Annotated in this window: 49 protein-coding genes (1 of these 49 running past the window's edge); 19 read left to right on the plus strand and 30 right to left on the minus strand. The window is 48.0% G+C overall.

What is annotated here, in order from left to right:
- Positions 1-702: the 5' portion of a polyprenyl synthetase family protein gene (locus tag H8S63_RS09535; protein ID WP_186926639.1), read on the minus strand. 273 nt of this gene lie to the left of the window's left edge; only the first 702 of its 975 coding nucleotides appear in the window; the start codon lies at positions 700-702; its stop codon lies beyond the left edge, outside the window.
- Between the two features lie 71 nt (positions 703-773).
- Positions 774-1,457 carry an energy transducer TonB gene (locus tag H8S63_RS09540; protein WP_007751643.1) on the minus strand — a complete coding sequence of 228 codons (684 nt, stop codon included), beginning with the start codon at positions 1,455-1,457 and terminating at the stop codon, positions 774-776.
- A gap of 219 nt (positions 1,458-1,676) precedes the next feature.
- Here H8S63_RS09540 and cmk point away from each other — a divergent pair, with 219 nt between their 5' ends.
- The 3 genes from cmk (at position 1,677) to pfkA (ending at position 4,368) form a co-directional block, all read left to right on the plus strand.
- Complete coding sequence (gene cmk, locus H8S63_RS09545; RefSeq protein WP_186926640.1) at positions 1,677-2,369, plus strand: (d)CMP kinase; 693 nt, start codon at positions 1,677-1,679, stop codon at positions 2,367-2,369.
- A 22-nt stretch (positions 2,370-2,391) separates the two neighbouring features.
- Positions 2,392-3,258, plus strand: coding sequence for a 4-hydroxy-3-methylbut-2-enyl diphosphate reductase (locus H8S63_RS09550; RefSeq protein WP_186926641.1), 867 nt, complete (start codon positions 2,392-2,394; stop codon positions 3,256-3,258).
- A 129-nt stretch (positions 3,259-3,387) separates the two neighbouring features.
- Entirely contained in the window at positions 3,388-4,368 is a 981-nt protein-coding gene (pfkA, locus tag H8S63_RS09555; RefSeq protein WP_007751652.1) for a 6-phosphofructokinase, read from the plus strand.
- A 111-nt stretch (positions 4,369-4,479) separates the two neighbouring features.
- Here pfkA and H8S63_RS09560 read toward each other — a convergent pair whose 3' ends face one another.
- The 6 genes from H8S63_RS09560 to H8S63_RS09585 form a co-directional block, all read right to left on the minus strand.
- Positions 4,480-5,334, minus strand: a complete 855-nt coding sequence (locus H8S63_RS09560; protein WP_007751655.1) for an SDR family oxidoreductase — start codon at positions 5,332-5,334, stop codon at positions 4,480-4,482.
- The gene (locus H8S63_RS09565; protein WP_007751659.1) at positions 5,331-6,554 is read right to left on the minus strand and encodes an NADH:flavin oxidoreductase; all 1,224 of its coding nucleotides are present in this window, start codon (positions 6,552-6,554) and stop codon (positions 5,331-5,333) included. Before H8S63_RS09565 ends, H8S63_RS09560 begins: the two co-directional genes overlap by 4 nt.
- Before the next feature lie 75 nt (positions 6,555-6,629).
- A complete protein-coding gene (locus H8S63_RS09570) occupies positions 6,630-7,391 on the minus strand; it encodes a DUF1295 domain-containing protein (protein WP_007751660.1) in 762 nt (253 codons plus the stop codon).
- Between the two features lie 423 nt (positions 7,392-7,814).
- On the minus strand, positions 7,815-9,158 hold the full coding sequence (locus H8S63_RS09575; protein WP_007751677.1) for a citrate/2-methylcitrate synthase: 1,344 nt from the start codon (positions 9,156-9,158) through the stop codon (positions 7,815-7,817).
- 24 nt (positions 9,159-9,182) lie between these two features.
- Positions 9,183-10,373, minus strand: coding sequence for an NADP-dependent isocitrate dehydrogenase (gene icd / locus H8S63_RS09580; protein WP_032839465.1), 1,191 nt, complete (start codon positions 10,371-10,373; stop codon positions 9,183-9,185).
- 28 nt (positions 10,374-10,401) lie between these two features.
- Positions 10,402-12,645: an aconitate hydratase gene (locus H8S63_RS09585; RefSeq protein ID WP_022275748.1), complete on the minus strand. Its 2,244-nt coding sequence runs from the start codon at positions 12,643-12,645 to the stop codon at positions 10,402-10,404.
- Positions 12,646-12,762: 117 nt separating this feature from the next.
- Between H8S63_RS09585 and H8S63_RS09590 the strand changes: the two genes are divergently transcribed.
- Positions 12,763-14,649, plus strand: coding sequence for an AAA domain-containing protein (locus H8S63_RS09590; protein WP_186926642.1), 1,887 nt, complete (start codon positions 12,763-12,765; stop codon positions 14,647-14,649).
- A 296-nt stretch (positions 14,650-14,945) separates the two neighbouring features.
- On the opposite strand, the gene ilvC is transcribed toward H8S63_RS09590, so the two are convergent.
- The 5 genes from ilvC to ilvD form a co-directional block, all read right to left on the minus strand.
- Entirely contained in the window at positions 14,946-15,989 is a 1,044-nt protein-coding gene (gene ilvC / locus H8S63_RS09595) for a ketol-acid reductoisomerase (protein WP_007751689.1), read from the minus strand.
- 65 nt (positions 15,990-16,054) lie between these two features.
- Positions 16,055-16,798, minus strand: a complete 744-nt coding sequence (locus H8S63_RS09600) for an acyl-[acyl-carrier-protein] thioesterase (RefSeq protein ID WP_007751691.1) — start codon at positions 16,796-16,798, stop codon at positions 16,055-16,057.
- On the minus strand, positions 16,795-17,361 hold the full coding sequence (gene ilvN / locus H8S63_RS09605) for an acetolactate synthase small subunit (RefSeq protein WP_007751693.1): 567 nt from the start codon (positions 17,359-17,361) through the stop codon (positions 16,795-16,797). Before ilvN ends, H8S63_RS09600 begins: the two co-directional genes overlap by 4 nt.
- A gap of 48 nt (positions 17,362-17,409) precedes the next feature.
- Positions 17,410-19,107, minus strand: coding sequence for a biosynthetic-type acetolactate synthase large subunit (ilvB, locus tag H8S63_RS09610; protein WP_186926643.1), 1,698 nt, complete (start codon positions 19,105-19,107; stop codon positions 17,410-17,412).
- Positions 19,108-19,170: 63 nt separating this feature from the next.
- The gene (gene ilvD / locus H8S63_RS09615) at positions 19,171-20,973 is read right to left on the minus strand and encodes a dihydroxy-acid dehydratase (RefSeq protein ID WP_022275751.1); all 1,803 of its coding nucleotides are present in this window, start codon (positions 20,971-20,973) and stop codon (positions 19,171-19,173) included.
- A 479-nt stretch (positions 20,974-21,452) separates the two neighbouring features.
- Between ilvD and H8S63_RS09620 the strand changes: the two genes are divergently transcribed.
- Entirely contained in the window at positions 21,453-22,028 is a 576-nt protein-coding gene (locus tag H8S63_RS09620) for a peptidylprolyl isomerase (RefSeq protein WP_186926644.1), read from the plus strand.
- Positions 22,029-22,140: 112 nt separating this feature from the next.
- Here H8S63_RS09620 and H8S63_RS09625 read toward each other — a convergent pair whose 3' ends face one another.
- Positions 22,141-23,427 (minus strand): serine dehydratase subunit alpha family protein, encoded by a 1,287-nt coding sequence (locus H8S63_RS09625; protein ID WP_022275753.1) that lies wholly within the window; start codon positions 23,425-23,427, stop codon positions 22,141-22,143.
- A gap of 135 nt (positions 23,428-23,562) precedes the next feature.
- Between H8S63_RS09625 and H8S63_RS09630 the strand changes: the two genes are divergently transcribed.
- The 4 genes from H8S63_RS09630 (at position 23,563) to H8S63_RS09650 (ending at position 28,244) form a co-directional block, all read left to right on the plus strand.
- On the plus strand, positions 23,563-24,648 hold the full coding sequence (locus H8S63_RS09630; RefSeq protein WP_186926645.1) for a PCMD domain-containing protein: 1,086 nt from the start codon (positions 23,563-23,565) through the stop codon (positions 24,646-24,648).
- Between the two features lie 30 nt (positions 24,649-24,678).
- A complete protein-coding gene (locus tag H8S63_RS09635; protein ID WP_007751707.1) occupies positions 24,679-25,464 on the plus strand; it encodes a porin family protein in 786 nt (261 codons plus the stop codon).
- Positions 25,465-25,793: 329 nt separating this feature from the next.
- The gene (gene aroC, locus H8S63_RS09645) at positions 25,794-26,870 is read left to right on the plus strand and encodes a chorismate synthase (RefSeq protein ID WP_007751711.1); all 1,077 of its coding nucleotides are present in this window, start codon (positions 25,794-25,796) and stop codon (positions 26,868-26,870) included.
- Between the two features lie 15 nt (positions 26,871-26,885).
- Positions 26,886-28,244 carry a dipeptidase gene (locus H8S63_RS09650; RefSeq protein WP_186926646.1) on the plus strand — a complete coding sequence of 453 codons (1,359 nt, stop codon included), beginning with the start codon at positions 26,886-26,888 and terminating at the stop codon, positions 28,242-28,244.
- Here the strand turns inward: H8S63_RS09650 and H8S63_RS09655 are convergent.
- The 5 genes from H8S63_RS09655 to H8S63_RS09675 form a co-directional block, all read right to left on the minus strand.
- Complete coding sequence (locus tag H8S63_RS09655; protein ID WP_186926647.1) at positions 28,226-30,337, minus strand: DNA topoisomerase 3; 2,112 nt, start codon at positions 30,335-30,337, stop codon at positions 28,226-28,228. The genes H8S63_RS09650 and H8S63_RS09655 overlap by 19 nt on opposite strands.
- 84 nt (positions 30,338-30,421) lie before the next feature.
- Positions 30,422-32,140, minus strand: coding sequence for an ATP-binding protein (locus tag H8S63_RS09660; RefSeq protein ID WP_186926648.1), 1,719 nt, complete (start codon positions 32,138-32,140; stop codon positions 30,422-30,424).
- Positions 32,141-32,425: 285 nt separating this feature from the next.
- Positions 32,426-33,193, minus strand: coding sequence for a DNA-binding domain-containing protein (locus H8S63_RS09665; protein ID WP_004313567.1), 768 nt, complete (start codon positions 33,191-33,193; stop codon positions 32,426-32,428).
- A 336-nt stretch (positions 33,194-33,529) separates the two neighbouring features.
- Positions 33,530-33,856: a hypothetical protein gene (locus H8S63_RS20080; RefSeq protein ID WP_225720073.1), complete on the minus strand. Its 327-nt coding sequence runs from the start codon at positions 33,854-33,856 to the stop codon at positions 33,530-33,532.
- Positions 33,853-34,014 carry a hypothetical protein gene (locus H8S63_RS09675; RefSeq protein WP_153868481.1) on the minus strand — a complete coding sequence of 54 codons (162 nt, stop codon included), beginning with the start codon at positions 34,012-34,014 and terminating at the stop codon, positions 33,853-33,855. The genes H8S63_RS20080 and H8S63_RS09675 overlap by 4 nt, the downstream gene beginning before the upstream one ends.
- Positions 34,015-34,311: 297 nt before the next feature.
- On the opposite strand from H8S63_RS09675, the gene H8S63_RS09680 reads away from it, so the two are divergent.
- From H8S63_RS09680 to H8S63_RS09725, 10 genes are all read left to right on the plus strand, one after another.
- The gene (locus tag H8S63_RS09680) at positions 34,312-34,527 is read left to right on the plus strand and encodes a hypothetical protein (protein WP_008645962.1); all 216 of its coding nucleotides are present in this window, start codon (positions 34,312-34,314) and stop codon (positions 34,525-34,527) included.
- 11 nt (positions 34,528-34,538) lie between these two features.
- Entirely contained in the window at positions 34,539-34,760 is a 222-nt protein-coding gene (locus tag H8S63_RS09685) for a hypothetical protein (protein WP_005850431.1), read from the plus strand.
- A gap of 12 nt (positions 34,761-34,772) precedes the next feature.
- Positions 34,773-35,369 carry a hypothetical protein gene (locus tag H8S63_RS09690; RefSeq protein ID WP_008645966.1) on the plus strand — a complete coding sequence of 199 codons (597 nt, stop codon included), beginning with the start codon at positions 34,773-34,775 and terminating at the stop codon, positions 35,367-35,369.
- A 16-nt stretch (positions 35,370-35,385) separates the two neighbouring features.
- Positions 35,386-35,808, plus strand: coding sequence for a PcfK-like family protein (locus H8S63_RS09695; protein ID WP_186926649.1), 423 nt, complete (start codon positions 35,386-35,388; stop codon positions 35,806-35,808).
- Between the two features lie 2 nt (positions 35,809-35,810).
- On the plus strand, positions 35,811-37,100 hold the full coding sequence (locus H8S63_RS09700; RefSeq protein ID WP_008645969.1) for a PcfJ domain-containing protein: 1,290 nt from the start codon (positions 35,811-35,813) through the stop codon (positions 37,098-37,100).
- A gap of 24 nt (positions 37,101-37,124) precedes the next feature.
- Positions 37,125-37,382, plus strand: a complete 258-nt coding sequence (locus tag H8S63_RS09705; RefSeq protein ID WP_008645971.1) for a hypothetical protein — start codon at positions 37,125-37,127, stop codon at positions 37,380-37,382.
- Positions 37,383-37,402: 20 nt separating this feature from the next.
- A complete protein-coding gene (locus H8S63_RS09710; protein WP_008645973.1) occupies positions 37,403-37,636 on the plus strand; it encodes a DUF3873 domain-containing protein in 234 nt (77 codons plus the stop codon).
- Positions 37,633-37,878 (plus strand): hypothetical protein, encoded by a 246-nt coding sequence (locus H8S63_RS09715; protein ID WP_008645975.1) that lies wholly within the window; start codon positions 37,633-37,635, stop codon positions 37,876-37,878. The genes H8S63_RS09710 and H8S63_RS09715 overlap by 4 nt, the downstream gene beginning before the upstream one ends.
- Before the next feature lie 45 nt (positions 37,879-37,923).
- Positions 37,924-38,232 (plus strand): hypothetical protein, encoded by a 309-nt coding sequence (locus H8S63_RS09720; RefSeq protein ID WP_008151539.1) that lies wholly within the window; start codon positions 37,924-37,926, stop codon positions 38,230-38,232.
- Positions 38,233-38,349: 117 nt separating this feature from the next.
- A complete protein-coding gene (locus H8S63_RS09725) occupies positions 38,350-38,571 on the plus strand; it encodes a hypothetical protein (RefSeq protein WP_008645976.1) in 222 nt (73 codons plus the stop codon).
- A gap of 63 nt (positions 38,572-38,634) precedes the next feature.
- Here H8S63_RS09725 and H8S63_RS09730 read toward each other — a convergent pair whose 3' ends face one another.
- The 11 genes from H8S63_RS09730 to H8S63_RS09780 are packed head-to-tail and all read right to left on the minus strand — an operon-like array spanning position 38,635 to position 46,518.
- A complete protein-coding gene (locus H8S63_RS09730) occupies positions 38,635-39,162 on the minus strand; it encodes a lysozyme (RefSeq protein ID WP_032536910.1) in 528 nt (175 codons plus the stop codon).
- Positions 39,159-39,662, minus strand: a complete 504-nt coding sequence (locus tag H8S63_RS09735) for a DUF3872 domain-containing protein (RefSeq protein WP_008645978.1) — start codon at positions 39,660-39,662, stop codon at positions 39,159-39,161. The genes H8S63_RS09730 and H8S63_RS09735 overlap by 4 nt, the downstream gene beginning before the upstream one ends.
- The gene (locus H8S63_RS09740; protein WP_008645979.1) at positions 39,659-40,561 is read right to left on the minus strand and encodes a toprim domain-containing protein; all 903 of its coding nucleotides are present in this window, start codon (positions 40,559-40,561) and stop codon (positions 39,659-39,661) included. The genes H8S63_RS09735 and H8S63_RS09740 overlap by 4 nt, the downstream gene beginning before the upstream one ends.
- Before the next feature lie 10 nt (positions 40,562-40,571).
- Positions 40,572-41,147: a conjugal transfer protein TraO gene (locus H8S63_RS09745; RefSeq protein ID WP_008645981.1), complete on the minus strand. Its 576-nt coding sequence runs from the start codon at positions 41,145-41,147 to the stop codon at positions 40,572-40,574.
- Between the two features lie 2 nt (positions 41,148-41,149).
- On the minus strand, positions 41,150-42,136 hold the full coding sequence (gene traN, locus H8S63_RS09750) for a conjugative transposon protein TraN (protein ID WP_008645982.1): 987 nt from the start codon (positions 42,134-42,136) through the stop codon (positions 41,150-41,152).
- Between the two features lie 42 nt (positions 42,137-42,178).
- A complete protein-coding gene (gene traM / locus H8S63_RS09755; protein WP_008645984.1) occupies positions 42,179-43,528 on the minus strand; it encodes a conjugative transposon protein TraM in 1,350 nt (449 codons plus the stop codon).
- Positions 43,509-43,817, minus strand: a complete 309-nt coding sequence (locus H8S63_RS09760; protein WP_008645986.1) for a TraL conjugative transposon family protein — start codon at positions 43,815-43,817, stop codon at positions 43,509-43,511. Before H8S63_RS09760 ends, traM begins: the two co-directional genes overlap by 20 nt.
- A 5-nt stretch (positions 43,818-43,822) precedes the next feature.
- Positions 43,823-44,446 carry a conjugative transposon protein TraK gene (traK, locus tag H8S63_RS09765; RefSeq protein ID WP_004308925.1) on the minus strand — a complete coding sequence of 208 codons (624 nt, stop codon included), beginning with the start codon at positions 44,444-44,446 and terminating at the stop codon, positions 43,823-43,825.
- A gap of 30 nt (positions 44,447-44,476) precedes the next feature.
- Positions 44,477-45,481 (minus strand): conjugative transposon protein TraJ, encoded by a 1,005-nt coding sequence (gene traJ / locus H8S63_RS09770; protein WP_008645989.1) that lies wholly within the window; start codon positions 45,479-45,481, stop codon positions 44,477-44,479.
- A gap of 3 nt (positions 45,482-45,484) precedes the next feature.
- Positions 45,485-46,114 (minus strand): DUF4141 domain-containing protein, encoded by a 630-nt coding sequence (locus tag H8S63_RS09775; RefSeq protein ID WP_008645990.1) that lies wholly within the window; start codon positions 46,112-46,114, stop codon positions 45,485-45,487.
- Between the two features lie 23 nt (positions 46,115-46,137).
- A complete protein-coding gene (locus H8S63_RS09780; protein ID WP_008645992.1) occupies positions 46,138-46,518 on the minus strand; it encodes a DUF3876 domain-containing protein in 381 nt (126 codons plus the stop codon).
- Positions 46,519-46,778 lie beyond the last annotated feature (260 nt).

The raw sequence follows: 46,778 nt of genomic DNA on the forward strand, positions 1-46,778 counted from the left end.
TTTTTTGTTGCACAGGATGTCTCCGCCTATTTTCTTTCCGAACACTTCCGGATCTCCATAAACGTCCAGCAGGTCATCTTGTAACTGGAATGCAACGCCTATCTGCATTCCGAATTTATATAGATTTTCCGCATCTTCGGCAGTCGCCCCCGCCAAGATAGCGCCAATCTTAAGACTGCCCGCAAGCAGCACCGCTGTTTTCAGGCGGATCATTTCAATATACTCATCTTCCGTCACATCACCGCGGGATTCAAATTCCATGTCCAGCTGCTGTCCCTCGCAAATCTCAAGCATAGTCAGGCTGAACAGGTCCATCACCTCTTTCAAGTGTTCCGCCGGGCAAGCCGTCATATAGCGGAATGCCAGAATCAGCATAGCGTCTCCCGACAGCACAGCCGTGTTATCATTCCAGACTTTGTGCACGGTCGGTTTTCCCCTACGCATATCCGAACGGTCCATCAAATCATCATGCAACAACGTGTGGTTGTGGTACACTTCGATAGCAGCAGCCGGTTCATAGATAGAAGCAACATCCTCCCGATACAAATTGTACGCCATCAACATTAATACGGGGCGTATCCGCTTCCCACCCAGAGAAAGAGTATATTCGACCGGTTCATAAAGTCCTTTCGGTGTCCGGATAAATTGGATATCTGCAATATATTTATTTATTTTATCAAGTAGTTGAGAAGCTGTATACATGAGGATGGAGAAATATTTAATGAATGAAAAGAGGCTGCCGAAAGCAGCCTCCCCAATTATTGTGTTACAAATTACTGCAATCTGAACATTACAGGAACTGTAAATTTAACACGTACCGGTTTTCCGCGCTGCATACCTGGTTTCCACTTCGGCATGGTGTTAATCACACGGAGGGCTTCCTTGTCCAAGTACGGGTCAACGCTACGTACTACTTTTGCATCTACAATACTACCGTCCTTGTTGACAACGAACTGTACGATAACACGTCCTTGAGTTCCGTTTTCCTGAGCGATAGTCGGATATTTGATGTTTTTAGCCAAATATTGCATCAAAGCTGCCTGACCGCCGGGGAAATCCGGCATGTTTTCTACAACTTCAAAGATAGTCTGTTCTTCCGGCTCTTCTTCAACAACTTGCACCGGTACGTATTTTACTTCTACCGGAGCCACATTATCTTCGTTGATAATGGTAGTTGATTCATCAATTTCGGCTTTATCGTCAACAATTTCCAACAATTCAGCCACTTTCGGAGCTTCTGGTGGCGGTGGAGTCGCTTGTTCAGGGGTTTCAGTGATAGGAATGATTTCCTCTTCAAACACAACGTCAGCTACTGCCTGGCTTGTATCAATTTTCACGTCACGCTGGGTCCATTCGAACGCCACGAACATGAAAGCCAACACTACCACGTAACCAACGAGCAGCCATGTAGACTTCTTGCCTTCCAAGTCTGCTTTGGGTGATTTTTTAACTTCCATAAAATAATTAATATAATGATTAATAAAAAAAGTGTCTTCCTATGTGTCTCCGGGCAAATATAGTACATTTTCAGATAACCGTCCACCTCTTCCTGTCTTTTTATCCGGCTTTTTAACTTTTTTAATCCTTTCTGACTTATCCGGCTCCTTTTAACGGCAAATGCATGGTTGATTTTCAAAATAAATGTATCTTTGGCGGACAAATCAGAAGAACTGAATATGAAAAAGATAACAATAGCAATCGACGGTTTCTCTTCTTGCGGAAAAAGTACAATGGCCAAAGACCTTGCCCGCGAAGTAGGATACATTTACATTGACAGCGGAGCTATGTATCGCGCGGTCACCTTATATAGTATAGAAAACGGCATTTTCGACGGGAACGACATCGACACGGAAAAGCTGAGAAAAGAAATCAGAAACATCCGTATTTCATTCCGCCTGAATCCGGCGACCGGACGGCCGGACACGTACCTCAACGGTGTAAATGTGGAGAACAGAATCCGGACGATGGAGGTGTCGTCTAAAGTCAGTCCCATCAGCGCACTCGATTTCGTACGCACAGAAATGGTAGCGCAGCAACAGGCAATGGGAAAGGAAAAAGGCATTGTGATGGACGGACGTGACATCGGAACGACCGTTTTCCCGGAAGCCGAGTTGAAAATTTTCGTAACCGCCACACCCGAGATCCGTGCCCAACGCCGTTACGACGAGTTGAAGGCGAAAGGCCAGGAAGCCAGCTTCGACGAGATTCTGGAGAACGTGAAACAACGGGATTATATCGACCAGCATCGCGACGTCAGCCCATTGCGGAAAGCAGAGGACGCTCTGCTGCTGGATAATACGAACCTGACAATCGAGCAGCAGAAAGAATGGCTGTTTGAACAGTTCAACAAAATAAGTGGCATTCAATAACCGCAGACAACGACCGCAAATTATGATTAAGGTAGAGATTGACGAAGGTTCCGGCTTCTGCTTCGGTGTGGTGACGGCCATCAACAAGGCAGAGGAGGAATTGGCAAAAGGAGAAACACTTTATTGTCTCGGAGACATCGTTCACAACAGCCGAGAGGTGGAAAGACTTAAAACGATGGGATTAATCACCATCAATAGGGAGGAATTCAAGCAGTTGCGGAATGCAAAAGTACTGCTCCGCGCGCACGGAGAACCGCCTGAAACTTATATGATCGCCCGCGAGAATAATATAGAAATCATCGACGCGACTTGCCCGGTGGTGTTACGCTTGCAAAAACGTATCAAACAGGAGTTTCTGCAAGACGCCGCCAACGATGAAAAACAGATTGTAATTTATGGCAAAAACGGTCATGCGGAGGTGCTGGGACTAGTGGGACAGACCGACGGGAAAGCAATTGTCATCGAGAAGGCAGAGGAAGTAAAGAAGCTGGACTTGAATAAAAGTATCCGTCTCTTCTCGCAGACCACCAAGTCGCTGGATGAGTTTCAGGAAATTGTAGCGTATATCAAACAGAATATTTCACCGGAAGCGACATTCGAATACTACGATACGATTTGTCGCCAGGTGGCAAACCGTATGCCCAAGTTAAGGGAGTTTGCGGCTACACACGATCTGATATTTTTCGTCAGCGGGAAGAAAAGCTCAAACGGAAAGATGTTGTTTGAAGAGTGCCTGAAAGTGAACGCCAATTCACATTTAATTGACAATGAGAAGGAAATAGACCCTTCCCTACTCCAGAATGTACAGTCAATCGGTGTTTGCGGAGCTACCTCCACCCCCAAATGGCTGATGGAAAAAATATATAACCACATTCAGTCGCTTATATGAAGAAAGCAAATAGCTGCAATTTGAACATTTTTAATGTTTTCTTCATACGAAAAGAAACTTCATAACCATTGCTTTCAACTTTTTATTGTACATTTGCCACGTCAAACTAATTAATGAAAAGATTGTGTTATGGGAACAGTTAAGTGTATCGGAATCTTGACTTCCGGAGGTGACGCCCCCGGAATGAACGCAGCTATACGTGCGGTGACACGTGCGGCTATCTACAACGGATTGCAAGTTAAAGGTATATATAGAGGGTACAAGGGCCTTGTGACAGGCGAAATCAAAGAGTTCAAAAGTCAGAACGTAAGTAATATCATCCAACTGGGCGGTACTATCCTGAAAACAGCGCGCTGCAAGGAGTTTACCACTCCGGAAGGACGTCAACTAGCCTACGATAACATGAAAAAAGAAGGTATTGACGCTTTGGTAGTCATCGGTGGAGACGGCTCGTTGACGGGGGCACGCATCTTTGCACAGGAGTTTGATATTCCTTGTATCGGACTTCCGGGAACAATCGACAACGACCTTTATGGCACGGATACCACTATCGGATATGACACGGCATTGAATACGATTCTGGACGCTGTGGATAAAATTCGCGACACGGCAACCTCGCACGAACGTTTGTTCTTCGTCGAAGTAATGGGACGAGACGCAGGTTTCCTTGCGCTGAACGGAGCAATCGCTTCGGGAGCCGAAGCCGCCATCATTCCGGAGTTCAGTACGGAAGTCGACCAATTGGAAGAGTTTATCAAGAACGGATTCCGCAAATCGAAGAATAGTAGTATCGTACTAGTGGCGGAAAGCGAACTGACCGGAGGAGCGATGCACTATGCCGAACGTGTAAAGAACGAATACCCTCAATACGACGTACGTGTAACGATTTTGGGACACTTGCAACGCGGAGGTAGCCCGACTGCCCACGACCGTATTTTGGCAAGCCGACTTGGAGCTGCCGCTATCGACGCTATCATGGAAGACCAACGTAACGTAATGATCGGTATCGAACATGACGAAATTGTTTACGTACCGTTCAGCAAAGCGATTAAAAATGACAAGCCGATAAAAAAAGATCTTGTGAATGTATTGAAAGAGCTTTCTATCTAAGGCTCGGAATAATAAATAAAACGCGGATTAACGCGGATAACGCAAATAGAATTTGATCTTTCTTTGCGCAAATCCGCGTTAATCCGCGTTTCCTTTTTTCCTTTTTTCCTTTTAGGAAGAAATCCATCGTGCCAACGAACGTTCCGTAACTTCCCACAGTAGCTCCCTCTGCACGTGATGAACGTATTTATCCGATAATTCTTTACGACGATTACTAGCATACAGTTGCCCCGTCACTCCGGCTTCTTTTTCATCCAACAACAAACCGATAGCGGTGGAAGCCCCTTGTGCGGGCTTGCGAATAAAAGGCCGGAAAAAAATGTCCGTCAGCGGGTCAAACCACTTATGCATAGTAATAATATTAGTAGAGACAATGCCCGGATCGGCAGCATTGACGGTAATTCCTTTATCACGGAGTAGCTTGGACAGTTCAATGGTAAACAACAATAAAGCCAGTTTCGTATTGCTGTAAACGGGAATTCTCCAAAATTCTCCGACCTTGCCTCTGTGAAAGAAATCGGGAAGTTCAATACGCCCGATCGCATAAGTGCAAGACACCATGTTTACAATTCGCGCACCGCGCACCATCGCAGGAATCAGTTTCCGGGTAAGCAGATAAGGTCCTACATAATTCACGCTAACCGTTCGTTCAAACCCATCTACGGTAATATGAAGTCCCGTTTCCATCGTTCCCGCATTATTCATCAGCAGAGAAACAGGAAGGTTACGTTCTAATATCCGGTCGGCAAAAGAAGCTACGGATTGCATGGAAGCCAAATCAAGAGCCATAACTTCCAGATTCGGGTTTCCGGTTTCTTCAATCAAACAAGCGCGGACAGTCTCCGCCTTTTGGGGGTTGTAACAAGCCATTATTACCTGATAACCGGCTTTGGCAACGGCACGTGTGATTTCCGTCCCCATCCCTCCGTCCGCACCGGTAATGATAGCCCATTTTATATCATTCATTTCTTTTCCAATTTTTCAATCTCCTTTTGCAGACAAGGAGGTAACGTTTCTTTTAAATGTTGATGGCAGGCCATTTCTATCGAATACATACGGCCTATGCAGTAATTACTGTGTCCACAGTTGCAACGGGCCTGCTCCTCCTGCTTCATCCGGTTCACAAATCCAGGTTCGTTGAGTAAGGCACGTCCCATCTGCACAGCTTCAAAGCCCGCATCGAGCACTTCATCTATCTTCTGACGGGCAACGAGTCCGCCAACATAAATCAAGGGAGCTTCCGGAAGAGCTTCCCGGAACTTTAAGGCGTCTTTCAGGAAATAAGCCTCCTCAAAAGGCACGGACGGAATCATCCATTTTCCGAACATCCGGACACCGTATTTCAGCCACCAACAGTCCATATAGTGTGCCATCGAGCGAATCGGCATCGCTCCCCGCATCACATACATCGGGGCTTTGCTGACAAAGCCTCCACTCAGCACCAGTCCGTGAGCACCCAGCTCCAGAAGCCGTTTCGCCACCTGAATGGATTCGTCTATTTCCATTCCGCCTTTGAAACCGTCGCGCATATTCATTTTGACAATCACCGCCATGTCATTGCCCGCCGCTTTCATCACCTCTTCCATCACCAGATCCATAAAACGCATCCGGTTCTCCAGCGAGCCTCCGAACTCGTCTTTGCGATGGTTGGTGTAAGGTGAAAGGAATTGGCTGATTAAATAACCGTGTCCGGCGTGCACTTCCACCGCATCAAACCCCGCTTCCCGTGCCAAGTTGACAGCGTTTCCGTAAGCCTGTGCCATTTCCGGAAGTTCTTCCCGTTCCATTCCACGCACAAACGTAGGCGAATAGAGGTTAAAACCTGAAGAAGCGGATATGGGCGTGACACCGCAAATCTTTTTGTGGGACATATTTCCGCAATGCCCTATCTGGATACCTACCGCAGCACCCTCATCGTGCACGGCTTTTGTCAATTCATTCAAACGGGAAATTATGGACGGACGCATCCATAGCTGACGATCGAAAGAGAGCCCGCTTTGCGTCACGGCGGCATAAGCTACGGTCGTCATCCCCACTCCTCCCGCAGCAACCGAGCGGTGGTAATCCAATAGCATCTGCGAGGGAGTATTGCCCGGACACATACTTTCAAACGCTGCCGAACGTATCGTCCTGTTCCGCAACGTCAAAGGGCCGAAAGTGACCGGAGTGAAAAGTTTAGATTTCATAGTAGTTTATATTTATTCAAGTCTTAATTCAAGTCTTAATTCAAGTCTTAATTCAATTCGTGATAAAAAAATCTCCTAGTAGAGAAAAGGAAATACCCGCTTCCGTGTGCCTACCGCGTCGCCGAATTCCTCGCGATAACGTTTCCAGATGGCGTCGGCTCGCGGAACGAGGTTTGCAATCGTCCACCAAAGGAAAACAAGTCCGGAAAGCGAACAGGTAAGAATTGCCCAGCCTGCCCATTCTACGATTTCACCGAAATAATTGGCGGAAGTCACATAGCGGTACATACCTTTCTGTGGCAGATAATGCCGTGTGTCTCCCGGTTTACGCAAATGGCGGATGATATAATCGGACGACCAGTTCACCAGCATACCCGTAAAAAACAGCAAAGTACCTATTATAAAGTACGGGGAGGTGAACCAATCGGACTGGTACATCGTTGCGGGGGCAAGGTAGAAAATCCATTCTCCTTGCATATATCCATTCAACAGATTGAAAAGGATTCCCATTGACATGATGGCCAACGGCATTTTACTTTTTCCTTTCAATAACAAAGGGAAAATGAAAGCCCGTTGAAAATAATGCAGTTGGAAGAATAAAAAGAAGGTCAATATCACCGGCTCAAAGCGGCGTTCCGAATACATCCACATCACGCACATCACGAGGAAGACCGGAGCTTCCATCAGTATCCAAGCCAGCTTGTTTGAAATAGCCGCTCCCCACGAAGACGTGCGGAAGATTCCGTATCCTGCTTTCACGAAGTAGAGAGCGACAAAAACAATCAGGGCAATCAAGCTCATTACACCCAAAAACAGATTAAAAGCTGCTAAATTCATATTGAAGTTCTTTTGTAATGCACAAAAATAGCAAAAATGAAAGTAATAGCCACACAAAATGTCTTTTAAATATTAAACTTACCCAAATAACAACTACACTTTGGATTCAAGAATTTACCATAGAAGGACTCGCGGGCAACGATTACACATAATTCACTGATTTACACCAGCATACAAAGGGAAAGTCATCAAATAGAGAAAAGGCGTTTTAACACGATGTTAAAACGCCTTTCTTGGTAGGCAGAAACCGCCTTTCCTTGACACCAAGAACGCTCTTTTCTCCATAAGAGGAGACGAGGGAGCTATTCGAAATGTTAATTATGTTATTATTTCCAGTTCTATAAGACTTTCCCCGAACAGAATCGAGACTCAATATCTATTCGGGGAACATTTTACATTATATAGAAAAAGGATTGATGCGGATCAGCGTTTCTTGATCGGAACATAGGCCAGTTCCTCAAGAACGTTCTTATAAGCAGGACGAATAATACGTTTTCCGTCAAAGGTCAGCTCCTCATTACGGTGTGCACACCAGCCGACAATACGAGCCATTGCGAACAAAGGAGTGAAAATTTCCTGCGGCAGTCCGATCATTTCGTACACAAAACCGGAATAGAAATCAATATTGCTGGATACTGTCTTTCCATTGTTCTTCACACGTCCGAAAGTAGCGATAGCACGTTCTTCCAGCAGTTCGAGGAAAGCAAACTCACTCTCTCTGCCCTTCTCACGGGCAAGGTCACGGGCAAGTTCCTTCAGCAAAAGTGCACGTGGATCGGAAATGGTGTAGACAGCATGACCGATACCATAGATAAGTCCGGTTTTATTGTACACTTCCTTGTTCAACATACGAGTGAAATAAGTATCTATTTCATCCACATTCGTCCAGTCTTTGATATTTTCTTTCAAGTGATGGAACATATCCGCCACCTGGATATTCGCTCCTCCGTGAAGCGGACCTTTCAACGAACCGATACCGGCAGCGATGGCCGAGTAGGTATCCGTTCCGGTAGAGGAAGTGACACGGACCGTAAAGGTAGAGTTGTTACCTCCACCGTGCTCTGCCTGAAGAATCAATAACAAGTCGAGTGTGCGAGCATCCAATTCGGTATAGTCCTTCTTCAGCATATATAAGAAATTTTCGGCAATAGAAAGCTTTTCCTGCGGATGGCGGATATGCAGAGAACGCCCGAAAGTAGCATGACGAAGCATATTATAGGCGTATGCAATGATAGTGGGAAACTTCGAAATCAGCTCAATACTTTGGCGCATCAGGTTGTCTCTGGAGGTATCGTCCGCATTCGCATCAAAACGATACATCTCGAGCACGCTGCGCGACAAAATATTCATAATATTGCTTCCCTCCAACTCAATAATATTCATTTTCGTCTTCTGCTCCAACGGCATGTTGTCGTTAATCAGTTCACGGAAAGAAAGCAGTTCTTCCTTGTCCGGCAAGCGTCCCGAAAGCAGCAAGTAGGCCACTTCCTCAAAGCCGAAACGTTTCTCCTTGATAATGGCATGAGAAATATCTTCCACGTCATAACCGCGATAGAACAATTTTCCCGGTATAGGCTTCAATCCGCCTCCCGGAACACGTTCGTAACCAACCACGTTACCGATTTTAGTCAGGCCTACCAGAACTCCTGTGCCGTCTTCGTTACGCAGTCCGCGCTTCACGTCAAATTTGGGGAACAATTCATTGTCAATCCGGGTAGCTTCCTTCATCTCTTCGGAAAGCTTGTAAATCAAGTACTCTTTCTTCATTTTCTTTGTCTTTATTCGTTACTTCTATTTTTCTATTCTTTCCACGATTTCACGGGTGAAAGCGGAAGTGGAGAGGGAGGTTCCATTCGGCATGAAACGAGCGAGGTCATGGGTGGCACGCGCATCCAAGAAACTCTGTTCCAAAGCTTTCTCGATAAGAGTTGCCGCTTCTTTCCAACCCAAATACTCAAGCATCATGACTGCCGAAAGTATGATAGAGCAAGGATTCACCACATCTTTGCCCGCAATGGTAGGCGCTGTTCCATGCGTGGCTTCAAAGATGGCATGCCCCGTTTTATAATTGATGTTGGCTCCGGGAGCAATCCCGATACCACCCACCATTGCCGCCAATTGGTCGGAAACGTAGTCTCCATTAAGGTTCAGAGTGGCTATGACCGAGTAATCTTCAGGGCTCAGAAGCGTATTTTGCAGGAAAGCGTCGGCAATGCAATCCTTAATCACCAATCGTCCGTCTGCCAACGCGTCGGCAAATTCACGCTGCGCCAATTCGTAGCCCCATTTCTTGAAACCGCCTTCGGTGAACTTCATTATATTTCCCTTGTGAACCAACGTGACGGAGGGCAGATGATGGTCTAACGCGTATTGGCAAGCAGCACGCACGAGACGCTCCGTACCTTCCCGCGAAACCGGTTTCACACCGAAAGAGGAGCTCTCCGGGAAACGTACCTTTGTCACACCCATCTCGTCTTTCAGGAATTTATAGAACTTTTCCGCTTCCGGAGTGCCTGCTTCCCATTCAATACCTGCATAAATGTCTTCCGTATTTTCACGGAACACGCACATATTTACTTTTTCGGGTGCTTTCACCGGCGACTGTACTCCCGGATACCAACGGACGGGACGAAGACAGACGTATAAATCAAGCGTCTGGCGCAACGCCACATTCAACGAACGGATACCGCCTCCGACAGGCGTCGTCAACGGACCTTTAATACCAATCAGATACTCCTGAAATGCCTTCATCGTCTCCTCCGGTAGCCAAGAACCTGTCGCATTAAAGGCACGTTCTCCCGCCAACACTTCTTTCCACTCGATACGGCGTTTGCCACCGTACGCTTTCTGAACAGCCGCATTGACTACGGCTTGCATGGAGGGAGTAACTTCCGCTCCCACTCCATCACCGGTAATATAAGGTACGGTAGGCACATCGGGCACTGACAGCGTACCATCTGCTTGCATAATTATTTTGCTCATGATTTTTATTTTTCTTGTCTTTTTTAAATTATCTGGCATTCAAGGCAGAACCGGCACGAAACCAAGCTATCTGCTGTTCATTATAAGTGTGTTGCACTTCAAAGCTCTCTTTCGTCCCGTCTTCGTGATGGAGAACGACAGTCAGGTTGCGTCCCGGAGCGAAGTCCACCAAACCAAGCACGGACAGAAGGTCGTGTTCACGAATTTTATCATAATCAGCTTTGTCTACAAAAGTGAGGGCAAGCATGCCCTGTTTCTTCAGATTCGTTTCATGAATACGGGCAAAACTCTTGGCGAGAATGACACGTACATTCAGAAAACGCGGTTCCATAGCCGCATGTTCACGACTGGAGCCTTCACCGTAATTTTCTTCGGCCACGACAATAGACGGCACTCCTTCGGACTTATACATTTTTGCCGTACCGGAAACAGTTCCGTAAGTGTTGGTAGAACGGTTCCAAACCTTGTTCGTCTCACCGTTGAAGGCATTGACAGCTCCCATCAACATGTTATCCGAAATATTTTCCAGATGTCCCCGGAAACGGAGCCACGGACCTGCCATCGAAATATGATCAGTAGTACATTTGCCTTGCGCTTTGATCAATAAAGGCATATTCAATAAATCTTGACCATCCCAGGCTGGGAAAGGAGCCAACAGTTGCAAGCGTTGTGAATCCGGCTTCACCCTGATTTCCGTCTCTCCTCCATGAGGAGCAACGTAACCCTCGTTTCCTTGCGCAAAGCCGTTCAAAGGAAGTTCATCTCCCACCGGTTCGGACAGTTTCACTTTCTCGCCCTCATGATTCACCAGTCTGTCTTTCAAAGGATTGAAACAGAGGTCACCCGCAATTGTCAGTGCCATCGTCAGTTCCGGAGAAGCAACAAAAGCGTATGTATTCGGATTGCCGTCGGCACGTTTGGCAAAGTTACGGTTGAAGGAAGTGACAATTGAATTTTTCCGCGTCGGATCATCCGTCTCACGTTTCCACTGCCCAATACAAGGACCACAGGCGTTTGCCATAATTGTAGCTCCTATCTGTTCAAAAGCTTCTATCATTCCATCCCTCTCGGCAGTGGCACGAATCTGCTCGGAACCCGGATTCACAATCAACGGAGCGGCTACACTCAGGTTCTTTTCGGCAACCTGCTTCGCCAGAGAAGCGGCACGGCTCAAATCCTGATAGGACGAATTGGTACACGAACCGATCAATCCCACTTCCATCTTACGCGGGTAACCGTTCAACAACACCTTCTCCGCAAACTTGGAAATAGGAGTGGCAGCGTCCGGTGTAAAAGGACCGTTTATATAAGGCTCGAGTTCAGACAGGTCTATTTCAATGACGCGGTCATAATACTTAGTCGGTTCCTCAGCCACTTCATCGTCAGCACGAAGGTCGGCGGCAACGGTCTCTGCCAGTTCAACCACCCGCTCTCTTCCGGTAGCTTTCAAATAGGTGGCCATACGCTCGTCAAACGGGAACAATGAGGTGGTAGCCCCCACTTCGGCCCCCATGTTACAAATGGTCGCCTTCCCGGTAGCCGAGAGCGATTCGGTTCCTGGACCAAAGTATTCGATAATGGCGTTCGTTCCCCCTTTTACGGTAAGAATTCCGGCAAGTTTCAAAATCACATCTTTCGGAGAAGCCCAGCCGTTCAGTTTTCCGGTCAGGCGGACACCGATGATTTTCGGCATTTTGAGTTCCCACTCCATACCGGTCATGACATCCACCGCATCCGCACCGCCAACCCCGATAGCAACCATACCCAGTCCACCCGCATTTGGCGTGTGCGAGTCGGTTCCTACCATCATTCCGCCAGGAAAAGCATAGTTCTCAAGTACAACCTGATGGATAATTCCGGCTCCCGGTTTCCAGAAACCGATTCCGTAGCGGGAAGATACGTCACGAAGGAAATCGTACACTTCTTCATTGGTCAGCCTTGCAGTGGCAATATCTTCTTTTGCACCTTTATACGCTTGTATCAAATGGTCACAATGCACCGTAGAAGGCACAGCAACTTGATCTTTGCCCGCATTCATAAATTGAAGCAGAGCCATCTGGGCTGTCGCATCCTGCATCGCAACACGGTCGGGACGAAAATTTACATAATCTTCCCCTCTTTGGTAATCTTTCACATCAGCCACATCATACAAATGGGCATACAGAATTTTCTCGGCCAACGTCAAAGGACGTTTCAATATAGCCCGTACGTGTTCTACCTTTCCTTTATAAGCAGGGTAGAAAGCTTCTAACATAGTTGCATCGTATACCATATCACTTTTTGTTTTTTTAGTCTATCTATTAAAATAACGAATGACGTTCGAGTAATGTTTAACAAAATGAAATAAATTTTCGTCTCGGGAAGAAGAATTGTTACCTTTGCGCCTATTATGAATAATAATCCGAAAAATCCGATAGCCGACCTTCAGCAACAACAACTCCTCTTACGGATGGAGTACGAATATGAGAAAGAGGAATTCAAACGGCAGACTGAAACGATGGGTATTGCCCGAAAAGTGAAACGCGGTCTTTGCTGGTATCCTGTCTCTCTCGGCCGAAGTTACTATAACTCTCTGAATCAATTTGTTGTAGATATTACAAGAAGCGAAAATAAAGAGATAGAACACTCTTTTGAATTCGGCCGTCCCGTTTCCTTTTTCCACCAGTCATTCGACGGAAAAGTGAAATATCTGAATTTCACCGCAACCGTCAGTTATGCAGACGAAGAACGAATGGTAGTCGTGCTCCCCGGAGCAGGGGCATTGATGGAACTGCAAACTGACGGTGTGCTGGGCGTACAGCTTTACTTTGATGAGACTTCCTATCGCGCTATGTTTGAAGCGCTGGAGGACGTGATCCGTGCCAAAGGCAATCGCCTTGCCGAACTGCGCGACACGTTGCTGGGAACGCTAAAGCCCGGATTTCGCGAATTATACCCCGTACGTTTTCCTTGGTTGAACAGTACGCAGGAGACGGCTGTCAATAAAGTGCTTTGCGCACGTGATGTCTCTATTGTGCACGGTCCTCCGGGAACGGGAAAGACAACAACACTTGTCGAAGCGATTTATGAGACACTGCACCGCGAACCACAAGTGATGGTGTGCGCTCAAAGTAATACTGCCGTCGACTGGATTTGCGAGAAACTTGTAGATCGGGGTGTTCCGGTGCTCCGCATTGGAAATCCTACCCGTGTAAATGACAAAATGTTATCCTTCACCTACGAACGCCGGTTTGAGAGCCATCCGGCGTATCCGGAACTTTGGGGAATCCGCAAGTCCATCCGCGAAATGGGAGGACGAATGCGGCGGGGAAGTTACGAGGAACGGGAAGGGATGCGCAGTCGTATGAGCCGTCTACGCGACCGTGCTACCGAACTTGAGATTCAAATTAACGCCGACCTCTTCGACAGTGCCCGCGTGATTGCCTCAACCTTAGTCAGTAGCAACCATCGCCTGCTCAATGGCCGCCGTTTCCCGACTTTATTTATCGACGAAGCTGCGCAAGCACTCGAAGCTGCCTGCTGGATAGCTATCCGAAAAGCAGACCGGGTGGTTCTCGCCGGAGATCATTGCCAGCTTCCGCCTACCATAAAATGTATAGAAGCTGCTCGTGGAGGATTGGAATATACATTAATGGAGAAGGTGGTTCGGCAAAAACCATCCTCTGTCTCGTTGCTGAAAGTGCAATATAGAATGAACGAAGCTATCATGCAGTTCCCTTCCGACTGGTTTTATCAGGGAGAACTGGAGGCTGCTCCGGAGGTACGTTATCGGGGAATCCTTGATTTCGACAGCCCCATGAGTTGGATTGACACTTCTGAAATGGAATTTCACGAGGAATTTGTAGGCGAAAGTTTCGGACGCATCAACAAGCAGGAGGCTAATCTGCTCCTGGAGGAGTTGGAAGCCTATATCAACCGGATCGGAAAGGAACGGATTTTAGAGGAAAGGATTGATTTCGGGCTGATTTCACCCTACAAAGCACAAGTGCAATATTTGAGAAGCAAAATTAAAGGAAGCAGCTTCTTGCGCCCTCTCCGAAGCCTCATCACAGTAAATACAGTGGACGGTTTTCAAGGACAGGAACGGGATGTCGTTTTTATCAGTCTCGTCCGTGCCAACGAGGAAGGGCAAATCGGATTTCTGAATGATTTAAGACGAATGAATGTAGCGATCACACGAGCACGCATGAAACTGGTGATTCTGGGAGAAGCCGCCACACTTACCAAACATCCTTTTTACAAAAGGCTTATGGCATTCATAAAAAAGGAGGATTAAAATAGTCCTCCTTTTATGGAGTCCCCTTTCTCACGAAACCGAACTCCGTTTTTTTAACACAAACAAAACAAACAATATTTTTATTACTACTTCCACCAAGTAGTAAACTGTGTACCTTAAGACCGGAACGCCAGCTTCAGAAGAATAAATATATATTTCATCCTTTCCATTGATAATTTTTAGAAGATCTGATTAAAACTGCCCCTTAGCACTAACTTAGGAAAGACTTTTCAGCAAAATAAAAGGGGAAAGTTAACCTCTCCCCTTTTGTATCAAACTTGTATAATCCTATCAAATCAATTGTTCTCCGGACGAAGTTTGCGTACAGTAACAGCAGTTTGCCACATTTCGCTTTCACGCAACTGGCGGAGTTCTTCATTCAGTTTCTCACGATAATTCGGCTGTGAGTTACTGTCAATAGAAATTTGCGCTTCGTTACCGGTCTTCACACTGTGATACAGTTTTTCAACTACCGGTTTGATAGCGTCGTGGAACGGGCCCATCCAGTCAAGAGCACCGCGTTGAGCAGTAGTAGAACAGTTTGCATACATCCAGTCCATACCGTTCTTTGCAAACAACGGCATTAACGACTGAGTCAGTTCCTCTACTGTTTCATTGAAAGCTTCGGAAGGTGAATGACCGTTTTCACGCAACACCTCATACTGTGCCAACAACAAACCTTGAATAGCACCCATCAACGAACCGCGTTCACCTGTCAGGTCGGAAGTTGCTTCACGTTGGAAAGTTGTTTCAAACAGATACCCTGAACCGATACCGATACCCAAAGCAATTGTTCTATCGTAAGCTTTACCCGTAGCGTCCTGATAGATAGCGTAAGAAGAGTTCAAACCACGACCTTCGAGGAACATGGTACGCAATGAAGTACCCGAACCCTTAGGAGCAACCATGATAACATCAATATCAGCAGGAGGAACCACCCCTGTACGATCATGCCAAGTGATAGCAAAACCATGAGAGAAATAAAGAGCCTTTCCGGCAGTCAGGTAAGGTTTCATTGTCGGCCATACAGACATAACAGCCGCATCAGACAACAGACACATGATGATTGTGCCTTTTTCGCAAGCTTCTTCGATTCCGAACAAAGTTTCACCCGGAACCCATCCGTCAGCTACTGCTTTATCGTATGTCTTTCCCTGACGCTGACCAACGATTACATTAAAACCATTATCACGCAAATTCAATGCTTGTCCGGGACCCTGAACGCCGTAACCGATTACAGCGATTGTTTCATTTTTCAATACTTCACGAGCTTTCTCCAATGGAAATTCATCACGGATCACTACATTTTCAATAGTACCGCCAAAATTCAACTGTGCCATTTTTCTTTTTGTTTTTAGTTTTGATGGCTTACGCCATCCGTTATTAATTGATTTTATATTCTATTTTATTCAAATATCACTTTCGACCGGCAAACCACTTCGCTGCCGTTCTTCTTCACCTCTACGTGAAACTCATTTTCATTGGCTTCATCGCAGAAGAAAGTCAGTTCGTCTCCAAAATAACTTTCAGCCACATACGCCATCTCAAAACGACGAATGCGCTTGGTTTTATACAAATCGATCGGAAACAAGTCGAGTATGTGCTCGATGTAACGGATACTATTCACATGACCGTTAATATCAATATCACTGTATTTCGCAGTCAGCGTGGCCAACGGCTGTGTATTAGTCACTTTGATACGCGAAGGTTTCTCTATCGGACAAGGCTCATCGCATACATAGTCTATAATGCTTCCCCCGTGCAATGCCAACAGGTCAGCCGGTTTACGAGTATTCAAACTGATCATCGCCCACACGGAACGAGCGTAACCGATTTTCTTGCCTTCTTTATTCATAATGGCAAAATTACGATCGGTGAACAGGCGATAAACATTTTCCACCCAAGTCTGAACCGAAAAGTCCTCATACTGATAAGGCATTTCATCCAATTCGATTGCCAGGCGGGAAAGTACCCACGTATAATTGTCCTCATTCAGAGATGCAATGCCAAAACCACGATCGCTGGCATGAAACCCTGCGCAATTCAGCAAATGATTGCCCAGTACCCCCATTGTCAGGCGGCCGTTGAAATCAACATGAAACGGTTCTGCAACAAACTTATAAGTTCCTATTTTATTTGATTCGCTCATTCTTCCTGCTGGTTTTTATTTTGGTTATAACGGGCTTCCCGTCCGTCAAGAAACTCATTCACCCGTTCAAAACAACTGGTGGTAATCGCTACCCGCCCCGAACGTACAAATTGCAAAACACAATTCAAAGCCTTCAGTTCACCGTAAAGCGAGGTAATTTCTTCACTCATTCCATTCTTCTCAACAATAGAAAATACCGGATTTACTTCCACTATGCGGGCGTTATATTTACGTATCACCTTAGAGGCCTCCGGTGTCTCTTGAAATTCGGGGGTAGACACCTTATATAAAGCGATCTCATGGAAGTAGATCTCATCTTCCGTAAAGTAGTGCGCCTGAATTACATCAATCTTCTTTTCTATTTGCTTCACCACTTTTTCAATCGTATCTTTATCAGTCCAAGCGGTAATGGTATACTTATGTACCCCCTTGATGGAAGAAGCAGATACATTCAGACTCTCGATATTTATCTGCCGACGGGTAAAAACAGCCGTAACCTGATTCAGCAATCCGGCTATATTTTCCGAATGAACAATGATAGTATATAATGTTTTTTCACTCATAATCCTTAATTTAACTTTCAACTCCCAACTCTCAACTCTCAACTTCTTCTAGCACTCCAGCAACATCTGATTGACAGATCCTCCCGGAGGAGTCATCGGTAGTACATTACCTTCTTCTACTACACAGGCTTCGAGCAGGAACGGGCCATCTGTTGACAACATTTCACGGATAGCGTCCGCCAGCTCTTCACGAGAGAAGACACGTTTGGAAGGAATCTCGTACGCCGAAGCAATTTTCATGTAATCCGGATTCAACATCGGAGTGAATGAATAACGGCGATTGAAGAACATAGCCTGCCATTGGCGCACGTTGCCCAAAAAGTTATTGTTCAGGCAGATAATCTTCACCGGAGCCTTCTGCTCCATAACCGTACCCAATTCCTGAAGATTCATCTGCAATCCACCGTCTCCCATAAATACACATACGGTACGTTCCGGTGCTCCGAAAGTCGCTCCGATAGCGGCGGGAAGGCCGAAGCCCATTGTTCCGAGTCCGCCGGAAGTAATGATACTGCGTTCTTTCGTATATTTAAAGTAACGTGCGGACATCATTTGATTTTGTCCTACATCTGTCACCAGAACTGCTTCGTGGCGGGTAGCGTCACTTACCGCACGTACCACCTCACCCATGCTCAACGAGTCGGTGGCAGGATAAAGCTCGGGACGAATCACCTTTTCTTCCTCTACCTTCTCATACTCCGTGAAACTGCCGACCCACTCAGCGTGTTCATTCTTTTTCAAGAGTCGGGTAACAGCCTTCAATGTCTCCTTGCAATCTCCCAAAACTGCAATATCAACTTTTACATTTTTATTCACCTCCGCCGGATCAATATCAAAGTGAATCACTTTTGCCTGTTTGGCATAAGTAGCCAGATTACCGGTCACACGGTCGTCGAAGCGCATTCCTACAGCGATCAGGACATCACATTTATTGGTATTTATATTCGGTCCCAAATTACCGTGCATTCCCAACATTCCTTTATTCAAAGGATGTTCCGTAGGTAAAGCCGAAAGTCCGAGTAACGTACATCCCGCAGGCATATCCGCCTTTTCAATAAATTCACGCAACTCACTCTGCGCATTCCCTAACTCAACGCCTTGCCCCACCAGTACAAGCGGACGTTCCGCATTATTAATCAGTTCGGCGGCAGCCTTTACAGAGTCTTCATCAGTATCGGGCACAGGTACATAGCTGCGGATGAAACCAACCTTAGTCGGCTCATATTTCGTCTTCTCTACCTGTGCATTCTTGGCAAAATCCAGCACAACCGGACCGGGACGACCGCTACGGGCAATGTAGAATGCACGTGCCACTGCCCACGCTACATCTTCCGCACGGCGGATCTGATAACTCCACTTGGAGATAGGCTGGGTGATACCTACGAGATCGACTTCCTGAAATGCATCCGTTCCGAGAAAACCGGTTCCTACCTGTCCGGCAATAACAACAATAGGAGTACTATCGATCATCGCATCTGCAATACCGGTAATCGTGTTCGTAGCACCGGGACCGCTTGTCACCAGGCAAACACCGACTTTACCCGACACACGGGCATAACCTTGTGCCGCATGGGCAGCTCCCTGTTCGTGACGAACCAAAATGTGGTTCAAGTTATTTCGATGGTCGTACAAGGCGTCGAATACCGGCATGATTGAACCGCCGGGATAACCGAAAATCGTATTTACTCCCTGATGTTCCAATGAGCGCATCAACGCCTCCGCACCTGTTATTAAGTCTTTACTCATCTATTTATTTGCAATTTTAAGATTTACAATTTACGATTGAACTCAACATCAAAACATCATTTGTCAATCGATTAATCTTACTGCTCCTTTATCGGCAGAGCTTACCATGCTGGCATACGCTTTCAGGCTCTTCGGCACATAACGGTCACGAGTGACAGGTGTCATCGGACGGGCAGCCAGTTCTTCATCCGTCAGTCGCACGTTAATCGTCCGGGCAGGAATGTCGATTTCAATGATATCTCCGTCGACTATTTTTCCGATATTACCTCCTGCTGCCGCTTCGGGAGAGATATGCCCTATACTCAATCCGGAAGTTCCGCCACTGAAACGTCCGTCTGTGATCAAAGCACACTCTTTGCCGAGATGACGGGATTTTATATAAGAGGTAGGATAAAGCATTTCCTGCATACCGGGACCGCCCTTCGGACCTTCGTGCGTGATGACGACAACGTCGCCACTGACGACTCGACCTCCCAGAATACCTTCGCAGGCTGCTTCTTGCGAATCAAACACTTTAGCAGGTCCGGTAAACTTCCAGATACTTTCGTCTACCCCTGCCGTTTTTACCACACAACCGTCTTGAGCAATGTTACCTTTCAATACGGCCAGGCCGCCGTCTTTGCTGTAAGCGTGTTCCAAATCACGGATACATCCGGTTGCACGGTCTTTATCCAGTTCCTTATAATACATACCTTGCGAGCCGAGTACGAGGTTAAATCTATTTCCGGCTGCGCTCGAATATTTTTTGATAGCCTCTTCACTTACGTTCGGACTTGTAATGGAATACTTATCAATAGCCTCTGCCAACGTCATTCCGTCTACCCGGCGAACAGACGTGTCCACCAGACCAGCTTTGGACAGTTCGTCCATGATTGCAATAATTCCACCGGCACGGTTCACATCCTGAATGTGATACTTCTGTGTGTTCGGAGCTACTTTGCAAAGGCACGGAGCCTTGCGGGAAAGCATATCAATGTCGTCCATCTTGAAGTCGACTCCCGCTTCATGGGCAACAGCCAACAGGTGAAGAACCGTATTGGTAGAACCACCCATCGCAATATCCAAAGTCATGGCATTCAGAAAAGCTTGGCGAGTGGCAATGCTACGCGGAAGCACGCTCTCGTCCCCCTCTTCATAATATTTCATCGCATTATCCACAATCAACTTAGCAGCATCTTTGAAAAGCTGCGTACGGTTTTCATGCGTGGCTACAATGGTCCCGTTTCCGGGAAGAGCCAAGCCGATGGCTTCGTTCAAGCAGTTCATAGAATTTGCTGTAAACATACCGGAACAACATCCGCAGGTAGGACAAGCGTTCTGCTCGATATTGGCAACTTCCTCGTCACTCACACTTTGGTCGGCCGACTTAATCATCGCGTCAATCAAATCCAAATGCTGACCGTTCCATTCACCCGCCTCCATAGGACCACCCGACACAAATACAGCAGGTATATTCAGACGCATCGCCGCCATCAACATTCCCGGAGTGATCTTGTCACAATTACTGATACATACCATCGCGTCTGCCTTATGAGCATTCACCATATATTCCACACTGTCTGCGATGATATCACGGGAAGGAAGCGAGTAAAGCATTCCATCATGCCCCATAGCTATACCGTCGTCGATAGCGATTGTATTGAATTCCGCAGCGAAGCACCCCAGCTTTTCGATCTCCGCTTTCACCAACTGACCGATCTCATGCAAGTGCACGTGTCCCGGCACAAACTGTGTGAATGAATTGACTATAGCGATGATAGGCTTACCCATCTGATTCTTCTTCATGCCGTTGGCTACCCACAACGCACGGGCTCCCGCCATCCGACGGCCTTGTGTACTAAACGAACTGCGTAATTGCTTTTTCATTTCAATCTATCTTTTAATTAAAAAGCCTCTCTCACACCAGTGAGAAAGGCTCTAAATTTTATCTTTATGGTACGAATACATACAGCACAAAACCTTTCTCACGCTCTTGATGGGACCACCACGACGCGAATAATATGCAAGACTGCCAGGTTAATAGATGTGTGTAAGTTATTCATATCTTCTTTTCTTTATTTTTGTGCTGCAAAGGTAAGGGCTTTTTTATTATATCCAAACAAATCGAAGAAAAAAATCACATAAAAACGAATAATTGTAAGAAAAGAGAGGTGTTATTTCTCTATTTTATCACTTAAAGATTAAATTTACAACTATTATATAAGTGGAATCCTATTGTCCCTTTCTAACAAAAGCATTTAATATTTTGAAATATACCTTCCCTATATCACGGCAGAAATAAATAATTCGTATCTTTGTCAGCCCGCATTTGCGGGATTTATTAATTTAGAAATAAAAAGAATCAGATGGAAACAGTAGAAAACAAGTACATTACCGTTGCATACAAATTATATACAATGGAAGATGGTGAAAAGGAATTGTTCGAAGAAGCAAAAGCAGAACATCCCTTTCAGTTCATTTCAGGATTAGGAACAACACTCGAGGACTTCGAGAACCAGATAACTTCTCTTTCTAAAGGTGACAAATTTGACTTCACCATTCCGGCAGACAAGGCATACGGTCAATATGACGAACAACACGTGATTGATCTCCCGAAAAATATCTTTGAGGTTGACGGCAAGTTCGACAGCGACCATATCAAAGAGGGTAATATCGTACCTTTGATGACCGGTGACGGTCAACGCGTAAATGCCAGCGTAGTAGAAATCAAACCGGATGTAGTAGTCGTTGACCTCAACCATCCGTTGGCAGGCGCCGATCTCATCTTTGAAGGCGAAGTGATTGAAAGCCGTCCTGCTACTAACGAAGAAATTCAGGAACTGGTGAAAATGATGAGTGGCGAAGGCTGCGGTTGCGGATGCGACAGTTGCGGTGATGGTGGCTGCGATGACCACGAATGCGGTGGCGGCTGTTGCCACTAAATTAATGAAGAGTTAAAAATGAGGAATGAAGAATTGCTATCAACCATTGCGCAGCTAATTCTTCATTCCTCATTCTTCATTCCTCATTTTTCATTTTCTAACTCCTCATTTTCTAGCATCCTTTGTGTGTCATGATATCGAGTACCATTTTATCCGTTTCGTTCATAGCTTGTGAGCCGATTCTTGTCAGATTACGGATACTTTGATCTACATCTTCATCAATAATACCTTCCACAGAAGTTACACAACGGTCTTCCATTGCCATCATAGCAGACAGTACAGCTGTTGAGACTCCGGTAGTCACTTTTAGGGCACAACTCGGTTTTGCACCGTCACAAATCATGCCCGTCAGGTTGGCAATCATGTTTTGAACGGCAAAGGCAACCTGATCATAGTTTCCTCCCATCAGCCAAGTGATTCCGCAACTAGAACCTGTGGCAGCTACCACACAACCGCAGAGGGCGGAAAGACGTCCCAAACTTTGTTTGATATAAATAACCGTAAGATGACTCAACATCAAGGCACGGATCAGTTCTTCTTCATTCTTATTATTCTCTTCGGCAAAGACCACCACAGGAAGCGTGGCCGATATTCCTTGATTACCACTGCCGGAATTACTCATGACCGGAATCATAGCCCCTGCCATTCGAGCGTCACAAGCGGCAGAAGTATAAGAGAGGATGTGAGAGAATACACTGTCACCCATCACTTTGTGTTCATAACTTCCCCGAAGCATTCTTCCCAAAGAGTGTCCGTAACTGCCTTTAAAGGCTTGTTCGGCAGCCGCCTTGTTCAAACGTGCCGTATCAAGAATAAAACGAATTTCATCCAAAGGAGCTGTCAAGGCAAAATCATAAACCTTACGCAGGTTCAGTTCGGGAGCGGTCGCTTCCTCTTCTTCATCGGTTGTATGCTGCCTGTCTAGTAATACGTTGCCTCCATCGGCTATATATATAAAGGTGGTATGACCACCGGCAATTACAGCTTTCGCCGTTCTATCTCCGGACCTGCAAATCACTTCGATATAGAGCTTTTCCGTGATATTATCTTTCAAGGAAATACAAATCCGTCTTTCCGCAATAAACTGCTTTCCGCACTCTACAGCTTCCGGTGTACAGTCTTTCAATACTTCCAGCTGGTACTCTGATTTGCCTATCAATGCTCCTAAAGCAACGGCAATGGGAAGTCCTACCATTCCTGTACCCGGTATTCCTACCCCCATTGCATTTTTTAAAATGTTGGCACTGAGCAGTACTTCTATCTTCTCCGGACGCATCCCCAATGTTTCGGCAGCTTTCGCTACACAAAGCGCCACAGCAATAGGTTCTGTACATCCGATAGCCGGAATTACCTCTCTCTTAATCAGTTCTATAATTTGCCTTCTTTCTGACTCAGTCATAAACTCATAAGTTTTAAGTACACACAAAAATAAGAAAATCTTTTTTATCATACATCTCTTACTGAACAAATAAAATTTCATTTTGTTATAAACGCTTCTGAGAACTAAACTTTAACAGTAAGAAAAAAGAGAAAAATGAAAGCAAAACACGTGATTTTATATTTCCTGGTAAGTATTATCATCTCTTCTTGCATCCGTGACGAAGCTCTTAACGCAGAAGCAGATATACTTAGTTGCACACTGCCGAAAGCAGTAATGACTACAAGTCCTATCATTAATAATAATTCGGTAACTCTTTTTGTGGGACCGGAAACAGACGTTTCGGCCCTTGCTCCGGAATTCACCCTGACTCCGGGAGCTACCATCAGCCCTTTGAGCGGAACGGTACACGATTTTAATCTACCGCAAAAATACACTGTCACAGCAGCCGACGGAGTATGGGAAAAAACATATACAGTTTCGGTTATTGATACGGAACTTGCAACTAACTACAACTTCGAGGACACTCTCGGTGGGAAAAAATACTATATATTCGTAGAACGGCAAGAAGACAAAGTGATTATGGAATGGGCCAGCGGAAATGCGGGTTATGCCATGACCGGCGTTCCTAAAACAGCCGACGACTACCCCACTTTCCAAATAGCGGATGGTAAAGAAGGAAAATGTCTTTCATTAGTAACGCGAAGTACCGGTTTCTTCGGGCAGTTAATGGGTATGCCCATTGCCGCAGGAAACTTATTTATCGGCTCTTTTGATGTGAACAATGCCATGAGCTATCCGCTGCAAGCTACCAAATTCGGTCTGCCTTTCCGTTATGTGCCGACCTATCTGGCCGGTTATTATAAATACAAGGCGGGAGACAAGTTCACCGAAGAAGGAAAACCCGTTGACGGAAAACGTGACATCTGCGATATATACGCCATCATGTACGAAACGAGCGAGTCTGTTCCTACTCTTGACGGAAGTAATGCGTTCACCAGTCCGAATCTGGTTTCAATAGCACGCATCGACAATGCCAAAGAAACAGATGAATGGACTTACTTCAAACTTCCGTTTATTACCCGCCCCGGCAAGTTCATCGACAAAGAAAAGCTAAGGGATGGAAAATACAACGTAGCAATCGTCTTTACCTCCAGTCTGGAAGGCGCTTATTTCAATGGAGCCATCGGAAGTACCTTGCTGATTGATGAAGTCGAACTGGTCTATCATACAGAAAACTAAAACCTAAATGATTTTATAATAATTACAGCGATGAAAAAATACCTTTATACATTCGGTCTGCTTATTTGTTTAAGTGTTGCCCTGCCCGGTTATGCACAAGTGGATAGAAATGAAACGCTTATCCGTTCCGCCCTTCGCGGATTGGAATACGAAGTGAAAGCAGGAATCAGTATCGGCGGCACAGCTCCGCTTCCCTTACCGGCGGAAATCCGGTCTATTGACGGTTACAATCCGACTCTCGCCATTACAATCGGGGGTGAAGTGACCAAATGGGTAGCGGTTCAGAACAAACTGGGTGTCATCGTAGGGCTACGGCTTGAAAACAAGGCTATGACCACCGAAGCTACTGTAAAGAATTACAGTATGGAAATTCTGGGACAAGGAGGTGAAAGGATCAGCGGAGTATGGACAGGAGGGGTAAAGACCAAAGTACATACCGCCGGATTAACCATCCCATTGATGGCTACTTATAAGTTGAGTAGCCGTTGGAATGTGAAAGCAGGCCCTTATTTTTCCTATATACTTTCAAGGGAATTTTCAGGACACGTATACGAAGGATATCTGCGTGAGGACGATCCAACAGGACCTAAAGTAGAATTTACCGATGATAAAATTGCAACTTATGACTTCTCCGACGATCTGAGACGTTTTCAGTGGGGACTTCAGGCAGGAGCCGGATGGAGAGCGTTCAAACATCTCAACATATACGCCGACCTTACCTGGGGACTCAACAATATCTTCAAGAATGACTTCCATACGATCACTTTCTCGATGTACCCTATATATCTGAATATCGGCTTCGGGTATGCATTCTAAAATATAACTCACCACAGTTACATCGCAAGCTCCCAAGACAGCCGCCTCTCCAGCAAATGTAAGTTGCTGTTGTCCTGTAAAGGTCGAAATCCCCTCTCCCTTCTTTACGGTGCACTTGTCTATTACAATATCCCCGAACGTCATTATCTTCCCGTTCATGGATTCTTTTTCATACAGTCATTGGTTTAGTTATTATTAATCATCATTTATCAACTGAAAAGAAGAAAAAAGGTTCAATATGCCACCTTTTTTGAAGATATTTTGAGTTCACAACAATCTTATCGAAAACTTTGTTATATTTGCATACAGTAATTTTAAAAGCCACGACTATGTTTAATTCATTTGGCAACATCTTTCGGCTCACAAGTTTTGGTGAGTCTCATGGAAAAGGAATTGGAGGAGTAATTGACGGATTTCCCGCCGGAATCACTATCGACGAAGAATTCGTACAACAGGAACTGAACCGGCGCCGTCCGGGACAATCCATCCTTACCACCGCACGCAAAGAAGCTGATAAAGTAGAGTTTCTTTCCGGTATTTTTGAGGGTAAGTCAACCGGTTGCCCCATCGGTTTTATCGTTTGGAACGAAAACCAACATTCTAATGACTACAACAATCTGAAAAATGTATATCGCCCTTCACACGCCGACTATACTTACACAGTGAAGTATGGTATCCGCGATCATCGTGGCGGCGGACGTTCGTCTGCACGCGAAACGGTATCACGCGTCGTAGCCGGTGCTTTGGCCAAGCTGGCACTCCGCCAGTTAGGTATCAGTATCACTGCTTACACCTCACAGGTAGGAGCTATCAAACTGGAAGGCACTTACTCGGACTATGATCTCGACTTGATCGAGACAAATGATGTACGCTGCCCGGACCCGGAAAAGGCAAAAGAAATGGCAGACCTTATATATAAGGTAAAAGGAGAAGGCGATACTATCGGCGGTACGCTGACTTGTGTCATCAAAGGCTGCCCCATCGGTTTGGGACAACCCGTTTTCGGTAAGCTCCATGCGGCTTTGGGAAATGCGATGTTAAGTATCAACGCCGCCAAAGCATTTGAGTACGGTGAAGGATTCAAGGGACTGAAGATGAAGGGGTCGGAACAGAACGACGTTTTCTATAACAACAACGGACGGATTGAAACGCATACCAACCATTCAGGAGGTATTCAGGGAGGATTGAGTAACGGACAGGACATTTATTTCCGTGTGGTATTCAAACCGATCGCTACGCTGTTGATGGAGCAGGAGACTGTTAATATCGACGGAGTGGACACCACGCTGAAAGCTCGCGGCCGTCATGACGCCTGTGTACTGCCACGCGCCGTTCCCATTGTAGAGGCAATGGCTGCGATGACTATACTTGACTATTACCTGCTGGATAAAACCACGCAGCTTTAATGTTTAATTCAATTTATGAACGAAATTCAGAAATATATAGCAGAGAACGAGTCCCGAATGATGGAGGATTTGTTCAGTCTCATCCGCATTCCAAGTATCAGTGCACTGCCCGAACACCATGATGATATGCTGGCGTGCGCCGAACGCTGGGCACAGCTATTATTGGAAGCCGGAGCGGACGAAGCATTGGTAATGCCCTCCAAAGGCAATCCGATTGTCTTTGCCCAAAAGATAGTAGACCCGAGCGCAAAAACTATTTTAGTCTACGCCCATTATGACGTGATGCCTGCCGAGCCGTTGGAGCTTTGGAAAAGCCAACCGTTCGAGCCGGAAATACGTGACGGTCACATTTGGGCACGTGGTGCGGATGATGACAAAGGACAATCATTTATTCAGGTGAAAGCCTTCCAATATCTCCTCAAGAACGGACTGCTGAAAAATAACGTGAAGTTTATCTTTGAAGGAGAAGAGGAAATCGGTTCTCCCAGTTTGGAGGCTTTTTGCGAAGAGCACAAAGAGTTGTTGAAATCCGATGTAATTCTTGTTTCGGACACTAGCATGCTAGGAGCGGAACTCCCTTCGTTAACCACAGGTCTGCGTGGCCTGGCTTATTGGGAAATAGAAGTTACGGGACCAAACCGTGATTTACATTCCGGACATTTCGGAGGTGCGGTAGCCAATCCGATTAATGTGTTATGCAAGATTATCAGTAAAATAACCGATGCGGATGGAAGAATCACCATTCCCGGATTCTATGACGATGTAGAAGAAGTTCCACAAGCCGAACGGGAGATGATTGCCCGTATTCCTTTTGATGAAAAGAAATACAAAGAAGCGATCGGTGTGAAGGAAGTATTCGGAGAAAAAGGATACAGTACATTGGAACGTAACAGTTGCCGGCCGTCTTTTGACGTATGCGGTATATGGGGCGGGTATACAGGAGAAGGTTCCAAAACCGTGCTTCCCTCAAAAGCTTACGCCAAAGTCTCCTGCCGGTTGGTTCCACATCAGGACCACCATAAGATTTCTCAAATGTTTGCGGATTATATTCTTAGTATTGCTCCTGACACGGTACAGGTGAAAGTCACTCCGATGCATGGAGGACAGGGTTATGTCTGCCCCATCTCCCTTCCCGCCTATCAAGCGGCGGAGAAAGGCTTTGAGATTGCTTTCGGGAAAAAGCCGTTGGCTGTACGCCGCGGCGGCAGTATTCCTATCATATCCACTTTCGAACAAGTATTAGGAGTCAAGACCGTATTAATGGGATTCGGACTCGAATCGGACGCCATCCATTCGCCGAATGAAAATTTCTCACTGGATATTTTCCGTAAGGGAATAGAAGCGGTGATTGAGTTTCATAATGCCTTCCGGTAAGTACATCCGTTTTTCCACTCCGAACATCCGTAGGCTGTCTTGCCTTTTATGATTGTTCCTTTGCCGCAAAGCGGACAAGGTTGTCCGACAAGAGAATCAGCATTAACAGTAGCCGCAGGCGTAGCCTTCGGCTTCTTTTCTTTCGGAGCACCCGGTTTCCGTTCACGCTTCTTCGGTTCTTTCTTCACTTTTTCTCCGGCTTGGGCGGCTGCCGCATCCTGAATGGTAATACGGCGGTTAGTATTATCCGACAACACACTCATTACGATTTCCGAAACCATCTGCTTCAGTTCTTCAAGAAACTGGCGTGCATCATACGTTTTCTTCTCTATTTCGCGGAGTTTCTTTTCCCAGATACCCGTCAGTTCGGCAGATTTTAAAAGCTCTTCATGAATAAGCTGCACCAGTTCCACTCCTGTCGGGGTAGCAATCAGGTTCTTCCTTTCCTTACGGATATAATTCCGTTTGAACAACGTTTCGATGATAGCGGCACGGGTAGACGGGCGGCCGATACCGTTTTCTTTTAATGCGTCACGGAGTTCGTCGTTATCAACCAACTTTCCGGCAGTTTCCATTGCACGAAGCAGAGTTGCCTCCGTGTAAGGTCTGGGCGGCTGCGTCCATTTTTCATTCAAATCGGGAACATGAGGACCGCTTTCCCCTTTCACAAAAGCAGGAAGTACATTTTCGTCTTCTTCCTCTTTTTCTTCGGCCGTATCTTTTACATCTTTTGCAAAGACAACACGCCATCCGGGTTCGAGAATCTGCTTCCCACTTACTTTGAATTCTATTTTATCCACCTCTCCCATCACAGTAGTAGTAGAAATCTTACAATCCGGATAGAACACGGCAATAAAACGACGGGCAATCAGATCGTAGACACGACGCTCCATATCCGTCAGGTTTTGAGCGTACACTCCGGTAGGGATAATGGCATGGTGATCTGTTACCTTTGAATTATCAAATACTTTCTTCGATTTCGGCAATGTGGAACCGTTCAACGGAGCTGTCAGTACTTCATAATCACGGAGTCCTTTCAGAATACCAGGGCACTTCGGATAAATATCGTCACTCAGGAAAGTTGTATCGACACGCGGATAGGTGGCTACTTTCTTTTCGTAAAGGGACTGGATAAGTTTTAATGTCTCATCAGCAGAATAAGCGAATTTTTTGTTACATTCCACCTGAAGCGAAGTCAGGTCGAACAGACGCGGAGCAAACTCCCGTCCGTCTTTCTTACTAACACTGGTGACTACGAACGGAAGGTCTTTGATACGTTCTACCAACGCCTCGCCCTCTTCCCTGTTAGCGATAGGATCAATACCGGGATTCTCTATTATTTTCTTTTTCCCACCGTTTTTCTCTTCTTCCGCAGCGATTTCTTCATCACTTTTGCGGATTAAAGCCGAAAAGGTTGTATCCCGGTAGTTCGTTTTCAATTCCCAATACTGCTTAGGCTGGAAGTTGGCTATCTCCAACTGTCGGTTAACAATCAACGCTAAGGTAGGTGTTTGCACCCGACCGATAGAAAGTACCTGTTTATTCTGACCGTATTTTATTGTATAAAGACGAGTGGCATTCATACCAAGCAACCAGTCTCCGATAGCCCGCGAAAGTCCCGCTTCATACAGTGACTGAAAATCTGCCTGATCCTTTAGCTTTGCAAATCCGTCACGAATAGCCTCTTCCGTCAAAGACGAAATCCACAAACGCTTCACCGGACAACGGGCGCCTGCTTTCTGCATCACCCAACGCTGAATCAATTCTCCTTCCTGTCCGGCATCACCGCAGTTGATAATCTCATCTGCATTTTGCATCAATTGCTCTATGATATGAAATTGTTTCTCAATGCCCGGATCATGCCCAATCAGTTTGATACCGAAACGCGGAGGGATCATCGGTAAGCTACCTAAGCTCCACGACTTCCAATTAGGAGTATATTCATGCGGCTCCTTCAGGGTGCAAAGATGTCCGAACGTCCAGGTCACCTGGTATCCGTTTCCTTCTATATATCCTTCTTTTCTGGTATGAGCGCCGAGTACTTCGGCTATATCACGTGCAACAGACGGCTTTTCAGCTATGCAAACTATCATTCTTTTCCTTCTTGTTTTTATACTATCAGCCTACAAAGTTACACGAATATTTCTCACAGACGGCATGAAGCCGGGAAAAAGTGATTATACCTCCCAACACTTCCATCCTTTATTGGCACAGATATATACCACGTACGAACGGACATTGTAATTGGGAAACTTCTTTTTCGTATCTTCGGCATAGCCCTTCACTTGTTCTACGTGTTCTGCCAGCGGTTCGGTGAGCGCAAGCATACGGTCGGCATCTTTGGAACGATAGTATTTAAATTCCACCACGCGATCGTCCGTGTAATAATCCGTGCCGGGGATGCCGATCATTTCAAAATCCGAACGACCGACGGAGTTATTTTGTTCGATGGCAAAAGTGTAACAATGGCTCAAATAGCGGGAGACAAGCTCGTAGAAAGAACAACGGATAAAGTTCTCGTTGATCTTATCGAAAACCTGTGCGGGGAATTGTCCCAGATATTGCTCGAAATAGTTCTGCACAAGGGGTTCAAAACTACGATTGGAATCATAAAGTTCATAAACCGGGACGTAACGACTGGCGTTACCTTCGATCTTGTTCAGTTGGTTGTAATAATCCATGTAGATGCTGAGCATGGTCATGTTGGGGAGCACCATGCGGTATGCACTCTTCAGGGTAGTCATACCTAAGTAGAACAGGCTGACGGGATAGAATTCTTTCTCAAAAAATTTCTTCTTGTTGAATTTGCCGGACAGATCTCTGACGTTGTATGACAATTCACCGCCTATCACCAGGGCATCGAGCATCTCTTTGGCGTTGTTCTGCGAAAGAGTCAGGCGGCGAATCCAGTTGATGTCCGTACGCAGGTTCTCATCGATCAGTTCGGAGGGAATACTTCCGGCATTAGCGGCAAATTTCTTAAAAAAATAAGTTAAGATAGTGGAGTTAAAAAGACGTTCACCGACAGGGCTAAAACGATAACCGTCGTAGTTGTTCACAATAAGCTGCCAGATTTCCTCGAAGCGTTCTTCGCTTGCACCGGGAGCATATTTATCAAGTACATAGCGCAAGTATGTTTTCGTTTCTTCATAGGTGAAGCCGAGCATATTCAAAAAAACGGGTTTGAATGTGAGGATTTCCGCAATGTTGTACCCGCTGGTCAGGTCGTCCATGATGACAGGCAATACGCCTGTGCAGAAACAAGTGCGAATCGTGCCTTCGCCGATACCCGCTTTGATAACTTTAAAAAAGGTGAGAAGAAAACTATCACTAGTGGTTACTTCCTCATAAAGTGAGTCATTATAGGAAGTAAGCAGTTGATTGGTGAAGTTATCGTATTCGTCAATCAATATATATGCTTTAGGCAATCCATGTGAGCTGATATAACCCAAAAGTTCCTCCAACATCTGCACAGCATTTCCTCGAGTTGTAAACTGAAAATCACCAAACAGGTCTCGGTTATGTTCTACCGTAACTTCCACGGGTCCACAATTCAGGTCATTGAAGTTCTGTACCACCCCTTCCATATCATCCGCCATCACCATAGCCGAGAAGTCATAACGAATCACCAAATATTGATTATGTTCTTCCGTAGGATGTTCGCCAATCCAGGTGCCGCCAAAAAGTTCTTCAAAACGATTCGCTTTCGTACGGTCGTAGTAGTGGGCCAACATGGAGATGAGCAGACTTTTCCCGAAACGACGGGGACGGAGAAAGATGGGAGCATTATAGTCTTCAAGCCCCGGAATGTAATTTGTCTTATCAACATAATAAAAGCCACGTTCACGCATTTCTGCGAAGTCGGCCACTGCGTATGGAATCGTTATTCTTGCCATAATCGTTGATCTTTTCTTTCGGTAAAGACAAAAGTACTAATAAATTAGTACCATAAAAAAGATAATGCGAAAAAGATAAATAAATACCAAGCTCAATTATGGCTATATACATAAGTCTTTGATGAAAAAGAGGGCAAAACAGAGAAAAAGATCAAAGTTATGCATTTATCATGTATAGCCCTATACACGAAGGCTGCACAACTCTATACATGATGCGTGTATAGAGCTATGCAGCCTCTCTGCATAAACCTGGCGGGACATTGCTCCGCCAGGCCAAGAGAACATTTATGCCGCAGGATCGGGCGCCTCTCCTCCGCCGCCTTCGCTACCACCGGAACCGGAGCCGCCTCCTGCATCGGGTTTCGTGCCGACGTAGAAAGTAGCGATAGCGGTTCGGGGTGTCTTCAGGAGCGTGCTTCCTGCATACTGTGTAGTGACGGTGAGGGTATATTCGCCATCGGCCAGACCGGCAGGAACAATGAATGTGAGTTGTGACGGGTTGTTGACGGCCAACATATTGAGGTCGACAGGTGTGGTTTGTTCTTTGCTGTCGGTGATAGTGATGCCGACGGAAGAATCCGTACCTGCAATTTTCAACATACGGCCATTGACCGTGAACGGACGGCCTGCAGTGGCGGTGGCAGGTGAGAATCCGGCAACGTACATCACGCTTTGGCGTTCGCCCAAAATACTGATAGAGGTTTGGGCGATAGTTTCACGCAGTTCTTTGTCTTGGGTGAAGGAGACGTAGACGGAATTCTTCTCGGGATTCCATTTTCCGCCATCGATAACACCGCGGAGTTGCGCTACGGCGTGGTAAAGACCGGTGTTGACACTATATCCGCTAAGGATGAGATCGCTCACAACACGGTTGTAGAGCTTCACGACGTGCTCGATGGTTTCGGGACGGAGCCCGGTGTCTTCCTTGTGCATCTCATCGAGTATATCCTGCAACGAAAGATTACCGGACGATTCGAGCTGACCGATCTTATCGTCTTTGTTGTCGACGGTTACAGTGTTGTCGACTAACCAGATTTTCAATACATTCTTCATAATTTTTCTTATTAATTAGTTATCATTCAAATAAATACAATTACTGCTATTAGCAGTCTTTACGATACTGATAATACCCACTCGCTTTGTGTGATATATGTAAATTAGTAAACCGAAGTTACGAAAAGAGTGTAATTTATTGGAGCTGAGCGTAGGTTAATTGCTCATGATAGTAATAGGTTACGATTTAGTTAGTTATCTACTGCATCATCCTTCTGCGCGTTGCGTAACCTTCAAAGAACTCTTCGTATGCAAAAGTAACAATAAAACGGGAGATTTTGAAATGAATCTCCCTAATTTTTTTCTTCTCATACAAGTTTTTCCGTAAAAGCGATTTTATCCGTCGGCACACCATCGTACAAAAGGATTTTGAACGAACGTATGCCGACTGCCGCATAAGCGGAGAAAAGGGCTTTGCATCACGCCTAAACAACAGTTTAGACTGATGATGCAAGGCCCATTTCTTTTGTGCTTATGCCAAAGAGGTGCTTTTACGGGTTTCTGACGATTTTTCTTTTTTGCTGTTCCTTTGAGCCGTAAGCGGAAAGCCGTGTCTGACCGCCCGATCCATGAATGGAACAAGCCGTCACACACGGCAGGCAAACCGGGAAGAATGATTTTATCCGTCAGACCGGACACGCTCGGCCAAACATATAAAATCATACTTCCTTGCCGGTGGTTTGCCCGGTTTCACGCCTCCGGCAGTGTCCCTTTTCCTTTTGGCGTTTTCCCTTTTTCACGGATTTCTCTTTCGAAGTTTTCCTGTCCAATCTGCCTCCACTTCCGTTTACCTCCATTTTCGCATCTTTCAGGGAGCGCATCAGGTTGTCATTTCCGTTCTGGGCGCAAAGGTAATTCCGGGATTGGACGGGAATGCAAGGTCAAGCCTCCTGTTTTCGGAAAAAATCTCCAGCCCTATGGGTAGTATTTTTCCCGAAAAACCTTGCATCCCCTAATCCCTACCTTTTCAAGCACCCGAAACGAAAACGACCGATGCGACAGAAAGACGCATAAAAAAAATGTCGGATAAACGAGAGGCAGATAAGATAGTTTGAAACTCAACTCCCTCAACTCTTGAATCCGCATTAAAAAAACAAAAAATCAAAAACAGCGAAAATATGACGGCAACGGCAAATTTCAGACAAATGGCGCAGTACATAGGGCTTGCGATATGCGGCTTGATTGTGCGCACCGCCTTCGTGGTGTTCGGCATCCTTTGGGGCATCATTAGAGAGATTGTAAACGGAGTGTTCCGAGTGGCGATAGGCGTAATCGTGGCTATCCTTTCCGCAACCGCCTTCTTCGGTTTCATCCTTTGGTTATTCACCCTTTAACCCTTACCGACATGGCAAAGAGAAGCAGCAAAACGGCAGCGCAGCAATGCAGATACTACGAGGTGGACAACATCTTCGTGTACATGGTGGAAACGTACATCAACGGCAACATATCCGTGTTCCGTGAACTCTACCGAGAACTGAACAAGGACGCACGGAGGGACTTTACAGACTTCCTTTTGAGCGAAGTGCAGCCGACCTATTGGAGAGAGATACTGAAACAGACCATCTAAAATGACAGCGATATGAGAACGATAACAAGGACATACGACCTATTCCAATTAGCCGAACTCTCCGCAGCAGCGAGAGATACCGCATACAATGAATGGCTACGCACTTTTGAATACGGTTGGGACAGTGACAACCGCAACACGCTGGAAGCATTTGAAAGTGTGTTCAAAGTCAAAGTGAACGATTGGAGTTACGACACGTGCCGTTATTCCTACCGTTTCACCTCACGTTACAGCGGAAAAGAGGAGGAACTCTGCGGCATACGGCTTCTGAAATACATCGTCAATAACTATTGGCACATCCTATTCAAGCCGAAAACCTATTACCTCAAAGGAAATTTCAATAAGCAACGTAGAAGCCGGATATTCACGGATAACTGTTGCGTACTGACAGGCTATTGCGCAGACGAGGACATCCTGCGACCCATCTACGACTTTCTGAAAGCCCCCGACACCCGAACCACTCTGTACGACCTCATGGACAAGTGCCTTGACAGCTTCTTCAAGTCGTGCCGTGACGATATGGAATACCAGTGCAGCGAAGAGAGTTTTGAGGAGAGTTGCGCAGCCAACGACTACGAGTTTTTGGGAAACGGAAAAATGTATAACTGATAAAAACGACAGCGATATGAAAGGAACAGAACATTTCAAGAGAACGATACAGATGTACTTGGAGCAACGTGCGGCGGAAGATACGCTCTTTGCCAAGAACTACCGCAACCCTGCCAAGAACATAGACGATTGCGTCACCTACATTCTCAACTATGTGCAGCGGAGCGGTTGCAACGGCTTCACGGACGGGGAGATATTCGGGCAAGCAGTCCACTACTATGACGAGAACGAGATAGAGGTGGGCAAGCCAATCCAATGCCAAGTGGCGGTGAACCACGTGGTGGAACTCACGGCAGAGGAAAAGGCGGAAGCACGGCAGAACGCACTCCGCAGATACCAAGAGGAGGAACTCCGCAAGTTGCAGAACCGCAGCAAGCCGAGAACCGCCACCAAAGCGACCGCACAAGAAGTACAACAACCCAACCTATTCAATTTCTGATTATGAAACCGAGAACACCCATACAGCAGGAAGTCGCACGATTGAGCGAGCGACTGCCGAAATTGACCGCCACACAGAGGGCATACGCTTTCCGCCATTGCTTCAAGCATTACGCCATCAAGAGGGCGGACGGCACGAACATCTGCACCGAGTGCGGACATTCGTGGAAAAGTGAACACGACCTTGCGGACACCGTTTGCGGATGCACATGCCCGGATTGCGGCATGGAGTTGGAAGCGTTGCGCACCCGAAAGAGGGTTTTCAACGAGAACGAGTATTTCTGCATCATCACCACCTGCAAGCAGTACCAAGTGATACGCTTCTTCTTCGTCAAATCCCGATACAAGGCAGGGCAGGCAGCCGAGTATTCCATTTATGAAGTGGTGCAAAGGTGGATTTCGCCCAAAGGCACAACCGTCACTGTCGCCCGACTGCGAGGAATGTCCATACTTTACTACGACCTATGGGCGGAATACAGCGACATGGAGGTACGCAAGAACAACAAACTCCGTGCATACGATATAAACCCCGTCTGCACTTATCCCCGACAGCGTTTCATTCCCGAACTGAAACGCAACGGCTTCAATGGCGAATACCACAACATACTGCCTTACGACCTTTTCACGGCTATCCTTTCCGACAGCCGATCCGAAACGCTGTTGAAAGCAGGGCAATATCCCATGTTGCGCCACTATATCCGCAGTTCCTTTGACATAGAGAGGTATTGGGCATCCGTGAAGATATGTATCCGCAACGGCTACACCATTGCTGACGGCTCCATGTGGCGTGACACCATAGACCTCCTGCGGCTTTTCGGCAAGGACACGAACAGCCCGAAGTACGTCTGCCCCTCCGACCTCAAAGCCGAACATGACAGACTTATGCACAAGCGCAACAAGGAGATAGAGCGCAAGAAATTGGAGGAACGCATCCGCCAAGCGAAGAAACACGAGAAGGCATACCGCAAACTCAAAGGCATATTTTTCGGCATAGCCTTCACGGACGGCACTTTGCAGGTGCGTGTGTTGGAGAGCGTTGCGGAGTTTGCAGCGGAAGGGACGGAACTGCACCATTGCGTGTTTTCCAACTCCTATTTCCTTGAAAAGAACTCCCTTATCCTATCCGCAACCATTGACGGCAAGCGCATAGAAACGGTGGAGGTTTCCTTGAAGACATTGGAAGTGGTGCAAAGTCGTGGCTTGCACAATTCCAATACCGAGTACCACGACCGCATTGTAAACCTTGTGAACAGCAACGTGAACCTTATCCGCCAGCGGATGGAAGCGGCATAGTATCAACCTATAATACCCAATAGTATGGAAGTAAGAATTGAAAGCATGGTTTGTCTGTGGGACGATAAAATCCCCACGATGTTCATTGAATTTGTGAACCTCCTCACTCTTGCAACGAGTGAGGGGCAGTTAAGACGGAGTGTAAAGGACTTTGCCGAGAAGCACGAACTTGACAGGTTCTTCCTTTACGGCTTCGGCTCCCACCATTTCTACCTGCACCAACGCTATACAAGCGACCCCGAAATGGTGATGCGCAACAGAGTTTTGTCAGTACATTTTTAACCACTCTAAAATCAACGATTATGGCAACACGAATGACCATCAACGGAATAAGCACCTGCACTGAAGCAGGTACGGAGAAATACGAGCGTTTCCAATTAGGTATCGGCAGACGCAAGCGGACACTTGTGCAGTACGACTACCGCCATCCCACAAACGGAGAGTTGTTCTCTTGTGTCAAACCCACATTGGACGAGTGCCGAGCCGCACGGGACAAGTGGCTCACGGCAAAGGAAGAAAAGGAGGACAGACGATGAACGCAGCCTACCAAACGCTGATAGTGAAGTTCAGCGAGCCTATCAAAGTATTGGACGGTATCTTTGACGATGCCGAAGCGTGGGGAGTTGATACCCTAAAAGGGTGGATAGACGACTACGAGAGCTGCAGGTTTACCGCCATTGACAGCCATACGGCAGTCATCACAAGCGAGTACAATATGGAGTGCCTGATGGAATGGCTGAAACGAAACACACCCATTGCCGAGATAACAGAATGTTAAACAAGTTGGCGGTATCCGCACCGCCAACCTAAAACCAAGAAAAGCATGATAGCAAAGACGATTTTACAGCAAATAGGCGGCAGACGCTTTGCCGCCATGACGGGAAGCAAGGACTTTATAGACATGGGCAACGGCTTACGCATGAGCCTTGCGAGGAACAAGACGAGCGCAAACCGCCTTGACATCATCTACGATGCCGGCTTAGACCTTTACAATATGCGTTTCTACCGCAGGACGTTCAGTAAAAAGACATTCGAGTGCAAGACAAAGGATATAGCAACGCACGAGGGCATATACTGCGATATGCTGGAAGAAATGTTCACGATGGTAACGGGACTCTACACCCGTTTTTGAGTGGCGGCGGCGAAAGCCGCCCTACTTTCTTTCGGTGAGCATGATGGCGGACAAAGAAAGTAGCAAAGAAACCGCTGTCCCAATCTACGATAGTATTCACAAAAACAAGTTTTAATCATGGAAGAAATCAGACAGAACGGAAAAATCATCCTGTACAGTGATGACGGAACAAGCATAAGGATGATTTTCAAAAACCTCACGGGGAGGAATTTTCAAGGTCAGGAATATGCGGAGTATATCCGGCATATCGCAATCGGGGAGATGGGATTTTTGCCCGGCATCATAGAGCATTGCAGGAACGGTGAAGTAATCGGCAAAGGAAAAATCCCGAATGTATGAAAAGCGGAAAATCCGATGAAGTTGCGGCTTCATCGGATTTTCATTTGTCAGGCATTTGCCATGTTACGGAATGTACAGCAGCGCAAACTCCGCCTTTCTCCGTTTGAGCAGCATGGCGTGCCGTTTACCCTTGTAGTTGCAGAAAGCGATATATTCCCGGTAAATGTTCCTGTCGCCAGCCTCCAGCTTTCGGATCAGTTTGCTTTTGGGTATCTTCCCGCTCCCCAAAAGCCGGTATGGACCGACATTGTAGGCGAGCGTGGCAAGGAGCAGACTGTCACGCCCGAACTGGCGGAACATGGCGCAGAACTTCCGCAAGTCTTTCCGCAGAAGCGCGTCCGCCTGTCGCTTCGTCATGGTGCGTGCCGAATACCTTTCCCCCGGCTGCAACCGGTGTCCATACCCCACATACGGGTGATGTTTTTCCGAGTGCCAGCCTTCAAAATACTTCGTACACCGAACTGCCCACTCGAAAGGCGGCAGGCGGTAGATTGCCGCCTGCCCGTCCGTCCCCTTCTGACGGCTGTCCCGTGCGGACACGGAGCAGACCGCCAGCAGCGAACAGAGGATAGCCATGAATACACGCATCATCTTGGCAGAGGTTTGTAATTGCCTATGGGGATGACGGTCTGAATGTCGTCCTTCACGTTCCGGTTGTTGAAGTCAAATTCCAATTCGTAGGAATTTTTGAAATTGTCCTCCACCACCACGATGAAGTTGTGCGCCTCGTCGCCATCTGCCGTGTAGTACAGCCTGAACTTATCGTTTTCAAGCAGGTAGCGGTCGTTGGGCAGGAAGGTAATGCCGCCCGCCATCTTCAGCGTGCCTTCCCCCTCGAACTGGAAATACCGGATGGTGTAGAGCGTGTTGGCAAATTCGCCCGTCCTTTTCAGCTCACAGCGGATTTCCACCGTCTGCCCCTTCGTGACCTTGTTCGGCACGGGCATGGTTTCCACCGTGAAGGGATAGGATTGCTGGATGTCCATGTCGTCATCGCACGATGCGAGCGTGAGCGACACGGCGGCGAACAGGCAGAGTGCCAACGCCTTGAAGATGGATATTCTCTTGTTCTTGTTGTTCAGTATGTTCATTGTCCTTTGATTTTTAAGTTATTGTTCATTTCTTTTTTTGCTGTCAGTTGCAGATACTCGTTCAAGTCCTTGCAACCGTCATAGAGTGCGGAACGGTCACAGACACGTCCGCCGTAGTGTCCTTTGAGGGCTTCCAGCGTCCTCCGCCCGGCTTCGTCACGGTCGAGGAAGCAGTCGATGCGTCCATACCCGTCTAAGTGTTTCACCGCCTTACCCACGTTGGCGACGGAGTTCAGCACAAGGCTGTCGCCATTGCCGCCTATGCCGAGTGTGTCAGCGGACAAAAAGTCCATGAAGCCCTCGAACACGCTGCATACGTCAGAGGCGGTATCTTCCGGTTTTATCAGTGACACATCTTTCGGTGGTATGCAACCTTTGAATAGTTTGCTCCTGATTTCATAGCCGCCCGCCACGTTCGGGAAACCGATTGTGAAATACCGCTTTCCACGCACGCCATAGTTCAGGCGGCAACAGTGGCGGTATGCAACGGCATAAGGGATGCCCCGTTCCGCCAGATACTCTGTTAATGGTGAGCGGAGCAGTGGGACGGCTTCCACCCCCTCAAAGGCAGGTTCGGACGGTTCCGGCAGGTACAACGGCTTTTCCGATGCGACAAACGGCATACGGGCGGTTTCCGCTATGAATCTTGCCTGCGCCATGAAGTCACCGCTTCGGGCAAACTCCCCGGCAAGCGTGAAGATGTCACCGCCCTTGCCCAAACCGAAGTCGTACCAGAGCTGTTTCGCCACGTTCACACGGAAAGAGGGGGTGCGTTCACTGCGGTACGGCGCACGATACCACAGCTCGTTTCCGCTCCTCCGTACAGGCTCATGTCCCAACCGTGCGAGAAAGTCCGCGAGGGATATTTGCCTCATGGCGTCTATATTGGTCCCTTCCATGCGGCGTGTGTCAGTTGATGACGAACTTGATGCCCAGCCCCCATTGGCAGTGGAACTTCTTCGTGTCGCCACCCCACAGGCAACGCTCCCGGAGGTTGGCGAGCAGGGCGATACGGTCAGCCACGTAAAACTCCACATCGAGCGTCAGCGCACCGCCGTAGATGAAGGCGTCCCGGTCATGCAGCGTGGAGCCGTCATACAGCACCTTTTCGCCCCAATTCACCGATTCATACCCGGCGAGAGCCGAAGCCCCCGCATAGACGAACACGATTTTGCGGGCATCGGAAAGTATCTTGAAATAGTAGCCGCCCTCCGCCGTGAACTGCGCCACAGGTATGGAAGTGTCCTTGTAGGGGCTCTTTTTCAGGAGATACTCACCTCCGAATACCCATTTGTTCCCCTTCTTCGTGTAAGTGGAGAGAGCAGCCCCTAAACTGTACCCGCCGTCGTTGCCGCCGGGTTTGAATCCGTCCGCCAGATTCGCCCTTACCTCGATGCCCTGCATCTTCGGCAGGCATCGCTGGGCGTGCGCCTGCCCCGTGAACAGGGCAAGCGACGCGATGATTATTGCGATGTACTTTCTCATGGTCAGCGCACTTGAAGTTCGTTGATGGTATTGGCGCGCACCAAATCCTCGTTCTCGATCACGAAGGACTGGTGACGACCGCCGTTCTTCTCGTTCAGTTCCACAACGAGGCACTTGCCGTCGGGTATGGTGAACTTCGCCATCGTGAAGACCGTGCGTTCGCTTTTTTTGCCCGGCACGAGCGTGGCGTAGTTCTGCGCGCGAAGCGGCAGGATGATACGCTCCTGCACGGCGGTACGCTTCGCCACCTTCTTGTCCACGATTTTCCACGTGATGTAGTCCACATCGAAAGGCACGTTGCTCTGGTTCCTGATTTCCGTGTGGAAATACAGAAGCCCGTTGTGCGTGTAGATGCCTTTCAGAAGGTACTGGATGCCGAAACGCTTGCAGCCGATATGCTTCACCTCACGCTTGTTCTGCTTGTGGATGGACTTCATGATAAGGCGCACCAGCATGGGACTTTCACTGCCCAGCTCTTTCAGGTAGATTTCCTGCGCGTTGTTCGGACGGTTCACCGCCTCGCCGTCATGGATGAAGTCGCACATCTCCACGTTGAGCAGCAGCGGTTCGGCGGCGTACTTCACGTTGAAGGTGTAGAAACTCCCGTCCTCCGTGATTACGGACATGTTGGTTTCGTTCGGGAAGTTCCTCACGGTTGCCTTCACGCGGATGACGTTCTCCGCACCGTCGGCTTTGCCCGCAATCAGATCGGGCGAGCCTAAATCGACATAGCGCACTTCCGCCGGGAAGATGACATGCACGGTCTTGTCGTAGGTCACTTCCAAGCCGTGCGGGGGGACCATGCGGTCAAAGCCCAGCTTTCTCGTCAGACCGTGATACAGGTCTCCGTCCGCTTCTTTCTGCGGATAGACCTCCTTTGTCAAGGTCAGTTGGTCACTTCTGTTGGGCGTTTCAACGGTTACGTTTTCCTGCGCGTTGGCAGTTGCGATGCCCATAGCGAGGGCAAACATCATGATTACTTTTCTCATTACTTTGGATTTTTAGTGGTAAATAAAAATTTGATTGTTTCCTTAATTCACTTCCTGATAGAGCATGACCCTGTACCCGGCTTTCAGATGCACTTTGACGGTACGCATCTTCTTGGCAATGTACTGGCTCGTGCCTTGTATCAGTCCTTTTCCCAAGTCGGAGGCAAGCTGCGCCCCGGCATTGGTGGAGATGTTGATGCTGCTCCCCAGCGAGCCGCCCATGTTGGCGGCAACCTCCCGGACAGCGTTCATCTCCATCGAGTTGGGTATGAATATGCCGGGCTGCCCATCCGTGTCATAGACCTCCAACTCCACCGGGATAACCGTGCCGTCGTGTTCCAGCGAGGTGATTTCGATGGCAAGCCGTTCACCCTGAATCTTGGCTGCGCCGACCACCACCGCATTACGGGGGATGATCCTATCAGCTACCGCCATCGGCTCCAACAGCCGTAACCTGACCGCCTGCCCGTCCGTCACGCTCTGCGCCCCATAGACACATGCCGGTATGGTGTTCCTGTCCGATACGGTCGTGACACCCACCGCCGTGTTGAAACTGCGGTTGCGTTCCTGCGAGAAGGAAGCGACAAACTCGGCATTACTCATGGGCTGTCCGAGCGAGGACACCACCTGATGCGTCACCTGCCTTACGGGTTTTGCCGTGTTCTTTCCGGCTTTCTGCACGGGGGACGGCTCTGCGGTCTGTCCCGCTGCCGCCCGCGTGCCGTTCTGATTTCCCATGTACTTCGCCGCCAGCTCGTAGGATTTTTCCATGAGTGCCACCTGCTCGTCCATCGTGGAGCTTCTCTCTTTTCCGCTTTCCAGTTCGGATTCGAGCGTGGCGATGCGTTCCAGCAGTTCGTCCATCTCCGCATTGTCGTTTTTCGGCTGCTCGTAGAAGTTGCCGAGCGTGGCATTGAGGTCGCGGTAGGCGGCTGCCGAGGACTGGATGGTCTTCGGTGCGGGTTTCTCCGCCTCTTCCGTTCCGCCGGGATTGGCAAGGTCGAAATCGCTGTCCCTATCCGCTGCCGCCGTTTCGCGGTCGAACAGGTCGCCCAACTGCTGCATGGCGCGGCTGCGGTTCTCCTGCCGTTCCTCCATTGCCCCCTGCTCGTAGGCTTTCGCCTTGTCACCGATAATCCGGCGGTTCTCCTTGTCCGCATCGGGCATCTCGATATTGTAGCCGCCTGTTCCCGGCTCCTGCTCCTTGCCGGAGGACGGGGCGAATATCAGCCACATCGCCCCGATGAATACCAGCACCATAGCGGGAAGCACTATCATTTTCTGGCGTTTCAGCCGTTGGGCTTCGGTCAGCGGCTTGCGCTCCTTTTTCGGCTTGCCGTTACCGGGAGCCGCCTTGTTCTCGTTTTTTGGTTCATTCTTCGTCTGTTCCATATAAATAAGGTATTACATTGTGATTGTTATCCGGCTTCACGGACAGTTCCACCTGTCCGGCATGGTCTATCTCCATCCGGCTGCCGTCATTCCTGCCGATGTCATACACGGCTTTGCCGAAGGTGTAGAGGGCAAGTGCGGCGAATGCGGCGAGCATTGCCAGCACGATGCGCCTGCGTATCTTCGGCGGCAAGCCGTCCAGATAGCCCTTGAGCCTTGCTATCAGCATTTTCTTTTTATCGTGGAGTTTCCAATAGGTACTCCATAGTGATTTTCCGATTCCTTTCATGCCTGTTACCTTTTGATGGTTTGTAAATCCTTGTTCTCGATGATGGTGAATCCCTCGATGGTGAAACCGTTGGGGTTGTCGTCCGAACGGGACGAGTTCAAGAGGCGGCAGGTGGTCACGAGGCTGCGCTCGGTGACGTTGCTCTGCCGGATGATCTTCTGCGTGGCGTAGGTCACGGCACGGTAGGGATAGCCGTTGAAGTCGCACACCACGCTGTCCACCTTCAGCACTTGGTTGATGTTACCGGCGATGATGCGGTTGTAGTACCCCTTCTCGGCGAAGTCCGAATAGTAGTTGTACACGCTCTTGTCCGCCAGCAGCAACGCACGCTTCACGTTGTGTTCTATCGCGCTCTTTTCGGGCGAGAGCGTGAAGAACAGCTCGTGGAAGCGGCGCACATGCTCCCTCGCTTCCGCCGGACGGTTCTGCGAGAGGTCCTGCGAGAGTGCCAGCATCAGCGACTTGCCGTTGTCCAGCACATAGATCTTCTCACGCTGCCGCTCCGCGAAGCGGTAGGAACTCCACACGCTCCATACCGTTATCACGGCGCACAGCGAGAGGAAGACGATACCGAACAGGCGTATCTGCCGGAACGATGATTCGATGTTTTTAAGTGATTTGAATTCCATTTTACTTTTCCGTTTATAATTGCACATTGATTATTTCAGCAGTTTCCCGGCACGTCCGACCATGTTGCCTGCGGCTGCACCCGCCACGCTGCCCGCCATGCTTCCGGCGCGTCCCGCCATCTGGTTCACGTTGCGCCCGTAGCCGCCCATGCCCCCGGCTTGGATGATCCAGCCCGCCACCGTCGGAATGGTGAAGTAGCCGATGATGCCGATTATCATGAACACGATATACACCCCGTCGCTGGAATCCAGCGAGAAGTTGGGGTCGGTCTGCATGCGCTCGATGTCGCTCTGGAGCATCAACACCTGAATCTTGGCGAGTATGGTGCTGAATATGTCCGACACGGGCAGCCACAGATAGACCTGTATGTAGCGGCATATCCACTGCGTGAGCGTGCTTTGGAAGCCGTCCCACACCGATATGGCGAAGGCTATCGGACCGAGTATCGCCAGCACCACGAGGAAGAATGTGCGGATGGTGTCTATCACGAGGGCGGCGGCTTGGAACATCAGTTCCAGTATCTCGCGGAAGAAGTCGCGGATGCCCTTCTTCATCTTGTACATCCCCCGGTCGATATACATCCCCGCCATCGTCACCATGTCGGAGGGCGACCAGCCCAATTCCTCCAGTTGCTTGTCAAACTCCTCGTTGGACACGAGGTAGGCGGTTTCGGGATTGCGCACCATCGCCTCGTATTCCAGCCTGTCCTTCTGCTCCCGGTACTTGTTCATGTCCAGCGTCTGCGTTTCGAGCAGTTTCGCCGTGCCCTGCACGACGGGCGAGAGGACGCTGTTTATCGTGCCAAGCACCACCGTAGGGAAGAACATGATGCACAGACCGATGGCAAATGGGCGGAGCATCGGGAAGACGTCTATCGGTTCGGCTCTCGCCAACGACTGCCATACCCGGTAGGCGACATAGAAGAGCGCGCCCAGCCCGGCGATGCCTTTCGCCACGCCCGCCATGTCAGCGCACAGCGGCATCATCTGCTCGTAGAGCGAGCGGAGAATCTGGTGAAGGTTGTCGAACTCCATAGGCTACCAGTATCTTTCGTTCATGCTCCCGTACAGCCCCATGATGCGGTCGAGGTCGTTTTTCTTCTTCGCACGCAGGTAGCTCACGCTGATGTTCTTGTTGGTGTAGTAGCTCACGAGGTTGCGGTAACGCTTCATCTTGGAGTGGCAGCGTTCCACCACGTCCATGCGCTCCTTGTCCGTCATGGAGAGCGTGGTGATGTTCACCACGTTCTTCAGCTCCGTCAGCACGTCGTTGGATTCTTCCAGCAGCTTCGTGTACCCAAAGGCGATGGCTCCGAGTTCCTCCACCGTGAAGTTGTCGTCGCGCAGCATCTTCTGGAAGCTGGTCACGTAGATGTCCGTGATGTCGCCTACCATCAGGATGGTCTGCTGCACCTTGCGGGCGTCCTTGACCAGATTGTTCACCGATTTGAGGGCGTCGTAATACTTCTTGCCCTGCTCGTAGATTTTCACCGTTTCCTGAAAGTTGTTCACCATGTTGGCGGCGGTCTTCGAGGTGTGGATGATGTTCTTCGAGGCGTTGATGATGCCCTGCGCCAGATTGCCCGGATCGCTCACGACCCATTGGGCGGAAGCCCTGCCCGCGAAAAGCAGGCACAGGCAGATGGCGAATGTTATTCTTGTTCTCATGTTTCTTTGGATTTTAGCGGTTCTTATTTTTCTGCCGGAGTTTCCGGCTGCTGCTTCACACGCACGTAGTCCCCGTTGGGTGAGAAGGTCAGCACGTCGGAGGCTTCGTTATACGCCACGTCGATGCGGAAGCCGGTGTTCATGAACAGGTTGCCGTTCTCCTCCTGCAAGAGGTAGGTTTCCGGTTTCAGCTTGCGGCGGATGCCGCTCCGTTTGAATACCGTCACCTTGTAGGCTTCGCCCTCCTTGTAGATAAGCACGTCGGGCTTGCCCTCCACGCTTTCCCAGTTCCCGCACAGCAGGTCGCGGCGGTTCTCCGCCACGTCGCAGGATTGCAGCACCATGACCGCCAGTCCGATCAGACACTTGCTGACTTGCAGCATCTTCATTCTTGATATGCTCATACGCTTTTCTTTTTTTCGTTGATAAATCTGTTTTACCGATTATTGATTACTTATTTCTTGTTTCTCCGCCTTTCGGCAAGCTGCCGGATGGCGGCTTCGATGTCTCCGCCCAGCTGCTCCGCCAGACGGTACACCTCCACCTTCTCCGTTTCCTCGGTGGTGTACGCGTAGGCTAAGCACCCAGCGCCTTGTCATATTTCTATGGTAGGTTTCCGAGTACTCGCCTCCGAACCGGACTTACAAGTCTCCCTGTATCCGGC

The sequence above is a fragment of the Bacteroides sp. NSJ-39 genome (assembly GCF_014287315.1).
GTDB lineage: Bacteria > Bacteroidota > Bacteroidia > Bacteroidales > Bacteroidaceae > Bacteroides > Bacteroides finegoldii.

Coding starts and splice junctions, on each gene's coding strand:
- H8S63_RS09560 (WP_007751655.1), bottom strand. CDS start 5,334: ATGAATGATATAAAATGGGCTATCATTACCGGTGCGGACGGAGGGATG.
- H8S63_RS09760 (WP_008645986.1), bottom strand. CDS start 43,817: ATGAAAGGAATCGGAAAATCACTATGGAGTACCTATTGGAAACTCCAC.
- pfkA (WP_007751652.1), top strand. CDS start 3,388: ATGGGAACAGTTAAGTGTATCGGAATCTTGACTTCCGGAGGTGACGCC.
- H8S63_RS09570 (WP_007751660.1), bottom strand. CDS start 7,391: ATGAATTTAGCAGCTTTTAATCTGTTTTTGGGTGTAATGAGCTTGATT.
- H8S63_RS09680 (WP_008645962.1), top strand. CDS start 34,312: ATGACGGCAACGGCAAATTTCAGACAAATGGCGCAGTACATAGGGCTT.
- H8S63_RS09725 (WP_008645976.1), top strand. CDS start 38,350: ATGGAAGAAATCAGACAGAACGGAAAAATCATCCTGTACAGTGATGAC.
- H8S63_RS09710 (WP_008645973.1), top strand. CDS start 37,403: ATGGCAACACGAATGACCATCAACGGAATAAGCACCTGCACTGAAGCA.
- H8S63_RS09540 (WP_007751643.1), bottom strand. CDS start 1,457: ATGGAAGTTAAAAAATCACCCAAAGCAGACTTGGAAGGCAAGAAGTCT.
- traK (WP_004308925.1), bottom strand. CDS start 44,446: ATGGAATTCAAATCACTTAAAAACATCGAATCATCGTTCCGGCAGATA.
- H8S63_RS09625 (WP_022275753.1), bottom strand. CDS start 23,427: ATGACTGAGTCAGAAAGAAGGCAAATTATAGAACTGATTAAGAGAGAG.
- H8S63_RS09650 (WP_186926646.1), top strand. CDS start 26,886: ATGAACGAAATTCAGAAATATATAGCAGAGAACGAGTCCCGAATGATG.
- H8S63_RS09660 (WP_186926648.1), bottom strand. CDS start 32,140: ATGGCAAGAATAACGATTCCATACGCAGTGGCCGACTTCGCAGAAATG.
- H8S63_RS09630 (WP_186926645.1), top strand. CDS start 23,563: ATGAAAGCAAAACACGTGATTTTATATTTCCTGGTAAGTATTATCATC.
- aroC (WP_007751711.1), top strand. CDS start 25,794: ATGTTTAATTCATTTGGCAACATCTTTCGGCTCACAAGTTTTGGTGAG.
- H8S63_RS09690 (WP_008645966.1), top strand. CDS start 34,773: ATGAGAACGATAACAAGGACATACGACCTATTCCAATTAGCCGAACTC.
- H8S63_RS09715 (WP_008645975.1), top strand. CDS start 37,633: ATGAACGCAGCCTACCAAACGCTGATAGTGAAGTTCAGCGAGCCTATC.
- H8S63_RS09745 (WP_008645981.1), bottom strand. CDS start 41,147: ATGAGAAAGTACATCGCAATAATCATCGCGTCGCTTGCCCTGTTCACG.
- H8S63_RS09600 (WP_007751691.1), bottom strand. CDS start 16,798: ATGAGCGAATCAAATAAAATAGGAACTTATAAGTTTGTTGCAGAACCG.
- H8S63_RS09735 (WP_008645978.1), bottom strand. CDS start 39,662: ATGAACATACTGAACAACAAGAACAAGAGAATATCCATCTTCAAGGCG.
- H8S63_RS09705 (WP_008645971.1), top strand. CDS start 37,125: ATGGAAGTAAGAATTGAAAGCATGGTTTGTCTGTGGGACGATAAAATC.
- H8S63_RS09620 (WP_186926644.1), top strand. CDS start 21,453: ATGGAAACAGTAGAAAACAAGTACATTACCGTTGCATACAAATTATAT.
- H8S63_RS09655 (WP_186926647.1), bottom strand. CDS start 30,337: ATGATAGTTTGCATAGCTGAAAAGCCGTCTGTTGCACGTGATATAGCC.
- H8S63_RS09780 (WP_008645992.1), bottom strand. CDS start 46,518: ATGAGCATATCAAGAATGAAGATGCTGCAAGTCAGCAAGTGTCTGATC.
- traN (WP_008645982.1), bottom strand. CDS start 42,136: ATGAGAAAAGTAATCATGATGTTTGCCCTCGCTATGGGCATCGCAACT.
- H8S63_RS09685 (WP_005850431.1), top strand. CDS start 34,539: ATGGCAAAGAGAAGCAGCAAAACGGCAGCGCAGCAATGCAGATACTAC.
- H8S63_RS09575 (WP_007751677.1), bottom strand. CDS start 9,158: ATGAAGAAAGAGTACTTGATTTACAAGCTTTCCGAAGAGATGAAGGAA.
- H8S63_RS09695 (WP_186926649.1), top strand. CDS start 35,386: ATGAAAGGAACAGAACATTTCAAGAGAACGATACAGATGTACTTGGAG.
- ilvN (WP_007751693.1), bottom strand. CDS start 17,361: ATGAGTGAAAAAACATTATATACTATCATTGTTCATTCGGAAAATATA.
- H8S63_RS09700 (WP_008645969.1), top strand. CDS start 35,811: ATGAAACCGAGAACACCCATACAGCAGGAAGTCGCACGATTGAGCGAG.
- H8S63_RS09775 (WP_008645990.1), bottom strand. CDS start 46,114: ATGAGAACAAGAATAACATTCGCCATCTGCCTGTGCCTGCTTTTCGCG.
- H8S63_RS09740 (WP_008645979.1), bottom strand. CDS start 40,561: ATGGAAGGGACCAATATAGACGCCATGAGGCAAATATCCCTCGCGGAC.
- H8S63_RS09720 (WP_008151539.1), top strand. CDS start 37,924: ATGATAGCAAAGACGATTTTACAGCAAATAGGCGGCAGACGCTTTGCC.
- H8S63_RS20080 (WP_225720073.1), bottom strand. CDS start 33,856: ATGATTTTATATGTTTGGCCGAGCGTGTCCGGTCTGACGGATAAAATC.
- ilvB (WP_186926643.1), bottom strand. CDS start 19,107: ATGAGTAAAGACTTAATAACAGGTGCGGAGGCGTTGATGCGCTCATTG.
- cmk (WP_186926640.1), top strand. CDS start 1,677: ATGAAAAAGATAACAATAGCAATCGACGGTTTCTCTTCTTGCGGAAAA.
- ilvC (WP_007751689.1), bottom strand. CDS start 15,989: ATGGCACAGTTGAATTTTGGCGGTACTATTGAAAATGTAGTGATCCGT.
- H8S63_RS09635 (WP_007751707.1), top strand. CDS start 24,679: ATGAAAAAATACCTTTATACATTCGGTCTGCTTATTTGTTTAAGTGTT.
- traJ (WP_008645989.1), bottom strand. CDS start 45,481: ATGGAGTTCGACAACCTTCACCAGATTCTCCGCTCGCTCTACGAGCAG.
- H8S63_RS09730 (WP_032536910.1), bottom strand. CDS start 39,162: ATGATGCGTGTATTCATGGCTATCCTCTGTTCGCTGCTGGCGGTCTGC.
- traM (WP_008645984.1), bottom strand. CDS start 43,528: ATGGAACAGACGAAGAATGAACCAAAAAACGAGAACAAGGCGGCTCCC.
- H8S63_RS09590 (WP_186926642.1), top strand. CDS start 12,763: ATGAATAATAATCCGAAAAATCCGATAGCCGACCTTCAGCAACAACAA.
- H8S63_RS09665 (WP_004313567.1), bottom strand. CDS start 33,193: ATGAAGAATGTATTGAAAATCTGGTTAGTCGACAACACTGTAACCGTC.
- icd (WP_032839465.1), bottom strand. CDS start 10,373: ATGAGCAAAATAATTATGCAAGCAGATGGTACGCTGTCAGTGCCCGAT.
- H8S63_RS09675 (WP_153868481.1), bottom strand. CDS start 34,014: ATGCGCTCCCTGAAAGATGCGAAAATGGAGGTAAACGGAAGTGGAGGC.
- ilvD (WP_022275751.1), bottom strand. CDS start 20,973: ATGAAAAAGCAATTACGCAGTTCGTTTAGTACACAAGGCCGTCGGATG.
- H8S63_RS09565 (WP_007751659.1), bottom strand. CDS start 6,554: ATGAAATCTAAACTTTTCACTCCGGTCACTTTCGGCCCTTTGACGTTG.
- H8S63_RS09550 (WP_186926641.1), top strand. CDS start 2,392: ATGATTAAGGTAGAGATTGACGAAGGTTCCGGCTTCTGCTTCGGTGTG.
- H8S63_RS09585 (WP_022275748.1), bottom strand. CDS start 12,645: ATGGTATACGATGCAACTATGTTAGAAGCTTTCTACCCTGCTTATAAA.